The sequence below is a fragment of the Nocardia sp. MH4 genome, from assembly GCF_019266065.1.
GTDB classification, from domain to species: Bacteria; Actinomycetota; Actinomycetes; order Mycobacteriales; family Mycobacteriaceae; genus Nocardia; species Nocardia canadensis.
This window is the reverse complement of the sequence record NZ_LPNR01000107.1, coordinates 1-57,671: the sequence shown is the minus strand read 5'-3', so window position 1 is coordinate 57,671 and position 57,671 is coordinate 1. Positions and strand designations below refer to the sequence as shown.

The following is a 57,671-nucleotide window of genomic DNA, read 5'->3' as shown; positions in this document are numbered from 1 at the left end:
TTGCGGACTGCCATATCGATCCCGGTCTTCTGACGCCCGACCAAGCGCATCGAGCCATGCAGATTCATCTCGAATGCAGCGTCGATCTGTGCCGGGTGCGCAGGCGCGCCCGGCACACCCTCGTCGAAGCGAAATTGATGGTCCTCGACCAGCGCGCCGGTTGACGATTGGCCGGCAGAATTCCGGGAAATCATTTCTGGTGTTCACTCCTCTGCCATCCGTGGCCGCCTGGGTGCATCACCAGGCGCGCACCGGGTTCGAAGTGACCTATTTCCGCGACGGCGAACGCGGCGTTCTCATCGAAGGATGCGCGACCGCGGTCGAGGACGGTCTCGCCTGGGCGATCGACTATCGCCTGCGGGTCGACGGCAGCTGGCACACCCGGTCGGCGCAGATCACCGGCCGCTACCCCGACACCCGGCGCTCGCTCACGCTCCGTTCCGACGGGCTCGGGCGCTGGCAGGTCGACGGAGCGCCCGCGCCCGAACTCGACGGCTGTCTCGACGTCGACCTCGAGGCGTCGGCGTGCACGAACGCGCTGCCGGTGCACCGGCTCGGGCTCGCGGTCGGGGACGCGGCCGACGCGCCCGCGGTGTACGTGCACGCCGCCGACCTCGCGGTCGGCCGGCTCCCCCAGCACTATCGGCGGATCACCGACGGCGCAGGTCAGCGCTACGACTACCAGGCGCCGAGCGTCGACTACCGGGCGACGCTGGACTACGACGAGGCCGGTCTGATCGTCGACTATCCGGGGCTGGCGCGCCGCCACGCCTGAGGGCCGACGAGACTGGCGGTATGCGACGCAGGCAGCAGCCGCCGCTGCCCAAGCGGCACGGCCTCGATCCCGCCCGGCTCCGGCTCCCGGAGGACGGGCAGTGGGCGACCGTGCGCGACCACCTGGTCGAGCGGCTGCCGCGCGTCGATCCGGCGCGAATCGACGAGATGCTGCGGGCCGGCGAGATCGTCGACCTGACGGGGCCGCTGCCGCCGGACGCGCCGTTCGTGCCGGGCGGGGCGGTGTGGTTCCACCGCGATCTGCCGGTCGAGACCGAGGTGCCGTTCGAGATCGGGATCGTCCACCGCGACGACGACATCCTGGTCGTCGACAAACCGCACTTCCTGGCGACCATCCCGCGTGGCCAGCACATCCTCCAGACCGCCCTGGTCCGCCTGCGCCGCGACCTGGACCTGCCCGATCTGATTCCGGCGCACCGGCTCGACCGGGTCACCGCGGGTCTGATCCTGTTCGTGGTGAACCCGGCGGCGCGCGGCGCCTATCAGACGATGTTCCACCGCCGCACCGTGCGCAAGGAATACGAGGCCATCGCGCCCTACGATCCGGCACTGGAACTGCCCAGGACCGTGCGCAGCCGGATCATCAAGGAGAAGCAGGTGCTCGCCGCGCAGGAGGTGCCCGGCGAGCCCAATGCCGAGACCGAGGTGGAACTGGTCGAGCACCGCGACGGGCTCGGCCGCTACCGGCTGCGGCCACACACCGGGCGGACTCATCAGCTGCGGTTGCATATGAACAGCCTCGGCGTGCCGATTCTCGGAGACGACTTCTATCCGGTGGTCACCGACAAATCCGTCGACGACTACACCCGGCCGCTGCAATTGCTGGCCGCCTCGCTCGAATTCACCGATCCGATCAGCGGACAGCCACGGCGGTTCGAGACCAGGCGCACCCTCCAGGCCTGGTCCGACCTGCCCGGATGGTCCGCGACCGCTGTCGAGTAGCTCACAGGCCGGGGCCGGTTGTCGATCTTGATGACCACACGCAGCGCCGGTCGGTCCCGGTTTCGCCCAGGAATCGCGCGCTGACCTGCGTTCATCGCACCGTTTCCATTCCGTGATATTTCCGTACACTCGGTCGGGTGCCCGTACCCGCCACCGTCGCCGATCCCCGGCCGAAGCTGCACGCCTATCTCGATATCGGCGTGGTCGTCGTCGTGCTGGCCTGCACCAATCTGATCGCGCATTTCACCACCGCGTGGGCCAATATCGTCACCGTGCCGGTCGCGGCCTTCGCGCTGCTGGCGCTGATGCGCAAGCGCGGGCTCGGCTGGGCCGAACTCGGCCTGTCCCCCAGGCACTGGCGTCGCGGCACGATCTACGCGCTCGGCGCGGTCGGGATCGTGCTCACCGCCGTCGCGATCGGCGCGATCCTGCCGATCACCCGGCCGTTCTTCCTCGCCGACCGGTACGCCACCATCTCCGGCGCGCTCATCGCCTCGATGATCGTCATCCCGTTGCAGACGGTGATCCCGGAGGAACTCGCCTTCCGCGGTGTCCTGCACGGCGCCCTCGACCGGGTGCTCGGCGTCCGCGGACTGTTCGCGGCGGGCTCGCTGCTGTTCGGCTTCTGGCACATCGCCTCCTCGCTGGGCCTGACCAGCGGCAACAAGGGCCTGTCCGGGATCGTCGGCGGCGGCCTCGTCGGCCAGATCATCGGCATCGCCCTCGCCGTCGCGGCCACCGCGGGCGCGGGCGTGGTGTTCACCTGGCTGCGCAGGCGCAGCGGCAGCCTGCTCGCCCCGATCGCCCTGCACTGGTCGCTCAACGGCGCGGGCGCGCTCGCCGCCGCCGTCGTCTGGCACACCGCGCTGCGCTGAGTCAACGCTCGTCGGCCAGGGCCGGGTCGGTGGTGCGAACGGCGGCGAAGACATTCGCGCAGACCGTCACGAGGTCGTCGGGGTGGGTGGTGCGGCCGTCCATCAGCCAGTCGACCAGCAGGTGGTTCACGCCGCCGACCACGGTGACACAGGTCAGTCTGCTGCGTTCGGGGAGCGGCTGGGCCCGTGCCGAGGCCCACAGCCCGGCGACCAGTTCGGCGTAGTCGCGCAGCACGCCGTGCCTGCGTTCCTCCATCCGCGCGGAGACGCCGACGACCTCGATCAGCACCACCCTGGCGCGGCGCGGGTCCTCGGTGAGATACCCGATGAAGGCGGCCAACCCCGCCGTGATCACATCGTCGAGGCGGGGCCCGGCACTCGACAGTGCCGCCACCGTGCGCTCGCGGAGCTGGGCGGTCGTCTCGTCGTAGAGCGTGGCCAGGCAGGACTCGCGGTCGCGAAACGACTCGTAGAAGTAGCGCTCGGTGAGACCGGCGATCCCGCACAGCTGCTTGACCGTGCCCACCGCGTAGCCCTGGGTGCCGAAGAGTTCGAGCGCGGCATCCAACAGTGCGGTTCGGCGCTGCTGGACTCGCTCCGCAGAGGTCCGTCCCGAGTACCGCCGACCCGCCGGGCGATCGGCGGACTGGTCTGTCATCGAAGTCTGTCCTTCTGTGCGACTGCGTGGAATACTAGGCCACAATTTCTGACAAGACGACATGTCAGAAGACTGTTTCCGCTGGATCGAAAGGCTTCGCCGATGAAACGCACCCACGCCGGCTCGGTCGTCGCGGTGACCGGCGGCGCCGCCGGCATCGGCCGCGAGATCGCGCGACAGTTCGCTGTCGCGGGCGCGCGCGTCTGCATCGGCGATCTCTCCGGCACGGCCGCCCGCACCACGGCGCGCGAGTTGCCGGGAACGGTGCACGGGTGCGAACTCGACGTCACCGACGAGCGCTCGTTCCACGATTTCCTCGCCACCACCGAGGCCCTGCTCGGACCGGTCGACGTGCTCGTCAACAACGCGGGCGTGATGTGGGTCGGCGCGTTCGACACCGAACCCGACACCGCCACCACCCGGATGATCGCGGTGAATCTGCACGGCGTCATCCGCGGCGTGCGCCTGGTCGCGCCCGCGATGCGCACGCGCCGCCGCGGACACATCGTCACCATCGCCTCCGCCGCGTCCCGACTATCCCCTCCCGGCGAATCCACCTATGCCGCGACCAAACACGGGGTGCTCGGCTATCTGACCGGTGTGCGGGAAGAACTCCGGGGCTCGGGTGTGCACATCTCGGTGATCATGCCGGGTGTCGTCGACACCGAATTGGCGGCCGGAACGGCCACGGGCGCAGCCGAACTCCTGCAACCCGCCGATGTCGCGCGGGCGGTGCTCGCCGTGGTCGAGCGACCGCGCTTCGAAGTCTCCCTGCCCGGCTATATCGGCCCCCTGACCCATCTCGCCGGACTGCTGCCGCAGCGGCTTCGCGATATCGTGCTGCGCCGCGCGGTACCCGACCAGGTGGCGGCGGTCGCCGGGTCGTCCGCACGCGGGAAATACGAGAAGCGCACCCTCTCCTAGATCCACCCCGATCGCCCGGTTGTCGTTGACCACGACGCGGACGGCGTTTACGCTCTCTGGCAATCACACATATGTTCGATAGTCCATATGTTCGAGTGACCGGAAGGCGCCAGATGTCCGACGATCGGTCGATGGAGGATGCCGTCAGCTCGCCGAACACCGAGATCACGGCACTCGCACAGCAGGTCGCGACCGCGCGCGGCAAGCTCCCGCTGCAACACGACACGGCGCTCTACGACGCACTCTCCGACGCCGAGATCCGGGCCGAACGCGAACTGGCCGAATGGATCCGCGCCCAGCGCCGCAAACAGCGCCGCCACGCCGTCGCCGACGAACTGGCCGCCGAACAGCGCGACCGGCGCACCGGGGCGCTCATCCGCCGCGCCGACGAGGCCGACGCCCGCTGGCACCGCAAGGCCCTGGCCGCCCGGCGCCGGGTCTCCAGCGCCGACGCGCGCCTGGCCCAGCTGTACCGGCGGGCGGAGTGGTCCTCGCGCGCACTGATCGGGGTCGTCATCCTCGGCATGGTCTGGGCGGGCGTGAACGTCCAGCACAATCTCGTGCCCAGCGGGGACATGAGCGACCCGCTGTACTGGCTCAGCTTCGGTATCGAGGCGATGATCTCGATCCCGATCATCACCATCATGGTCGCCGCCACCACCGCCGCCCGCTGGGGCCGCGAGCTCGAACGCGGCAAGGTCCTGCTGTTCGAACTGGCCCTGCTCGGCACCACCGTCGCCCTCAACGCCGGACCCCACCTGGCCTCCGGATCCTTCGGCCGCGCCGCCGAATACGCCATCGCGCCGGTGATGGTGGGTGTGGTGATCTGGTTGCACGCGTGGGTGTCGGCGCGATACGCGTTGCTGATCGAAGGGGCTTCGGTCGAATTGCCCGGGGAGGCCGGGTACTCCGCTGCCGAGCGAGTGATGTCGATGGCGGGAGTCAGCTCGGGTGCGGCGAGCGGGCCGGAACGTATTGCGGTGCAGGATGGTTCGATGCCTCGCGCGGTCGGGCGCGAGAGCGTCGGGGTTGTGCACGAAACCGTTGCGGGCGCGGTCGAGCGTGCAACGGACGCAGCTGCGCACGAAACCGGCACGGCGGCAAACATTGGCGCGGTCGGGCACGACACCGTCGCTGGCGCACACAACGGCGCGGTCGAGCGCGGGACCGTGCCGGCCGCACACGGAACCCCCACAGACGCGAACAATGGCACGGTCGGGCACGACACGGTCGCGGCCGCGCACGAATCCAGCGCGGCCGCAAACGAATCCGTTGCGGTCACACACGATGTCGCGGTCGAGGCCGAGGCCCTCGCGGCTGCCCACGGATCTGGCGCGGCCGCACATAATGGCGCGTTCGAGCGCGAGACCGTGACGGTCGCACACGGTGGCGCAGTCGGGCGCGAGACCGTGACGGTCGCACACGCCGGCGCGGTCGGGCACGGAACCGTCTCGGTCGCAAACGATGTCGCGGGGACGTCGGCGACGGGGCAGTCGGGGGTTGCCGCCGACAAGGAGCGCGCCGCGATGCTCGCAGGTGCCGCGCAGACGAGTGCGCTCGAACCGCAGGAGACTTCCGTAGCGCAGGTAGTCGCACCGGTGACGACTGCGATGGACTACGCCGACTCCGAAGCGTCGACGTTGCGGGATGCCGCACCGGAACTTGCCGCCGCGCAGGTCGACTCGGGTTCCGTCGAGACCCTTGCTGGTCGCGGTCAGCTCACTCATGGTCTCCGGCGGCCGTCTGCCGACAAGGTGACCGCGCCCGGCACCCTCGAGCTGATCCACAAGGCTGCCGCCGAGTACCGGCGCAACGGCGACCACGCCCGCGTCAACGGTGCGGTGCCCACGCTGCGGCGAATACCGGTCACCGCCGCCGCGCAGCCCACTGCGGGCGAGGCCACCGGTACCGACCCGGTTCCCGAGGCGACGGCGCACGCCGGCTCCGTCGCCCGTGACCGCAACGGCGACACCGCGGCACCCACCGAATCGGTAGTGGTGCACAACGATCCACAGGCACCGGTCGACGTGCCGGAACAGCTCACCCTGACGCCGGACCTCTCGCCCACGTCCGAGCAACTGCCGAACACCGGCCCGGCGCAGCGGCGCACGGTGCGCGAGCCCGCACCGAAACAGCAGTCCACCAAGCCTGCGGCGGCTCCTAGGTCCGAGCCGCACCTGACAGCAGCCGCCACCGTCTCGACACAGCTCGACTCGGCTTCCGTCGTCGAGCAGCAGCCTTCAGCCGATGAGCTGTCGACCGCGACAGACCAATTGACGAATTCGGTAGCGGCGAGCATCGAACAGCGGCTGACTACGGAGTCCGCAGCGAGCATCGAACGGCAGGTCGCGCAGTCCGCAGCACGCGACGGTCAGCAGCAGGCCACGGAGTCTGCGGCGCGCGATGCGCAGCAGCTCGATGCGCCGGAAGCCGTTACTCCCGAATCGGAGTCGCCTTCGCGGGTCGAGCCGAGCACTCTCTCGACGAGGCAGCCGACGAAGGTCGCGGCGATGGTGGCGGCTCCCGCGAGCGAGCAGTTGCCCGAACCGGTCGAGCCCGATCTCGACGACGAGGACGCCGACGACCTCATCGACGAGTACGACTTCGACGACGACACCGAGGTTCGCGCCCTGGCCCGCCAGATCGCGCACCGCAGCCCGCTGCGCCTGACGCTCGATCAGATCGAAGAGATCCTCGAGCTCACCGATCAGTCGTGGTCCGCGCGCAGCATCGGGGCCGAAGTCGGCGTCTCCGGCAGCACGGTCACCAATATCGTCGAGTTCGCCCGCAAGATCCGTCAGCCGTACGCCTTCACCGGCTGACCACCGACCGCGCCCCGGCCCCGGCTCCTACGGGGCCGGGGACGCTTCACCCGCGACGGACCGGCGACCGCCTTCGTCGTGGTCCGCAGGACCGAGCGGCGAAGTGCGGCACCCGCACCAACGCCCCGAGCAACACGGTATTGCGCACCGCCCCGATCGACAGCACGTCCCGATAGGCCCGCATCGACGGATGCGTGACAGCACCCACCCCGCCACCGATTTTCCCCGGGTACCTAGCCAGCATGTCGAGGTCGTCGCCAGACGCCCGGCAGCGGTCAGGTACGCCGGGGATTCGTCAGCGGCACCAGTCATTCACAGTCGTCGGGAAACAGCCGGAATGCCGGGTAACCGTTCAGTGGCCGAAGGACGCGGAAGTCGCGGCGATCAAGCGTGAGAATAGCGTCGGTGTCGTATTCCGCCGCCAACGCCACACAGACCGCATCGACCAGATCCAGATCCAGACCGTCGTAGGTCCCACGCACCGAGATCGCGGTGGCCAGCTGAGTGGCATCGACCTGAGCGAGGACGACACGAGTGGACGCGATGCGCTCTGCCAACAAGCCGAGAATCCGGTCGGCCACCTTTCGCCCGGCCCGGACACTCGCCACATGATGAACCTCGGTCAACGCCAACGGGCTGACCACGAGCGCACTCGCCGAATCCGCCGCGCGCCGAACCGCGAAGTGCTCCGGGTCCGAGCGATTGAACATCGCGAGCAGTCCAGAAGTGTCAGCGACAACGATCATGCGGACCGATTCATCGCGTCACGAATATCGTCCTTGCCGATCGGGCCACCGAGGTCGAAGGTTTCATCGTCTGCGAGTAACGGCGTCTCCCACTGTCGATTGCGCAAAAGGTAGGCACGCAGCGCATCGCGCATGATCTCGTTCTTGGACCGACCCTCGCCGTCTGCTTGAGCAGCGAGCGCCGCCTCTTCGTCATCGGTGAGCCGCATTGTCCACGCCATGAAACCCATGGTATCAACGATGAAACCACAGCGGTATGACCCGAGGAACGACGAAGGCCCGCTTCCCAGGGGGAAACGGGCCTTCGCTGCAACGATCTCGATGGATCGAGGAGGGACCTTACTTGGCCTTCTCCAGGACCTCGACCAGACGCCAGCGCTTGGTGGCCGACAGCGGGCGGGTCTCCATCAGCTGAACGCGGTCGCCGACGCCGGCGATCTCGTTCTCGTCATGCGCCTTCACCTTGGAGGTGGTGCGAATGATCTTGCCGTAGAGCTTGTGCCGGTGACGGTCTTCCAGCTCGACGACGATCGTCTTGTTCATCTTGTCCGAGACGACGTAGCCGCTGCGTACCTTGCGGCTGTTGCGCTCTTCCTTGTTCTCGCTCATGCCGCATCTCCCTTGCCAGCGGGTGCCGTGGCCAGGCCGAGCTCGCGCTCACGCATGACCGTGTAGATCCGCGCGATCTCATGACGGACGACGCGCAGACGTCGGTTGTTGTCGAGCTGACCCGTCGCCATCTGGAAGCGCAGGTTGAAGAGCTCTTCCTTGCTCTCGCGCAGTTTGGCCACGAGCTCTTCTTCGTTGAGCTCGCGGAGCTCTGCGGCCGGTGTTCCGGTAGCCATCAGAACTGCTCCTCCCTGGTCACGATCCTGCACTTCATCGGGAGCTTGTGCATCGCGCGGCGCAGGGCCTCACGAGCGATCTCCTCGTTCGGGTAAGACATCTCGAACATGACCCGACCGGGCTTCACGTTCGCGACCCACCACTCCGGCGAACCCTTACCGGAACCCATGCGGGTCTCGGCAGGCTTCTTGGTGAGCGGGCGGTCGGGGTAGATGTTGATCCAGATCTTGCCGCCACGCTTGATGTGGCGGGTCATCGCGATACGCGCCGACTCGATCTGACGGTTGGTGACGTAGGCGGGCTCGAGAGCCTGGATGCCGTACTCACCGAACGCCACCGCGGTGCCGCCCTTGGACATGCCGGAGCGACTCGGGTGGTGCTGCTTGCGGTGCTTGACCCTACGGGGCATCAGCATGCGTCAGCCCTCCTGACTCTCTGCCGGAGCCTCCGCCACTGCAGTGGCGGCACGCCCGACCTCGGTGCTGGTCGCGGTGGTGCCGGTGGCGCCGGACCGACGGGGGCGGCTCGGACGCTCGCGACGCGGGCGCTCCGGAGCAGCAGCGGCAGCGGTCAGCTCACGACGACCACCGACGATGTCACCCTTGTAGATCCAGACCTTCACGCCGATGCGACCGAAGGTGGTCTTGGCCTCGTAGAGGCCGTAGTCGATGTCCGCGCGCAGCGTGTGCAGCGGGACGCGACCCTCACGGTAGAACTCCGAGCGCGACATTTCGGCGCCACCGAGGCGGCCCGAGCACTGCACGCGGATGCCCTTGACGTTCGGCGAACGCATGGCCGACTGAATGGCCTTACGCATCGCGCGACGGAACGCCACACGGTTGGACAGCTGCTCGGCCACACCCTGAGCAACCAGCTGCGCATCCGACTCGGGGTTCTTGACCTCGAGGATGTTCAGCTGAACCTGCTTCTTGGTGAGCTTCTCCAGCTCGGCGCGGATGCGGTCGGCCTCCGCGCCACGACGACCGATCACGATGCCGGGACGCGCGGTGTGGATATCCACACGGACGCGATCACGGGTGCGCTCGATCTCGACCTTCGAGATGCCTGCCCGCTCCATGCCGGTGGCGAGGAGCTTGCGGATCTGAACGTCTTCCTTCACGTATTCCGCGTACTGCTTGTCCGCGTACCAACGCGACTTCCAGTCGGTGGTGATACCGAGGCGGAAGCCATGGGGGTTGATTTTCTGTCCCATTTACTTTGCCCCTCCCTTCCGGCGGCTACGAGTGGCGCCGGCGGTGGGCACGCTCTCGACCTCGATGGTGATGTGGCTCGTGCGCTTGCGAATCCGGAACGCGCGGCCCTGGGCCCGCGGCTGGAAACGCTTCATGGTGGCACCCTCGTCGACGAAAGCCGTCGAGATGACCAGGGTGGCCGGGTTGAGGCCGAGGTTGTTCTCGGCGTTCGCCGCGGCACTGGCCACGACCTTGGCGACCGGCTCGCTCGCGGCCTGCGGCGCGAACTTCAGGATCGCCAGGGCATCCTCGACACGCTTGCCGCGGACCAGGTCCACGACGCGACGCGCCTTCATCGGGGTGACCCGCACGTGCTTAGCGGTAGCGCGGGCAGTCGGGTTCTGAACCGTTTCGGTGTTGGTTTCAGTCATCGCCGCTTGCTCTTCCGGTCGTCCTTGACGTGGCTCTTGAACGTCCTGGTCGGCGCGAACTCACCGAGCTTGTGGCCGACCATGTTGTCCGACACGAACACCGGGACATGCTTGCGACCGTCGTGGACGGCGAAAGTGTGGCCGATGAAATCGGGGATGATGGTCGAGCGACGCGACCAGGTCTTGATGACCTGCTTCGTGCCCTTCTCGTTCTGCACGTCCACCTTCGCGAGGAGGTGGTCGTCGACGAACGGGCCCTTCTTGAGGCTGCGTGGCATTTCTTACCTCCTCCTTAGCGCTTCTTGCCGGTCTTGCGGCGGCGAACGATGAGCTTGTCGCTCGGACGGTTGGGCTTACGGGTGCGGCCCTCAGGCTGACCCCACGGGGAGACCGGGTGGCGACCACCGGAGGTCTTACCCTCACCACCACCGTGCGGGTGGTCGACCGGGTTCATGACGACACCACGGACGGTAGGACGGCGGCCCTTCCAGCGCATACGGCCGGCCTTGCCCCAGTTGATGTTCGACTGCTCGGCGTTGCCGACCTCGCCGACGGTGGCGCGGCAGCGCACGTCGACACGGCGGATTTCACCGGAGGGCATACGCAGGGTCGCGTACGGCCCCTCCTTGCCCAGCAGCTGAATGCTCATGCCTGCGGCACGGGCCATCTTGGCGCCGCCGCCCGGACGCAGCTCCACGTTGTGGATCGTGGTACCGGTCGGGATGTTGCGCAGCGGCAGGTTGTTGCCCGGCTTGATGTCGGCCGTGGGGCCGGACTCGATCGGGCTGCCCTGCTGGATGCCCTTCGGCGCGATGATGTAGCGCTTCTCGCCGTCGGCGAAGTGCAGCAGTGCGATGTTGGCGGTGCGGTTGGGGTCGTACTCGATGTGAGCGACCTTGGCCGGGATGCCGTCCTTGTCCAGGCGACGGAAGTCGATGACACGGTAGGCACGCTTGTGACCGCCACCGCGGTGACGCGTGGTGATGCGACCGTGCGCGTTACGACCACCGGACTTGGTGAGCGGGCGCAGCAGCGACTTCTCCGGCGTCGACCGGGTGATCTCGGCGAAGTCCGAGACGCTGGAGCCACGACGGCCCGGCGTTGTCGGCTTGTACTTACGGATTGCCATGAGTTCTTCTCTACTTTCTGGATGACCAGCCGCTTACGCGACCGGGCCTCCGAAGATCTCGATGGGCTTGCTGTCGGCCGAGATGGTCACGAGCGCGCGCTTGGTGTCCTTGCGCTTGCCGTAACCGAAGCGGGTCCGCTTGCGCTTGCCCTGACGGTTGGCGGTGTTGACGCTGGTGACCTTGACGCCGAAAACCTTCTCGACGGCGATCTTGATCTGCGTCTTGTTCGAATCCGGGTGCACCAGGAAGGTGTAGGTGCCTTCCTCGATCAGTCCGTAGGACTTCTCCGAGATGACCGGTGCGAGCAGGATGTCGCGGGGGTCGGCGATGGTGCTCACTTGCTCTCCTCCTGGGCCGCCTCGGCGGGACCGTGAACGAACGCGTTCAGGGCCTCGACGCTGAACACCAGTTCGTCGCTGTTGAGGACGTCGTAGGTGTTGAGCTGATCCGGGGCGATCGGCAGCACGTTCTGCAGGTTCGCCACGCTCTTCCACGCGGCGACGTCCTCGCGACCGACGACGACCAGGAACTTCTTGCGGTCCGACAGCTCGGACAGGAAGCTCTTGGCGGCCTTGGTCGACGGGGTCTGACCCGCGACCAGCTCGGTGATCACGTGGATGCGCTCGTTGCGGGCCCGGTCGGACAGGGCGCCACGCAGAGCGGCGGCCTTCATCTTCTTGGGGGTCCGCTGGCTGTAGTCACGCGGCTGCGGGCCGTGGACGGTGCCACCGCCGGCGAACTGCGGCGCACGGGTCGAACCCTGGCGGGCGCGGCCGGTGCCCTTCTGGCGGTACGGCTTCTTGCCACCACCGGAGACCTGACCACGAGTCTTCGTGGCGTGGGTGCCCTGGCGAGCGGCGGCCAGCTGCGCGATGACGACCTGGTGCATCAGCGCGACGTTGGCGGTCACGTCGAAGATCTCCGCGGGGAGTTCGACGGTGCCTTCGGTCTTGCCGCCTGCGGCCTTCACGGTCAGCGTCAGGTTGGCCTTCTTGTCGAGGCTGGTCATGCGTGCGCACCACCCTTCACGGCGCTCTTGACGATCACGACGTTGCCCTTGCGGCCCGGGATGGCACCCTTGACCAGGAGCAGGCCGTTCTCGGCGTCGACCTTGTGAACCGAGAGGTTCTGCGTGGTGACGCGGTCGTTACCCATACGGCCCGACATACGCATGCCCTTGAACACGCGGCCGGGAGTGGCGCAGCCACCGATCGAGCCCGGGCGACGGTGCACAGCCTGCGCACCGTGCGAGGCGCCCTGGCCCTTGAAGCCGTGGCGCTTCATGGTGCCGGCGAAGCCCTTGCCCTTGCTGATACCGGTCACGTCGACGTAGGTGCCCTCTTCGAAGACATCGGCGGAGAGCTCCTGGCCGACCTCGAAGGTGGAGGCATCCGCGACGCGGATCTCGGTGACGTGGCGGCGCGGGGTGACACCGGCCTTGGCGAACTGGCCGGAAGTCGGCTTGTTCACCTTGCGCGGGTCGATGGCGCCGAAAGCGATCTGGACGGCCGAGTAGCCGTCGCGCTCCACGGTGCGGATCTGGGTGACCACGTTCGGGCCCGCCTTGATGACGGTGACCGGGACGACGCGGTTCTTCTCGTCGAAGACCTGGGTCATGCCGAGCTTGGTGCCCAGGATGCCGGCTGCGGGCCGGTTCTTGTTGTCAGTCATATCTCGAGTCCCCGTCACTGAATGTTGACGTCGACGCTGGCCGGCAGGTCGATGCGCATGAGCGCGTCGACCGTCTTCGGCGTCGGGTCGAGGATGTCGATGAGGCGCTTGTGCGTACGCATCTCGAAGTGTTCGCGCGAGTCCTTGTACTTGTGCGGCGAACGGATGACGCAGTACACGTTCTTCTCGGTGGGCAACGGCACAGGCCCGACCACACGGGCGCCAGTGCGGGTCACCGTCTCCACGATCTTGCGCGCAGACGCGTCGATCGCCTCGTGGTCATAGGCCTTGAGCCTGATGCGGATCTTTTGTCCCGCCACGCTAAGTGTCCTTTTCTCCGCTTTCCTTCGTGGTCACAGGAGCTGGCTCCTGCACCACCCTCATTTGCACAGCCCGAACACACGAAGACGTCTCAGTTTGGAGACCGCAACCGGGCACCGCCCAGTCCTCGCCGCTGTTCATCTGTCATGGTTCTCCGGCCCACGCGGTCGGGCGTGTCGCCTTCTCGCTCATTCTTCAGCCCTGGTCACTTGCTCACCCTTGGCCTGGAACGTGGTCCCGGACGTATCCACACCGGCTAGCCGGAGAGATACAAACTACTGCTCGCCTCGCTCGACCCGTCTTCTCCGTGGAGAAGACATGATCCTGTGCAAGGCAACCCGAACAGTATGCACCATGCCGACGACGCTCTTCAAATCGGGGGTCCTGAGGTATCGATCACGCCCCAACAGGGCCATCTACCTGGACCGCACCGCCGGCTGAGCTGTACCGACCCATGGTAGCTGGCACGACGCTACCGCTGGTCGGCAGAGGGTTCCGCGCTACCTTACTTTTGAGTAAGATACGGGCATGGCACAGGAAACCGCGACGTACCGCGGCTGGAAGAAACTGCCCGACAACCGACTCGGGCACACGCTGTTCTCGCTCGGCATGGTCGCTCGGGTGCCCTACTTCGGCACGGTGCTGCCCCAGGTCGTGCGGCTCGAGCCCGGCGTCTGCGAGGTGACCTCGCCCAAGTGGTTCGGCATCCACAACCACCTGGGCACCTTCCACGCGATCGCGGCCTGCAACCTCGCCGAGGTCGCGATGGGCATGCTCAGCGAGGCCACCGTGCCCACCACTCATCGCTGGATTCCCAAGTCGATGAACGTGCAGTACCTGGCCAAGGCCGAGTCCGGACTGCGCGCGGTCGCCCGGCTGACCGAGATCCCCGACTTCGACGCGATCACCGAGGGCACCGAACTCACCGTCCCCGTGTCGATCTACGACAAGGACGGCATCGAGGTCGTGCACGCCGACATCACCACCTGGGTCACGCCGCGCTGAGCTGAACATCGGGCCCTGAAAAGCGTTGGATCGGTACGGTTGTGGCGAGACGACAACAGACGGGGAGTTCGATGTTGGAAGTCGCGCGACTGGTCCGGCGCTTCGGCGACAACGTGGCGGTCGACGAGGTGTCCTTCGCCGTGCCGCCGGGGGCGCTGACCGGCTTCGTCGGGGGGAACGGGGCGGGCAAGACCACCACCATGCGGATGATCATGGGGGTGCTGGCCGTGCACGGCGGCGAGGTCAGATGGGACGGGCGGGCGGTGACCGCGCTCGATCGCCGCTCGTTCGGATACATGCCGGAGGAGCGCGGGCTGTACCCGAAACAGCCGGTGTTCGATCAGCTCGTCTACCTGGCCAGGCTGCGCGGACTGAGCGCGGCCGAGGCGAAGGCGCGGGCCACCGAACTGCTGGAACGCTTCGGTCTCGGGGCGAGGAGCAAGGACAAGCTCGAGTCGCTGTCGCTGGGCAACCAGCAGCGGGTGCAGATCGCGGCGGCGGTGATCGCGCAGCCGACCGCCCTGATCCTGGACGAGCCGTTCTCCGGGCTCGATCCGGTCGCCGTCGATTCCATGGCCGAACTGCTGCGCGAGTACGCCCAGCAGGGGGTGCCGGTGCTGTTCTCCTCGCATCAGCTGGATCTGGTCGAGCGGTTGTGCGATCAGCTGGTGATCCTCGCCGCCGGGCGGGTCGTCGGGCAGGGCACGGTGGCGGCGCTGCGGGCGACGAGCGCGGCGCGATATCGGCTGGTCACCGATGGTGACCCGGGGTGGTTGCGGGAGTTCGCGGGGGTGCGGGTGGTCGAGACGAACGGATCGGCGGCGGTCATCGAGCTGGCCGGGGCGAGTACCGACGCGGTGCTCGCCGAGGCGCTGGCGCGGGGGTCGGTGCGCGAATTCGCCGAACTGCGGCCGACGGTGGCCGAGATCTACCGGGAGGTGACGGCGTGAGTACCTCCGCGTCGCGGGGCGTGTGGCGGATCGTCGCCGCCAGGGAGATCGTGGTGAAGCTGCGTGATCGCAACTTCGTCATCTCGACGGTGATCACCATCGTGGCCATCGTGGCGTCGCTGGCCGTGAGCGGGTTCGTCAGCAGCAGACCCGACAAGATCGAGGTCGCCGTCACCGGGCCGGAGACGGCGGCGGTGGTCCAGGCGGCCGGTGGCCTGGCCGCCGCGGCCGACACCGACATCACCTTCACCGCTTATCCGCTCCCGGATCGGGCCGCCGTCGAGCAGCAGGTGCGCGACGAGAACGTCGAAGTCGGGCTGGTGCCGGTGGACGGCGGCTGGCAGCTCATCGGTAAGACCGCCGAGAACGACGACGCCACCACCTACATCACCGCCGCCGCCGCGCAGCTCGCGTTGCAGCGCAATGCCGAGGCCGCCGGAGTGTCGCTCGAAGAGCTGGCGCGCGGTGCCGGGGTGACCTACGCGCTGCTGGAACAGGGTGGGGTCGATCCCGGGCTCGCCAAGATCGTGGCGTTCGTGTTCGCGTTCCTGTTCTATCTGGCGTCGGTGCTGTTCGGCATGTCCATCGCGCAGAGTGTGGTGGAGGAGAAGCAGAATCGGATCGTCGAGATCCTGGCCAGCGCGATGCCGTTGCGGCAGTTGCTGATCGGCAAGGTGGCGGGTAACGCGGTGCTGGCGTTCGCGCAGCTCAGCCTGTTCGTCGGCGCGGGACTGATCGGCTTGGCCGCCACCGGGCAGGCCGATCAGCTGGGCCGGATCGCCGGTGCGGCAGGGTGGTTCATCGTCTTCTTCCTGGTCGGCTTCCTCGCCCTGGCCAGCCTCTGGGCGGTGGCGGGCTCGCTGGCGACCCGCAGCGAGGACCTCCAGTCCACCGCCACTCCCCTGTCGATGCTGATCATGATCGTGCTGTTCGCGGGGATCTTCCTCAGCGGCACGGCCCGGGTGATCGCCTCCTACGTCCCGATCATGTCCATCGTCGCCATGCCGGGCCGCCTCGCCGACGGCACCGCCGCCTGGTGGGAACCGTTCCTCTCGCTGGCCCTGATGGCGGTGGCCACCTACGGCATCGTGGTCGTGGCCGAACGCATCTACCGCCGCTCGCTGATGCAGACGCAGGGCCGACTCACCGTCCGCCAGGCCCTGGCCCTGGAGGACTGAGCCGAGCAGCGGTGCTTGCGCCGTGCGGTCCGGTGCGGTTTGAATGCGGGCGTGAGCGTTGTGCGGGAATTCGATATCTGCGTGGTCGGGCTGGGTCCGACCGGGCGGGGGTTGGCGCATCGCGCCGCGGTGGCGGGGCTGCGGGTGGCGGCGGTGGATCCCCGGCCGGAGCGGTTGTTTCCGCCGACGTTCTCGTGCTGGATCGACGAGCTGCCGACGTGGCTGCCCGCGAGTGTGATCGCGCAGCGGATCGAGGCGCCCACGGTATGGACCAAGACCGAGCATCGGATCCAGCGGCCCTACTGTGTGCTGTCCAAAGCCGGGTTGCACGCGGCCCTGGCCCTCGATGACGCCACCGTGTTCGCGGATCGGGCGCGCCGCGTCGACCAGCACGAAGTCGAACTCGCGGACGGGACGGTGCTCTCCGCGGCGGTCGTGTTCGATACCCGCGGGTTGCCCGTGCTGGGGCGGCGCCGGGCGGCGTCGGCACACGGGATCTTCGTCGACGCGGAAACCGCGGCGCCGATGGTGGCCGACGGCGAGGGGCTGCTGCTGGACTGGCGGCCCGAGAACGGTGCCGGTCCCGACGAGCCGCCGTCGTTCCTCTACGCGGTGCCGCTGGGCGACGGGACGGTGATCTTCGAGGAGACCAGCCTGGGCTTACGCGGCGGGATGCCGCAGCACGAGCTCCGCAAGCGAACGCTGCGCAGGCTCGCGGCGCACGGCATCCGGCTCACCGGCGACGAGCCGCACGAGGCCGCGCACTATCCGCTGGACCAGGCGCCGCCGAAGAAGGGCACCGCGGTCGCCGTGCCGTTCGGTTCGCGCGGCGGAATGATGCACCCGTGCACCGGCTACTCGGTGGCCGACTCGCTCGCCCTCATCGACACCGCGATCGATGCCGTTCAGCAGGGCCGCGACCCCATCGCCGCGCTGTGGCCGTGGCAGGCGCGGGCGGTGTACTGGATGCGGATGCGCGGATTGTGGGGTCTGGGCCGGCTCACCACCGACCAGTCGATCGCCATGTTCGAGGCGTTCTTCACCGAATCCGAACGCGGTCAGCGGGCCCTGCTCTCGGCCCACGCCGACTACACCGCGCTCGGCGCCGTGCTGTTCAACACCGTCGCCCACACCTGGCCGTTCCGCTGGCGCTACGACCTGGTCGGCTGGACCAACCGCGATCGCTGGCTCGACTACCCGTTCGCCCCCGCGAACGAAGAACGGCACGTGGGCTGACCCACGTGCCGCTCGCTGCCGGAAGGACCTACGAGGTCTCGGCGGCCTTCTTGTAGCCCACGATCGCCGGGTAGGCGAAGACCGCGATCATGCCCACGGTCCACGCCACCGTCTTCAGCAGCGGCTCGGCGACCGGGCCGCCGTAGGACAGCCCCTTCATCGCGTCGATCGCGCAGCTCATCGGCTGGTTGGCGACCACGTCCTGCAACCAGGTCGGGTAGGCGAAGACCGGGACGAAGCCGGTGTTGAAGAACATCAGCAGGGTGTTGAGGATGCCGATCAGGCTGATCAGCATCACGCCCTCGGTGATCGTGGCCAGGGCCGTCACCATCACCGCGAAACCGAGGCCGAACAGCACCGGCACGAAGATCAGCGCGATATTGGTGAGCGGGTCCTCCATGAACAGGAAGCCCAGCGGCACCGCGACGAGCAGCACGATGATCGTGGTGATCAGGATGCGCAACGCCTCGGCCAGCAGCCTGCCGGTCAGCAGCGAGGCCTTGTTCAGCGGCATCGTGTAGAAGCGACTGAGCAGGCCCGCCGCCTTCTCGCGTTTGAAGCCGAGCGCGCTCACCACCGCGCCGGTCATGGCCGCGACCAGGGTCAGCAGCGCGGCCTGGCCGTAGATGCTCGGGATGCCGGTGGCCGCGGTGATCGAATCACCGAGCACGATGCGGAACATCAGCAGCGTCACCGCCGGATAGACGATGGTCTGGATGGTGGTCGACGGGTCGCGCAGCCACACCATCAGCAGCCGTTTGCACTGGATCAGGCTGTGGGTGAACCACACCGAGACCGAGCCTTCCGGCTTGGCGTGCACCACGGGCAGCTCGGCGGCGGTGGCCGCCACGGACGCGGGCGGTTGGATCCGTTCGGTCGTATCCATTGTTGTCATGATCGCCTCACACTCGCCCACACCGCCAGTGGGAGGAACAGGATCGCCAGTCCGCCCAGCCACACCAGCGACACCCAGGTGCCTGCCCAGCTCAGGTGACCGGCGGCCATATCGCTGAGGGTGTGCGCGAACTGCGAGATCGGCTGGTTGCGCGCGAACGGCCGCACCCAGGCCGGGAAGCTGGCCTCGGGCACGAACCCGGTCGACATCATGCCGAAGATCAGGATCGGCAGGGTGAGCGCCTGGCTGAGCGCCTCGGGGTTCTTGGTGAGGCTGCCCAGCGCGTCGGCGCCGAGCGTGAGCACGATGCCAACGGCCAGCGCGAACCCGCAGAAGGCCAGCGCCTGCAGCCAGCCGCCGGTGAACCGGAAGCCGATCAGGTAGCCGTAGCCGACGGTCGCGATCAGCGACACCACCGACCGCACCAGACCGGCGCAGATCCGCGACATCAGCGGAACCAGCGAGCCGATCGGCATGGTCTGCAATCGTGTGCTCAGACCGGTGAGCGCCTCGAACGCCGCCAGCTGCGCGTTCGACATCATCGTCATCGCCATGGTCTGCAGCACCACGATGGGCATGACGTACTGCGCGTAGTCGATGCCCTGCACCTTCATCACGTACCGCAGCGGCAGATAGAAGGCGACGGTGACGACCAGCGGGGTGAGCACGGCGACGACCAGCTCGCCCTTGGTGGCCATGGTGCGAACGATGCGCCCGGTCAGCGCGCGCCACTGCGCGAAGCTGCTCGGTCGCACCTCGGGTAGCTCGGCGAACAGTGTGCTCGCCGCGGGAGCGGACACACTCACTAGTGGCCGCCCGAATGGCCGGTGATCGACAGGAACACGTCGTCGAGCGAGGGCCTGCGCAGCGCGATGTCGGCCAGGTCGATGCCGGCGTTGTCGAGCCTGCGCAGCGCCTCGGCGAGGGTGGCCGCGCCTTCGGGGGCCGGGATGGACAGCTTGTCGGCGCCGTCGATCTCGGCGGCGACGGCGGCCGGGACCAGGTCACCGAGGGCCTGCACGGTCGCCGGGATCCGGCTCACGTCGAGCGGGACGATCTCGCAGAAGCTGCCGCCGGTGCGGGCCTTGAGCTGATCGGCGGTGCCCTCGGCGATGACGGTGCCCTTGTCGATCACGATGATGTTGTCGCTGAGCACGTCGGCCTCTTCGAGGTACTGCGTGGTCAGCAGGACCGTGATGCCCTGGTTCTTGAGCGCGGTGACCAGGTCCCACACGCCCTGCCTGCTGCGCGGGTCCAGGCCGGTGGTCGGCTCGTCGAGGAACACCACCTCGGGCCGCACGACCAGCCCGCAGGCGATGTCGACGCGGCGGCGCATACCGCCGGAGTAGTTGCGCACGGCGCGCTTGCCCGCGCTCACCAGGTCGAATTCCTCGAGCAGGGTGTCCGCGCGTTTGCGGGCGGCCGACTTGGCCAGGCCCATCAGCCTGCCGAACAGCTCGAGGTTCTCCCGGCCGGATAGGTTCTCGTCGAGGGCGGCGTACTGGCCGGTCATCATGATCGAGCGGCGCACGCCCGCGCTGTCGGTGAGCACGTCGTGCCCGGCGACGACGGCGGTGCCGGAGTCGGGGCGCAGCAGCGTCGACAGGATCTTGACCGTGGTCGTCTTCCCCGCGCCGTTGGGTCCGAGGATGCCCAGGACGCTGGCCTTCTCGGCCTGGAAACTGATGCCCTGCAACGCGTGCACATCGCCGAAGGACTTGCGCACATCGGACACCAGCACCGCGGGCTCACCGCCGCGCGACGCGACGCCACCTGCGGGCGAATCCACTGAGATCGAACTCGGCATCAACTCTCCACCATCGGCCGGGTGCGGCGCCCTGACCGGACGAGCGCACGCGGAATTTGCTTCCCGGTAGGTGATCCATACCGTTCGGCGCGATGTTACCGGTCCGGCGCTTTTCCGGGTCGGGACTGCGTGGACCCGGCCGGTTTCGCGCGCCGGGAGTGGTCTTGCTCACCAGGGCAGTGGAAGGGCAGTGCGCTGACCTTGTCGGCACGCTCGGCCGCCCATACTCTGGCGGCGGGGAAACACTCGTCTCACCGGCCCGCGCGCGGGCGTGTTCGATCTCGTGAGAGGTGACAATGGGCGACTCAGCACCGGCAGGCGCCGCCGCGCCGACGGGCCGATCCGACGCGCTGACGTCGTTCGACCCGCGCACCGGCGAAGAGCTCGCGCGGTATCCCGTGCACGGCCCGGCCGAGGTCACCCGCGCGGTGCGCACCGCCCGCGCCACCCAGAACTGGTGGGGCGAACTGGGATTCGCGGGCCGCAAGCGCCTGCAGCTGGACTGGCGCGCGCATATCGCCAGGCACACCGGCGAATTGGTGGAGATCCTGCGTGCCGAGACGGGCAAGCCGGAGGCCGACGCCGCGCTCGAGGTGATGCTCGCGGTGGAGAACCTGGACTGGGCAGCCCGCAACGCCGAGCGGACGCTGGGCCGAAAGCGCCTGGCGACCGGCTGGTTCACGCGCAATCAGCACGCCTCGGTCGGGTATCTGCCCCTCGGGGTGGTCGGGGTGCTCGGCGCCTGGAACAACCCGGTGTTCACGCCGATGGGGTCGATCGCCTACGCCATGGCCGCGGGCAACGCGGTGGTGTTCCACCCGCACGAGCTGACCACCGGCGTCGGCACCTGGCTGGCCGCGAGCTGGGCCGCGGTGTCGCCCGATCAGCCGGTGCTGCAGGCCGTCACCGGTGACGGGCGCACCGCGACCGCGCTGTGCAAGTCCGGCGTCGACAAGATCGCCTACGCCGGACCGGAGGCGGCCGGGCGCGAGGTGATCGCGCTGTGCGCGCAGACGCTGACACCGGTCGTGCTCGAGCACAGCGGCAAGGGCAGCATGATCGTGCACGTCGACGCCGTGCTCGACGCGGCGGCCGAGGCCGCGGTGTTCGGCGCGATGGCCAACGCCGGGCAGAACGCGTCGGGGATCCAGCGCTGTTATGTCGCCGACTCGGTCTTCGACGACTTCCTGGCCAGGGTGGCCGAGCGCGCGGCGAAGCTGCGCCCCGGCGCCGACAACCGCGCCGCCTACGGCCCGATGATCAACGCCGCCCAGGTCGACGTGGTGCGCAGGCAGGTTCGCGACGCCATCGCGCGCGGCGGGCACGCGGTCCTGGGCGGACTCGATTCCTTCCGCGACCCCTATGTGGAACCGATCGTGCTGTCCGAGGTGCCGGAGGAGAGCATCGCGATCACCGGCGAGGGCACCGGCCCGGTGCTGGTGGTGAACCGCGTCGCCGACCTGGCCGACGCGGTGACCAGGGTGAACGCGGCGGGCAACGGCATCGCCGTCACCGTCTTCACCCGCGATATCCCCAGCGCGGAGTTCATCGCCGTGCAGCTCAGGGTCGGCGTGGTGACGGTCAATTCCTCGACCGCCTTCACCGGCATCCCGGCGCTGCCGTTCGGCGGCATCGGCGAGTACGGGCAGGGCCACAGCCACGGCCAGCAGGGTCTGCGCGAGTTCAGCCGCACGATGTCGATCGCACGCAGGCGCTACCGGGCCCCGATCCGACTATCGACCTTCGATCGTCACCCCGGGCATCTGCATACGGCGCGCGCCCTGTTCCGGCTGCGGCACGGCCGCGGCTAGGTCGCGGCGTCGTCCCGGTCGCCCTTGTCACCGAGCAGGACCGCGCCGGTGAGCGCGCCGAGCCGGGCCAGCTGCTCGGGGCGGGAGTCGAAGCGCAACAGCCGGCCGACATCGATGATCTGACCGATCGCGGCGTGCACGCGGAACCTGGCCTCGATCGGGTCGCCGTCGAGCAGGTTGGCCCATTCCAGGACGTTCTGGCGCTGGATGGCGCGCAGCCGGTGCTGTTCGGCCTGCGGGAGGTTGCTGAACTCCGCGTAGTAGACCGGCATGATCTCCGGCGTGGCGAAGGTGAGCCGGGCGTAGCGGTCGGCGATGAGGCGTGCGGCGTCGGCGCGGCTCTCGGACTCGGCCAGCGCCTCGCCGATGGCCACCGCGAGCCGGTCGCCGGTGCGGTGGAAGGCGGCGGCGAGCAGGTCGGCCTTGCTGTCGAAGTGCCGGTAGACGCTGGAGGCGTTGATGCCGACAGCGGCGCCGATCTCCTCGATGCCCGACTCGTGGTAGCCGTTACGGCCGAAGATCTTGATCGCCTCGGTGAGCAGCTGTTCGCGTTTCGACGTCACCGGCAGGCCGCGATTCTGCTTGTCCGGCTCGGCGGCGGCGGGCGCCGGCGGCAGCTCGGCCCGCACGATCGCCCAGGCCATGTCGAGTTGCAGCGCGAGGATGCGCGAGTGCGAGAGCGTGGTGCGGTGCGCGGCGATGCTGGCCAGCGAACTCAGCGCGCCGACCGCCCGCAGGGTGACATTGTCGGGGCTCTCCCCGGGGTGCAGGTCGGCGATCGGCGCCGCGACCATGGCCTCGAGTTCGCGATAGAACGCGCGGATGCGCACGCGGTCCTCGCGCTCGAGGTAGCGGCGTTCCCAGCGGTAGAGACCGGCCTCGCGCCGGAAGTCGATGTTCTGCTCGGCGACGGCGGTGAGCAGCGCGTCGAGCCGGGCCCGCGGGGGCAACGCGGGATCGTCGGCGGCCGCCGCGCAATCGCGCAGTCCCCGGGCGCCCTCCTCCGCGGCGGCGACCAGCAGGGCGTATTTGTTGGCGAAGTGCCGGTACAGGGCGGGCCCGGAGATGCCGACCTCGGCGGCGATCTCGTCCACGCCGACCGGGTAGTAGCCGCGGGCGCTGAACGCGCGCGCGGCGGCCCGCATGATCTGGATCTTGCGGTCCTTGGGCCTGCGGCGCACGACCCGCGCCGGTGCGGTGGTCGGCTCGCAGGCGCGTTCGGCCTCACTGCGATCGGCGACCATGCACTCACTTTCCGTTCCGCGAACCGGGTACTGACAACTGGCTGCGTGCCCACCGGGCGACGCCGGACCAGTCAACCTAAGTTAACCACAATTCGCAAACGTCGAGAGCCGGTCCGGGAAACGAAAACCGCCCCGGCGATACCGGGGCGGCCTTCGTCGAACGTGTCGACCCTACAGGCCGAGACCGCGGGCCAGGACCGGCCACGACAGCTTCAGCTCGTCCTTCCAGTAGCCCCACGAGTGGGTGCCGTTGGGACGGAAGTTGAAGGTCGCCGGGATACCCAGCTCGTTGAGCCGGTTGGCCAGGTTGTGCGTGCAGAAGTTGGTGCCCGCCTCGATGACGCCGCCGATGACGATCTGGTTGGCCAGACCGTAGGCGCCGGGCAGCGCGTACGGACCGTCGAGGGTGTCGTACGGACCGGGCAGGCCGTTGCCGGTGGAGATGTAGAGATCCAGCCCGCGCAGCCCCTCGGCGTGCACGTAGGGATCATTGGCGACCCACTCCGCCGAGCCCTGCGGGCCCCACATGTTCATGGTGTCGCCGCCGCCCCAGGTCTCGACCGTGAGCTTGACGAACTCCGAGCCGACCGGGTCGGAGGTCTGCGCGCACCCGGAGTAGGCCGCGGCCGCCTTGTACAGGCCCGGCTTGGCGATCGGCAGCGCGAGCACGGTGGTGCCCGAGGTGGACAGACCCGCGATGGCGTTCACGCCGTTGGTGCCCAGCGCGCCGTCGATCAGCGGGGGCAACTCCTCGGTGAAGAAGGTCTTCCACTTGTTGCGGCCGACCACCGGGTCGTCGGCGATCCAGTCGGTGTAGTAGCTCCAGGCGCCACCGATCGGCTGGATCACGTTGACGTTCTTGTCGCCGAGGAACTCCAGCGCGTCGGTCTTGGCGACCCAGGACGCGGAGTCCTCGCCGCCACCGGCACCGTTGAGCAGGTACAGGGTGGGACGCGGCACGGAGGCGTCGGCGGGGCGCTGGACGTCGACGATGATGTTGGTGTCCATCGCCGCGGAGTACACGTGCAGCCGCAGGCTGCGCGAGTCCTTCACCTCGGCCTTGACGATCTTGGAGCCGTCCTCGGAAACGGGGTTGGCGAGCAGGCTCTTGGAATCGATGATCGGGTCAGCCGAGGCCGGGCTCGCGCCGATGCCGGACAGCAGTCCGGCGGCCACTGCGGTCGCCGCGATCATCGCCGCGGCGCGGGAGCCACGACGCCGGGTGTGCCGACGAATCAATTTCGCACCTTCGCTTCGTTTCGAATGGGTTGCACCACGCCAGAACCCTACGGGTTACCCAGGCGATACAACAGTAGGAATCGTTACAACAGCGCGGTCACATCATGCCTCACCGGCATCACCGATGTCATCGTGCCCCGGACTCCCGGTCGCAGACATCCAGCAACTCCGCCAGGCGCGGGCCGATTTCGGCGAGCGCCTCCGGTGAGGTCATCTGATCATGCACCACCGCGACCGGCCGATCGCGGACCTCGCCCTCGACATACGGCGCCCAATTCCGCGACGCCGTCTCGTGTCCGAGCGCGCTGAAGTACTCCAGCCTGCCCCGGAAGACCGCGGGTTGGTGCTCGGCGATCAGCTCGGCCGAGCGCACCGCGCTGCGGTAGATCCGGCGCAACCGCTCGGGGGTCAGCACGGCCATGTTGGCGGGCACGATCGCGTGCAGGGCGGCCAGGCCGTCCTCGCTGAGCTCACGCACGCCCGAGGCGGGCAGCGCCGCGCTCAGGTCGACGCCGAGTTCGGCGAGCGCGTCCCGGACCGCGGTGTGGAAATCGGGGACGTCGATATCGGGGTGCGAATCGAGCATCACCAGCAGCGACACCTGCTCCCCCGCCGCCTGCAACTGGGTGGCCACGTCGTGGGCGAGCACACCGCCCAGCGACCAGCCCATCAGCCGGTACGGACCGTGCGGCTGCTGCGCCTTGATCTCGGCGACGTAGCGGCGAGCCATCTCGGTGAGCGTGCCGGGCAGGTAGCCCGCCTGGCTCAACGCCGGCGACTGCAGACCGAAGATCGGCCGCCGCGCCGGGATGTACTGCGTCAGGCCCGCGTAGCACCAGGCCAGGCCGTACATCGGGTGGATGCAGAACAGCGGCCCGCTCGCCTCGGTGCCGTGCGGCACCCGGTTGCGGATGGGCAGCAGCACGCCGAGCGCGTCGTCGGAGTCGACGTCGTAGTCGCCGGTGTCGGACTGCGTGGCGTCGATGCGCGCGGCCAGCGCGGCGACCGTGGCGTCGGTGAAGAACCACTGCACCCGCACCTCGGCGCCGACCCGGGTGCGCAGCCTGCTGATCGCCTTGGTGGCGACCAGCGAGTTGCCGCCGAGTTCGAAGAAGTCGTCGTCGAGGCCGACCTTGCCCGCGCCGAGCACCTCCGCGTACACCTCGGCGACCGCGCGTTGTAGCGGGGTCGTCGGCGGCCGGTAGGGCCGGGTGGTGAAGGCCGGTACCGGCAGCGCGTTGCGGTCGAGCTTGCCGCTGGCGTTGAGCGGCAACGACTTCAAGGTCACCAGAGTCGAGGGGACCATGTACGAGGGCAGCGCGGTTCTGGCGTGGGCGAGCAGCGCCGCCTCGTCGAGTCCGGTGGTGCCCGCGCCGCTCTCGATGGAGTATCCGGCCGCGGGCGGCGTTGTCGCGGCCGACGGCTGCTCGGCCGTCTCGACCGGGACGACGTAACCGACCAGCCGATCACCGGTCGGGCCGTGCACCAGCGCGACGGCGGCGTGCCTGACCTCGGGGTGATCCAGCAGCACGGCCTCGACCTCACCGAGCTCGATCCGCTGGCCGCGCAGCTTCACCTGGAAGTCGCTGCGCCCCAGGTATTCCAGCTCGTGCTCCGCGGTCCAGCGGACCACGTCGCCGGTGCGGTAGAGCCTGCCGCCGCCCGCCTGGGCGACGAACCGTTCGGCGGTCAGCGCCGCGGCACCGAGGTAGCCGCGCGCCAGCTGCACGCCCTCCAGGTACAGCTCGCCCGCGGTGCCGGGCGGCACCGGCCGCAGCTGCCGGTCCAGCACGTGCACCCGGGTGTTGGCCACCGGCGTGCCGATCGGAATGCTCACGGCGGCACCGGCATCGGCCCGCGCGGCGGTGACGACGGTCGCCTCGGCCGGGCCGTACCAGTTGATCAGGTCGACGCCGGGCAGCGCCTGCGCGAAGCGCCGGGCGGTCGCGCCCGACAGCGCCTCACCGGCGGCGAACACCCGGCGCAGGGCCGGGAAGCCGCTGTCGGCGCGGTCGGCGAGGAACGCGTCGAGCATCGACGGCACGAAATGCACCGTGGTGACGGCATGCTCGGCGAGCACGCCGGCCAGATAGGCCGGGTCGCGGTGCCCGTCCGGGGCCGCGATCACCACGGTCGCGCCGGTCTGCAACGGCCACAACAGTTCCCAGGTCGAGATGTCGAAGGTGACCGGCGTCTTGTGCAGGACCACGTCGCCGGGGCCGTGCGGGTAGGCGCGCTGCGCCCAGCGGAACTGGGCGACCAGCTGCCGGTGGGTGAGCATGACGCCCTTGGGCGTTCCGGTGGAGCCGGAGGTGTGGATGACGTAGGCCAGGTTGTCCGGCCGCACCGTGGCGCGCGGCACCGGCGCCGACGTCGCTGCCAGCGTGTCGACGGTGACGACGGAAACCTCGGCGGCCGTGCCGAATCCGGTCTCGGTGGTGGTGAGCACGCAGACCGGAGCGGCCGCGGCCAGCACCCGGTCGGTGCGCTCGGCCGGGTGATCCGGGTCGACCGGCACGTAGGCGGCGCCGGTGCGCAGTACCGCGTAGATCGCGGTCACCAGGTCGATGCCACGGCGCATGGCGACGGCGACCAGCGCGTCGGGACCGGCGCCCTGGGCGTCCAGCGCGGCGGCGAGCGCCCGCGCCTTCGCGTCGAATTCGGCATAGGTGAGCGAGGTTTCGCCGTCGACGAAGGCGACGGCGTCCGGCGTCTTCGCGACCTGCGCGTCGAACAGCGACAGCAGCGTCGCCTCGTCGAGCAGTTCCGGCGCGTCGGTGGCGTTGGCGGCCGACAGGACGGCACGCTCCTCGGCCAGCAGCACGTCGATCTCGGCGATCCGGCTCTCCGGCGCGGCGGTGAACCGGGCCAGCAGCATCGAGAGTCGTTGTGCCAGTGCGGTCGCGGTGGCCTCGCCGAACACGTCGCGCAGGTACTTGACCGACACCCGGAGCTGACTGTCGGCGACGACCTGCACGGTCAGCGGGTAGTGGGTGCCGTTGGCGGCGTCCATCCCGGTGACCGCGGCGGAGCCGGACGCGGCCTGCGCCAGGGCCTCCCGGTCGACCGGGAACGACTCGAACACGACCAGCGTGTCGAACAGCGCGTCGATGCCCGCGATCTCCTGGATCTCGCCGAGGCCGAGGTAGTGGTGATCGAGCAGGGCCGCCTGGTCGTCCTGCAGCCTGCGCAGCAGTTCGGCGACGGTGTCGCCGGGCCGCAGCCGTACCCGCACCGGGATGGCGTTGAGGAACAGGCCGACCATGCGTTCCACGCCGTCGAGGGTGGCGGGCCTGCCGGAGACGGTGGCGCCGAACACCACGTCGTCGCGGTCGACCAGGCGCGCGATGAGCAAGCCCCACGCGGCTTGGACCACGGTGTTCACCGTGACGCCGAGCCCGGCGGCGAGGGTGCTCAGCGCGACGGTGTCGGCCGGCGACAGCTCGAAGCCGGTTTCGCCGGTCCCGGTGGCGATCTCGCGGCCCTGGTCGACCGGCGCCAGCGGCGTCGGCTCGGCCAGGCCGGTCAGCGCGGTGCGCCAGGCCTGGCGCGCGGCGTCGAGATCCTGTTCGGCCAGCCAGGCCAGGTAGTCGCGATAGGGCGCGACCTTCGGCAGGCGGCGGGACCGCCCACCGACCGCGTAGGCGGTGAGCAGTTCCTGCAGCAGCAGCGGCGTCGACCAGCCGTCGATCAGGATGTGGTGGCTGGTGACCAGCAGGTGCGCGCCCTCGGGGGTGCGCACCAGCGTGAAGCGCAGCAGCGGCGCGACCGCCATGTCGAAGTGGGCACTCAGGTCGGCGGCCTTGATCCGCTGATAGGCGGCGGCCGCCGCGTCGAGACCGGCGGGCCCGGCGGCGGTAGCGGAGCGTGACCACGCAGTGCCCTCGGGGTCGACGCCGTGGGGCACGGTGTCGATGACCTGCCACGGCACGTCGATGTCGTCGAGCACCACCTGCAGCGGGGTGCCCGCGGCGTCGGTGGCGAAGGCGACGCGCAGGTTGTCGTGGCGGTCGAGCACGGTCTGGGCGGCCTGGTGCAGCCGCTCGTCGTCCACGGCCGGGTCCAGGTCGAGCACGAACTGGGTGATGTAGGGGTCGACCGAGTTCTCCGCGAGCAGCGCGTGGAACAGCATGCCCGACTGGAGCGGGGTCACCGGCCAGATATCGCTGAGCAGCGGGTAGCGCCGCACCAGCCGGCCGAGTTCGGTCTGGCCCAGGCGCACCAGCGGGAAGTCCGACGGCGTGAATCCGCCGGCGCCGGGCCGTAATCCGTGCTCGGCGAGGCCGCCGAGCGCGCGGATCCAGTGCTCGGCGAAGGTCTTGACCGCGTCGGCGGTGAGCAGCGCGCCGGCGTAGTCGAAGCGAGCGACCATGCCGTCGTCGGTGGCGTCGACGGTGAGCACCAGCGCCAGATCGTCGGCGGCGAGGTCGGTGTGCACCCGGGCCGGGCGCAGGTCCCGGAAGCGCACCGCGAACCGGCCGCGGTCGAGCGAGCGCACGCTGTCGGCGGTCTCGACGTCGAGGTAGCGCAGCAGGCCGAAACCCGCACCGTGCGCGGGCACGCTGCGGCGCAGTTCCTTGATCTGGGCCAGCGCGGCTCCGGCGGCGGGCCCGCCCACCAGCGCATCGGCGATGTCGACCCCGTCCAGGCGCAACACCAGCGGGTAGTCGGTGGTGAAACCACCCACCACGCTCTCGGCGTCGGGCCTGCCGAGCACGCGCTGGTCGGCGCGCAGGCGGACCACGCTGCCGATGACCCGCGCGACGGCGGTGTCGGCGGCGGTGTGCAGCGCGAGCGCGGCGGCGGTGAGCAACACCTCATCCACGGTCGCGCGGTAGGCGTCGGCGACGGTGGTGACGGCGGCGGTGCCCTCGCCGGTGATGCTCAGCGAGACCCGGTTGCGCTGGCGCAGATCGGCGGTTTCGCCTGCCCGGGACCGGATCGCGCGATGCCAGTACTCGCGTTCGGCGCGGGCGCGGGCCGAGGACGGGTATTCGGCGAGCCTGCGCACCAGGTCGCCGAGGCCTGCGTCGGGCGCGGCGGGCGCGGCGTGGCGGCCGCGGCTCCACGCCGTGGTCAGCTGGTCGACGACCGAGCGCCAGGACGGCTCGTCGAGGACGAGACTGTTCGCGACCACGACCAGGGTGGAGTTGTGTTCGCCGTCACCGGTGAGCACGAAGTGGATATTGCGGCCCTCGTCCGGGTCGAGCGCGGCGGCGGCCGCGGCGACGATGTCGTCGACCGGTAGCGAGGACTCGCCGTCGGTGGCGTCGAGCCTGCGGAAGGCGTCGCCGGTGCGCTCGTCCTGCGACGGGATCACCAGCACCGGTTCGCTGCCGCTGCGGTCGAGCACCGCCCACAGCATCGGATGCTGGTTCATCACGGCGTGGACGACCTCGGCGACCGCGTCGTCGGAGCAGTCGACGGGCACGTCGAGCAGCACGGCGCGCGGTTCGACCGCGGTGTCGCCCGCCTCCATCAGCTGGGCCGCGGTGGCGGTCAGCGGCAGGGCGGCGGGGCGCGAGCCCGCGTCGAGGGTGACCTCGGCGCGCCCGGCGAGCGCGCCGACGGTCCGCGCGTCGAACAGGTCGCGGGGACGCAGCACCACCCCGGCCGCGGCGGCCCGTGAGACCACCTGGATGGCGGTGATGCTGTCGCCGCCGAGGGCGAAGAAGTCGTCGTCGAGGCCGACCCGGTCGTGTCCGAGGACCTCGCCGATCACCCGCGCCAGCGCCCGTTCGGCCGCGGTGCGCGGCGGCCGGTGGTCCCGGCGCACGGTGACCGGATCGGGCAGCGCGCGCCGGTCCAGCTTGCCGACCGGCGTGAGCGGCAGCTCGTCGAGGACGACGATCGCGGCGGGCACCATGTAGTCGGGCAGTACCCGGCCTGCCAGCGCGGTGAGTTCGGCCGGATCGAGCCGCTCCCCCGGTTCGGCCAGCACGTAGGACACCAGCATGGTGGCCCCGGCGCCGTTGTCGCGGCCCATGGTCGTCACCCAGGAGACGCCGGGCGCGGCGGCCAGCACCGCGTCGATCTCGCCGAGCTCGATCCGCAGGCCGCGGATCTTCACCTGGAAGTCGTTGCGGCCAACGAACTCCAGCACGTCGCCCCGGCGGCGCACGAGGTCGCCGGTGCGGTAGAGCCGGGTGCCCGGCGCCCCGTACGGATCGGCGACGAAACGTGCCGCGGTCAGACCGACGCGCCGATGGTAGCCGCGGGCGAGCTGGATGCCGCCCAGGTACAGCTCACCGGTGACTCCCTCGGGCACCGGACGCAGCCTGCCGTCGAGGACCAGCGCGGTGGTGCCCCGGATCGGACCGCCCATGTGGGTGTCGTCGCCGGGGGTCAGCGGATCGCTGATGGCGGCCATGATGGTGGTCTCGGTGGGCCCGTAGCCGTTGTGGAACTTGCGCTGCGCCAGCGTGTTCCAGCGCGCGACCAGCTCGGCGGGCACCTGCTCGCCGCCGACGACCAGGTGCCGCAGCCCCGGCACGCCTGCCGGGTCCAGGGTCGCCAGGACCGTGGGGGTGAGGAAGGTGTGGGTGACGCCCTCGGTGCGGATCAGCTCGGCCAGCTCGGTGCCGCCGACGGATCCGGCGGGCGCCACCACCAGCGTGCCCGCGCCGCCGAGGGCGAGCAGCAGTTCCAGCATCGAGGCGTCGAACGACGGCGAGGCGAAAGCCAGTGCGCGCGAGCCGGAATCGAGCTGGTAGCGCTGCTGCTGCTCGGCACAGAAGTTGGCAAGGCCCGCGTGGGTCACGACGACGCCCTTGGGCAGCCCCGTCGAGCCCGAGGTGTAGATCATGTACGCGCCGTTGCCCGTGCTGGGCTGAGCCCGCAGCTCGATCTCGCGCAGGGCCACCGAGGCGTATCCGGCGACCTCGGCGGTGAATTCACGGTCGTCGAGCGCGACCCAGCCCGCGTCGCCGGGCAGGGTGGGCAGCCCGGTCAGCTCGGCGGCCAGGGTGACACCGAAGACCGCGCCGGAATCGGCGGCCATGTGGGTGATCCGCTCGGCCGGGTAGCCGGGGTCGATCGGCACGATCATCGCGCCGGTGCGCGCGATCGCCCAGACCGCGAGCACCGATTCGACCGAACGCCGGATCGCCACGGCCACAGCGACTTCCGGCCCGGCCCCCCGGGCGATGAGACCACGGGCGAGCTGATTGGCCGCTGCGTCGAGGTCGGCGTAGGTGAAGCCGCGACCGTCGCCGCGCACGGCCACGCCCGACGGGTTGGCCAGCACGGCGGCGTCCATCAGCTGCGACAGCGTGCGGGCCGGCTCGGCGGGCGGGCCGGTGAAGGTGGTCTGCGCGATGAACTCGGCCTCGTCGAGCAGTGCGACGTCACCGACCGCCACCTCGGGATCGGCGACGAGCTCGGCGAGCAGCCGGGCGAACCGGGCGCCGAACGCCTGGATCGTCGACTCGTCGAACAGATCGGTGGCGTAGGTGAATTCGGCGTGCATGCCGCCGTGGTCGGGCAGTTCGCGCAGCGTGAGCAGCAGGTCGAACTTGGCCTCGGCGGTGCGGGCGTCGAGCGCGCCGACCGTGATGCCGGGCAGCTCGAACGCGACCGGGGCGAGGTTCTCGAACGACAGCGCCACCTGGAACAGCGGATGCCTGCCCGCCGACCGGACCGGCTGCACCGCCTCGACGACCCGCTCGAACGGGATGTCGGCGTGCGCGAAGGCCCGCAGGTCGGTGTCGCGGGTCTGCCGCAGCAGCGCAGTGAACGGTTCGGCTTCGGTGACCCGGCTGCGCAGCACCAGGGTGTTGACGAACATGCCGACGAGATCGTCGAGTTCGCGGGCGCCGCGACCGGCGATCGGGGTGCCGATGGCGACGTCGTCGGTACCGCTGGTGCGGGCCAGCAGCACCGCGAGAGCGGCCTGCACCACCATGAACACCGTGACGCCCTCGGCCCGGGCCAGCCCGGCCAACCCGGCGTGCAACCGCGCGTCGATCTCGACGGTGCTCAGGGCACCGGCGAAGGACTGCACCGACGGCCGCGGCCGGTCGGCGGGCAGCGCGATCTCCTCGGGCAGCCCGGCCAGTTCATCGGTCCAGTAGGTCAGCTGCGCGGCGGCAGTGGAGGCGGGGTCGGCTTCGTCGCCGAGCGATTCTCGTTGCCACACCGCGTAATCCGCGTACTGCAACGGCAGCGGCGACCAGGCGGGCGCGGCGCCCTCGGTGCGCGCGGTGTAGGCCAGCACGAGATCGCGGGTGAGCGGGCCCATGGAGAATCCGTCGGCGGCGATGTGGTGGGCGACGAACACCAGCACGTGATCATCGGCGCCCAGACGCAGCAGTCGCAGCCGCACCGGCGGCGCGGCGGTGACGTCGAAGCCCTCGGCCACGGTCCGGCGCACCTCGTCGGCGAGGTCGTCGGCGGTGACCAGCATGGGCGTCAAGTCGACCCGCACCGCGCCGGGCGCGAGGACTTCCTGGACCGGGCCGTCGCCGTGCTCGGGGTAGCGGGTCCGCAGCACCTCGTGCCGGGCGAACAGGTCGCCCACGGCCACGGCCAGCGCCGCGAGGTCGAGCGCGCCGGTCAGGCGGATGGCGGCGGGGATGTTGTAGACGGTGGCATCGGGATCGAGCCGGTTGAGCAGCCACATCCGCTGCTGGGCCAGCGACAGCGGTAGCCGGTCCGGTCGCGGTCCGGCCACCAGCGGCAGCGCCGCGAGCTCGTCGGAGCGGTGAACCCGCAGCGCGAGGTCGGTGACGGTCGGCGCCTCGAACAGTAGGCGAACCCCGACCGCGCGGTCGAGCGCTGCGCTGATCCGGGCGGCGGCCCTGGTGGCGAGCAGCGAGTTGCCGCCGAGGGCGAAGAAGTCGTCGTCGGCGCCGACCGCGTCGACCCCGAGGATCTCGGCGTACACGCCGGCGACCAGCTGTTCGGTGGGCGTCGCGGGCGCGCGGAAGGCGGCGGCCTCGAACACCGGCGCGGGCAGCGCCGCCCGGTCCAGCTTGCCGTTGACCGTGCGCGGCAGCGAGTCGAGCACGACAAACGCCTCCGGCACCAGGTACGCGGGCAGCTTGTCGCGCAGGGCCGACTTCAGCTGTGCCGCCTCGATATCCGTGCCGACCACATAGGCGACCAACCGGTCACCGAAGTGCGGATCGGTCCGGGCCAGCACCGCGGCCTGGCTGATCCCCGGCAGTCCGAGCAGCACGGCCTCGACCTCGCCGGGCTCGACCCGGAAGCCACGGATCTTCACCTGGAAGTCCGTGCGGCCCAGGTAGTTCAGCGCACCGGTGCGATCGCGGGCGACGAGGTCGCCGGTGCGGTACATCCGGGCGCCCGCCTCGAACGGGTCGGCGACGAAACGTTCGGCGCTCAGCGCGGCCTTGCGCAGATACCCGCGGGCCAGCTGCGCGCCCGCCAGGTAGAGCTCACCCCGGACGCCCGGCGCGACGGGGCGCAGGCGCTCGTCGAGGACGTAGACCCGGGAGTTCCACTCGGGGGTGCCGATCGGCACACTCACCACATCGGCCGAGGTCACCCGGTGATCGGTGATCGACACCGCGGCCTCGGTGGGGCCGTACAGGTTGTCGAGCCTGGTGTCGGGCAGCGCGGTCAGCAGGCGCTGGGCCAGCGGTGCGGGCAGCGCCTCACCGATGGCGAGGACGCGGGTGAGCGGCTGCGGCCGCGCCTCCCAGTATCCGGCCAGCGCGTCGAGCAGCGAGGGCACCGCCGTCAGCGTGGTCACCCCGGCGTCGGTGATGAGCGCGTCCAGGTAGGCGGGATCGCGATGCCCGTCGGGCGCGGCGATCACCAGCTTGCCGCCGCACACCGCGGCGGACCAGAACTCCCACACCGACAGGTCGAAGGTGGCGGGCGTCTTCAGCAGGAACACATCGTGGGCGTCGGTGCCGAATTCGCCTCGCAGCCACTGCAACTGGTTGACCACGGCGGCGTGCGGCACCGCGACGCCCTTGGGCCGCCCGGTGGAGCCGGAGGTGAAGATGACGTAGGCCGTGTTCTCCGGGCGCAGCGGCGCGCGCCGGTCGGTGTCGGTGATCGGCGACGGATCGGCCGACGCGATCACCGGATGGTCGACCCGCACAACCGGCGCAGCGTCGGTCCGGAAACCGTTGCTGAGCACACAGATCGGCGCCGCGGTGCCGAGGATGTAATCGGTGCGGTCGGCGGGCTGGTCGGGATCGATCGGCACATAGGCGCCACCGGAGCGGGCCACCGCGAACATGGCCACGACCAGATCGATCGAGCGTGGCAGCGCGAGCGCCACCAGCGACTCGGGTCCGACGCCCAGCGAGATCAGGTGCCGGGCGAGGCGATTGACTCTGGCCTCGAACTCGGCGTAGGTCAGCTCCAGTCTGCCCTCGGGCAGATCGGCGACCAGCGCGACGGTTTCGGGCCGGGCCAGCGACGGCAGGTCGGCCAGCGTGCCACCCGGGATCGCGAGATCCGCGGCGCCCGCGGTGATCTCGGTCGCGCGCTCGGCGGAGGTGCGCAGGTCGACATCGCCGACGACCACGCCCGGCTCGCGCACGATCGCGTCGAGCAGCAGGGCGAGCCGGTCGGCGAAGGCCCGCACCGTCTCCGCGTCGAACAGGTCGGTGGCGTAGGTGAAGAAGCCCTCGATGCCGGTCGGCGTGCCGTCGGCGGCGTAGCCGTCACCGACGATCAGATGCAGATCGAACTGGGATACCGCCAGTTCCGCCGACACCGGCGCGATCCGCAGACCGGGCAGTTCCAGCGCGGCGCGGTCGACGTTCTGGAACGACAGACCCACCTGGAACAGCGGATGCCGGGCGGTCGAGCGCGGCGGGTCGAGCACCTCGACGAGCCGCTCGAACGGGATGTCGGCGGCGGCGAAGGCGGCCAGGTCGCGGGTGCGCTGGGCGGCGAGCAGTTCGGTGAACGACGCGCCGCCGTCGTAGTGCGTGCGCAGTACGACGGTGTTGACGAACATGCCGATCAGGTCGTCGAGCTCGCGCTCGCCGCGACCGGCGAACGGGGTGCCGACCGCCACGTCGGCGGCGCTCGCCATGCGGGCCAGCAGTACCGCGAAGGCGGTGTGCAGCACCATGAACACGGTGGCGCCGCTGTCTTGGGCGATCCGGGCCAGCCCGGCGTGGGTGTCGGCGTCGATCCGCACCGGCACCCGGCTGCCCGCGAGCGAGGCGACGGCGGGCCGGGGCCGATCGGCGGGCAGTTCGATCAGGTCCGGCAGCCCGGACAGCTCCGCGCGCCAGAACGAGAGCTGGGCGGCGGCGACGGATTCCGCGTCGTTCTCGGCACCGAGGCGATCCAGCTGCCATAGCGCGTAGTCGGCGTACTGCACCGGCAGCGCGGGCCAGCCGGGGGCGTGGCCCGCCGTACGGGCCAGGTAGGCCGTGGTCACATCGCGCACCAGCGGCGCCATCGAGGACGCGTCGGCGGCGATGTGGTGCACGACGACGGCGAGCACGTACTCGGTCGGCGCGTCGGGGCCGTCGCCGGTGATGTCGAGCAGTTGGACCCGCAGCGGGACCTCGGCCGTCACGTCGAAAGCGGTGGCGGCGAGCGCGCCGACGTGGTCGATCAGCGCGGCCGGGTCGACGCGACGCACGGCGACATCGAGGTCGACCTGCTCGACCGGCAGCACCCGCTGGATCGGGCCGTCGCCGGTGTCGGGGTAGATCGTGCGCAGCACTTCGTGCCGGGCCAGCACATCGCGCAGGGCCGCGCCCAGCGCGGTCACGTCGAGGCTGCCGGTCAGGCGCAGCGCGAACGGCAGGTTGTAGGCGGCGGCGCCCTCACCGGCCGTGCCCTGGTCGAACCGGTTGAGGAACCACATGCGCCGCTGCGCGGGCGACAGCGGTAGCTCGTCGGGCCGGGCGAGGGTGCCGAGGCCGCTGGTCGCGGTGGTGGCGGTGTCGGTGCCCAGCGTCGCGGCCAGACCGGCGACGGTCGGAGCCTCGAACAGGGCGCGCACGGCGACCCGGTCCCCGGTGGCCGCGCCGAGGCGGGCGACCAGCCGGGTGGCGATGAGCGAATTACCGCCGAGGGCGAAGAAGTCGTCGTCGGCACCGATGTCGGTGCGGCCGAGCACTTCCCCGAACAGTCCGGCCACGAGCTGCTCCTGCTCGGTGCTCGGCGCCCGGAAGGCGCGGGCCGAGAAGTGCGGGGCGGGCAGCGCTTTGCGGTCGAGTTTGCCGCTGGCATTGAGCGGCAGCGCGTCGAGCACGGTGACCGACGCGGGAACCATGTACGTGGGCAGGGTCTTCGAGGCGACGGTCCGCAGCCGGTCGGGATCGGCCGCCTGGCCGGGCGCGGGCACGACATAGGCGACGAGCTGGTCGCCGAGCTCGGTGGGCGCGACCAGCGCCACCGCCTGGCTGACGGTTTCGTGCGCGAGCAGCGCGGTCTCGATCTCACCGAGTTCGATGCGCTGACCACGGAACTTCACCTGGAAGTCGATGCGGCCCAGGTAATCCAGCCGATGCGGCGCGGTCGTGGTGGGGCGGCGCCACACCACGAGGTCGCCGGTACGGTACATGCGCTTGCCCGCGTCGAACGGGTCGGCGACGAAGCGGTCGGCGGTCAGGCCCGGCCGGGCGACGTAGCCGCGCGCGAGCTGATCGCCAGCCAGATAGAGCTCACCCGCGATCCCGGGTGGCACCGGTCGCAGCCGCGAATCCAGCACGTAGACACGGGTGTTCCACTGCGGCAGGCCGATCGGCACCGTCCGCTCGCCCGGGCGGGCGGGCCAGTAGGTCACCGAGACCGCGGCCTCGGTGGGGCCGTAGAGGTTGTGCAGGCGGGCCGAGCTGACCTCGGCCATCGCGTCGACCGTCTCCGGCGGCAGCGCCTCACCGATGACGAACACCTCGCGCAGCGACGCCAGCGCGGCGGGTGCCGAGCCGCCGACGGCGGGCCCGCCGTCGGATGCCGCCTGCGCGGCGAAGACGGTGAGCATCGACGGGACGAAGTCGGTGACGGTGACGTGGTGCCGGGCGATCAGGTCGATCAGATAGGCCGGATCGCGGTGGCCGTCCGGGGTGGCGAGCACCAGCGTCGCGCCGACCCGCAGCGGCATGAAGTAGCCCCACAGCGACACGTCGAAGGTGGTCGCGGTCTTCTGTAGATAGACATCGCCCAGGGCCAGTGGGTATTTCGCGAGCATCCACACCAGCTGGTTGTGGATGGCGGCGTGCGAGATCGCCACGCCCTTGGGCTTTCCGGTGGAACCGGAGGTGAAGATGACGTAGGCCGGGTGGTCGGCGCGCAGCGGCGCGCGCAGTTCGGCCGGGCGCACCGGATCGACCGGTACGCCCCGCGTATCGAGTTCGTCGAGCCGGAGCAGTTCGGTGCCCTCCGGGACCGGCATCGCCTCGGCGCTCAGCACGGCGGCCGGGCGCGCGGTGTCGAGGATGTAGGCGATGCGCTCGGCCGGATGGTCCGGGTCCAGCGGCACGTAGGCGCCGCCGGCGGTGAGCACCGCGTACATGGCGACGACGAGTTCCGGGGAACGCCGGATCGCCAGGCCGACAAGGCCTTCCGGGCCGACCCCGGCCTGGATCAGCAGCCGGGCGAGCGCGTTGACCCGCTCGTCGAACTGCCGGTAGGTCAGCTCGGTGCCCTCGTAGACGAGCGCGGTGGCGTCCGGATGCGCCTGCACCGCACGGCGATACGCGTCGAGCATCAGCTCGGGCGTCACCGGATGGCTGGTGCCGTTCCACGCGGTGAGCGTCAGTTCGCGCTCGGCGGCGGTGAGCAGGTCGATCTCGGCGATCCTCACCGAGGCGTCGGCGGCGACCGCCGCGAGCAGGTGGGTGAAGCGCGCCGCCATCGTCTCGATCGAGTCGGCGTCGAACAGGTCGGTGGCGTAGTTGAACGACGCGGCCATCGGCTCGGCCGGGTCGGTGCCCGGCACGATGGTCAGCTGGAGGTCGAAACGGGCCACAGCGCCGCCGAATTCGACCGGCGTCGCATCCAGGCCGGGCAGCCGCAGGTTCGGCAGATCCAGGTTCTGGAAGAACAGCGCGACCTGGAACAGCGGGTGATGCGCCTGCGAGCGGACCGGGTCGAGCAGCTCGACCAGGCGCTCGAACGGTAGGTCGGCCTGGGCGAAGGCGGCGATGTCGGCGCGCTTGGTCTCGCGCAGCAGATCGGCGAAGCTCGCGTGCTCGTCGATGCGCGAGCGCAGCACCAGGGTGTTGACGAACATGCCGATCAGGTCGTCGAGTTCGCGGGCGCCGCGGCCGGCCACCGGGGTGCCGATGGCGATGTCGTCGGTGTGCGCGAGCCTGCTCAGCAGCACCGCGAAGGCGGCGTGCACGACCATGAACTCCGAGGCCCCGCTGCGCTGGGCCAGCGCGGCGACGGCGGTGTGCACCTCGGCCGGGATCTGGAAGCCGAACTCGGCGCCACGGCCGGTGAACACCGGCGGGCGCGGACGATCGGTGGGCAGGTCGAGCCGGTCGGGCAGCCCCGCCAGGGTGTCGCGCCAGAAGGCGATCTGGGCGGCGGCGACCGAATCGGGATCGTCCTCGGCGCCGAGCAGTTCGCGGTGCCACAGGGTGTAGTCGGCGTACTGCACCGGCAGCGGCTGCCAGCTCGGACGCGAGCGGTTGCGCCGCGCGAGGTAGGCCCCGAGCAGATCGCGCAGCAGCGGCGCGACCGACGCTCCGTCGGCGGTGATGTGGTGCAGCGCCACCGCGAGCACATGCTCGCGCGGACCGAGTTCGGCCAGCGCCACCCGCAGCGGGACGCCCTGGGCGACGTCGAAGCCGGTGGTGGCGAATTCGCCCAGCCACAGCGGCAGTTCGTCCTCGGTGAGCTCGTCGACGAGCACATCGGGCACGGCCTCGGCCATCGGCAGCACCACCTGGTGGCCGACGCCGTCGACCGCCGGATAGTAGGTGCGCAGCGATTCGTGCCGCTGCACCAAGTCGGTCAGCGCGGAGTGCAGGGCGCGCGGGTCGAACGGGCCGGTCAGCCGCAGTGCGAACGGGATGGTCTCGGCGAGGGAGGCCGGGTCGAATTGGTTGAGGAACCACATCCGCTGCTGCGCGGGTGAGAGCGGGATCAGGTCAGGCCGCTCCCGGCGCGTCGGGGCCACCGGGCCGCCCCCGCCCTGGAGCGGCTCGAGTAGCTCGGCCAGGCCGGCGACCGTGGGCCGCTCGAAGACGTGCCCGGCGGGTACCCGCGCCGACAGTTCGGCGCCGATCCGGGCCGCGGCCTGGGTGGCCAGCAGCGAGTTGCCGCCGAGGGCGAAGAAGTCGTCGTCGGCGCCGATCGGGTTCTCCGGGCGCAGCAGCTCGGTGAAGATGTGCGCGATCAGCTTCTCCACCGCGCCCGAGGGCGCGCGGAACTCCTGCGCGCGCAGCGTCGGGGCGGGCAGCGCGGCGCGGTCGAGCTTGCCGACCGGGGTCAGCGGGATGGTGTCGAGCACGGTCAGCGCGGTCGGCACCATGTGCGCGGGCAGTCCGGCCTTGGCGTGCGCGAGCAGCTCGTCCAGGTCGATCCGCGCGCCCGGCGCCGCGTGCACGTAGGCGGCGAGAATGGTGGTGCCGTTGTCGAGTTCGTGGCCGACGGTGACCGCGAAGTCGACGCTGTCGGGTTCGGTGAGCACGGCGTCGATCTCGCCGAGCTCGATCCGGAAGCCGCGCACCTTCACCTGGAAGTCGTTGCGTCCCACGAACTCGACCGAACCGTCGGCGCGCCTGCGCACGAGATCGCCGGTGCGGTACATGCGCCCGCCCGCCGGGTCGAACGGATCGGTGACGAACCGAGCCGCGGTCAGCGCCGGGCGGCGGTGGTAGGCCCGGGCCAGCGCGTTGCCCGCGATGTAGAGCTCGCCGATGATGCCGTCGGGCACCCGTACCAGCCGCTCGTCGAGCACGTACTCGGTGACGTTGCGGATCGGCGGACCGATGGTGACGACCTGCCCCGGCACCATCGGCGCGCTGAAGTTGGTGCCCATGGTGGCCTCGGTCGGGCCGTAACCGTTGTACATCTCGCGCTCGCCACCGCCGGCCAGCGGCAGTACCCAGCGCCGCACCAGTTCCGGTGGACAGGCCTCGCCGCCCGCCACGATGACCCGGAAGTCGTCGAGACCCTGCGGGTCCACCGAGGCCAGGGCGGTGGGGGTGATGAACGCATGGGTGACCCGCTCCCGACGCAGCAGCTGCGCCAGATCGTCGCCGCCGTAGACGGTCGGCGGGACGACGACCAGGGTCGAAGCACCGGTCAGCGCCATCAGCACCTCGAACACCGAGGCGTCGAAGGACGGCGACGCGAGCTGCAGCACCCGCGAATCGGGGCCGAGCCGGTAGTGCTCGCGCTGGTACTCGTGGACGTTGGCCAGGCCGGTGTGGGTCACCACCACGCCACGGGGCAGACCCGTGGAGCCGGAGGTGTAGACGACGTAGGCGGGGTGGTGCAGGCGCAGCGGGCGGACCCGGTCGTCGCGGGTCACCGGGTCGCTGGACTGCTCCTCGGTCGCCCGGCGCACGGCCTCGTCGTCGAGGCACAGCCACTCGATGGTGTCGGGCAGCCGATCCATCGCCGCGCCGACCGCGACACCGAGGACCGCGCCCGCGTCACCGAGCATGTGGGTGAGCCGGGCGGGCGGATAGTTCGGGTCGACGGGCAGGAACGCGGCACCGGTCTTGGTGACCGCCCACAGCGCGAGCACCGACTCGGCCGAACGCGGGATGCCGATGGCGACGATGTCCTCGGGGCCGACGCCCCGCGCGATCAGCAACCGGGCCAGCCGGTTGGCGCGCTCGTCGAGTTCGGCATAGGTCAATCGCACGGGCGCGGACACACCGTCGGACCAGGACAGCGCGATGCCGCCCGGATTCGACTCCACCGCCACCGACACCAGTTGCGGCAGCGACTTCCCGCGCTGCGCGGCACGGGCGGACACCCGAGACGTCCGGGTCACAACAGTCCCCTCCGTTCGACGGAGCCGACTAGCCGCTGCCCGGTCATGCACTATCCACCTATCCCATCCATCCCGACGGCCGCCCGTCGCTGCTGCGGCTGTCCGGCGTTGCCGATCATCTCACTCAGCGCGACTATCGTCGCGCCGGCGCCATCCCCCGGCGCCGCGACAGCGACCGCCGACTCGGTGAACACGTGACTCACCTCGTCGGCGCCGTCGTCGGGCGCCATCACCAACGTCGCGCCGGCGATCCCGGCCGCGACGATCTCCAACAGGCCGGCCACGGAATCCGGCCGGCCCGCCGCCCGCGTGCGCGACTCGAAGGTCAGCCCGGTCCGCTGGGCCACCCGCTCGGCGGCGCCGGCCAGCTCGTCGTAGCTCAGCGACCGGCCACCGCCGACGAAGGCCACATCGTCACCGCGCAGGGCGCGGGTGCGATGGGCGTAGCCGATCGGGCGCGGCGACTCCGCGGCCAGCTCGGCGATCAGCGCCGGGTCGGCCAGGTCGTACCAGTCCAGGCCCTCGGGGGCGTCGACGATATCGATGGTCAGGCCCAGCTTCACCTCGAGCCGGTCGGTCACCAGCCCGTCGATGGTCGCCAGCGGCACCACCGCGGCACCGGCCTTGAGCACCGCCCAGGTCGCGATCGCCGCGTTCACCCCGCGATCGAGCCGCAGCGCCACCCCGGTGCCCGGACCGGCGCCGCGCGCGATCAGTGACCGCGCCAACTGCGAAGAGCGCGCGTCGAACTCGTGGTAGGTCAGCTCGCCGCCGCCCAGGTCGAGCGCGGGTGCGTCCGGATCCTCCTCGACGGCGGCGGCCAGCTCCTGGGCCAGCGCGGCGCCGTTGGCCGAGGGCACGGGCGCGTAGTCCGCGGCGGTGAGCTCGCGTTCGCGCTCTCTGGCGTCGCGCAGGTCGATGTCGCCGACGCGGACCTTCGGGTCGGCCGCCACCGCCGTGATGATCTCGGTGAACCCGCGCGCGAAGGTCGCGACGGTGTGCTCGTCGAAAAGGTCGGTGGCGTAGGTGAACACGACGCCGAGCTCGTCCGGGTCGCCGGTCGCGGTGTGGCGGGGCTCCACATTGACCTGCAGGTCGACCTTGGCCGAGCGGGCCGCCAGGTCCATCGCCTCGATGATGAGCCCGGGCAGCCGCAGCACCGGCGTCTCGGTGTTGTGGAACGAGAGCACCACCTGGAACAGCGGATTGTGCGAGACCGCGCCGCTGGGCGCGACCTCGTCGACGATCCGCTCGAACGGCAGGTCGGCGTGGGCGAACGCGGCCAGATCGACCTCGCGGGCCAGGGTGACCAGCTCGTCGAAGCCACGCAGCGGCGAGACCTCGGTGCGCAGGGTCAGCGTATTGACGAACATGCCGACCAGGTCGTCGAGCTCCGGCTCACCGCGCCCCGCGATCGGGGTGCCGATCGCGATGTCGGTGCTGCCGGAGATGCGCGCCAGCAGCACGGCCAGCGCCGCGTGCACGACCATGAACAGCGACGCGTTGTGCGCGCGGGCGATCTCGGCCAGCCGCGCGTGCACGTCGGCGGGCAGGCTGGTGGTCACATCGGCGCCACGCAGCGAGGCGTGCGGCGGTCGCGGATGATCGTGCGGCAGGTCCACGGTGCCGACCTGGCCTGCCAGCGTGCGCCGCCAGAAGTCGAGTTGGCGTGCGGCGGTAGAGGTCTCGTCGGACTCCTCACCCAGGACCGCGCGCTGCCACAGCGCGTAGTCGGCGTACTGCACCGGCAGCGGCGCCCAGCTGGGCGAACGCCCCTCGACCCGGGCCCGGTAGGCGATCACCAGATCGCGGGCCAGCGGCGCGAGCGAGGCGCCGTCGGCGATGATGTGCTGCACCACCACGGCGAGCACGTGCTCTTCTTCGGCCAGCGGATCGGTGTCCGGGATGGTGAACAGCCCGGCCCGCAACGGGACTCGCTCGGCGACGTCGAATCCGCCTGCGAGCAGCCACATCACGCGATCGCGCGGGTCGGCGCACTCCTCGATCGGCAACCCGGTCGGCAGCACCGCGCTGACCGGCATGATCTCCTGGTAGGGCGCGCCGTTCGCGTCGGCGGGGAACCGGGTGCGCAGCGCCTCGTGCCGCTCCAGCACATCGGCGACCGCGTAGCGCAGCGCCGAGGTGTCCAGCGCGCCGCGCAGCCGCAACACCAGCGGGATGTTGTAGGCCGGGGAGTCCGGGTCGATCCGGTTGAGCAGCCACATCCGCTGCTGCGCGGGCGAGAGCGGGATGACGCCCCGGTCCTGCGCCGGGACCAGCGGCGGACGCGGCTCGGCCACCTCGCCGGGGCGCACCCGGGCGGCCAGCGCGGCCACCGTCGGCGCCTCGAACAGGTCGCGGACCACCAGGTCGGTGCCGAGCGCCTGATCGATGCGGGCGATGGCCCTGGTGGCCAGCAGCGAGTTGCCGCCGCGATCGAAGAAGTCGTCGTCCAGGCCGACCTCGGGGACCCCGAGCAGGGTGGCGAACACTTCCGCGACGCTCAGTTCGATCGGCGTGGTCGGTGCGCGGAAGGCGGCGGCCGCGGTGAACTCGGGCGCGGGCAGCGCGGCCCGGTCGAGCTTGCCGTTGGCGGTCAGCGGTAGCGCGGCCAGCACCACGACCGCGTCGGGAACCATGTAGCCGGTGAGGAATTCGGCGACCGCGGCGCGCACCGCGACCGGGTCGAGGGCGGCGCCGTCGGCGGGCACGACGTAGCCGATCAGCCGATCGCCCGCGTGTTCGTCGACGCGCACCACGACCGTGGCCTGGCCGACGCCGGGCACCCCGAGCAGCGCGGCCTCGATCTCGCCCGGCTCGATCCGGAACCCGCGCAGCTGCACCTGCTGATCGCCACGACCGCCGTATTCCAGTGCGGGCGTGCCGCGGAAACCGATCCAGCGGCCGAGGTCGCCGGAGCGGTAGCGGCGCGCACCGGGCGGTCCGAACGGATCGGCGACGAACCGGGTCGCGGTGAGCCCGGGCTTGCCGAGGTAACCGCGCGAGACCTGTCCGCCGGCGATGTAGAGCTCACCGGCGACGCCGAACGGCACCGGACGCAACCGATCATCGAGCACGGCCACCGACAGACCGGGCAGCGCCCGGCCGATCAGGCTGCTCGGCAGCTCCGTCGCCCCGGTGTCCATGGTCAGATGCGAGACATGCACCGTGGTCTCGGTGATGCCGTACATGTTCACCAATCGCGGTGCGCCGGGCCCGGTTCCGTAGCGGGCGTACCAGCGGTTGAGCTTGCGCGGGTCGAGCGCCTCGCCGCCGAAGACGACGTAGCGCAGCGGCAGCGGCGCGGCACCGGCGGCCTGGGCGGCCCGGTCGGCCTCGTCGAGCTGGGCGAACGCGGTGGGCGTCTGGCTCAGCACCGTCACCCGCTCGCGGGCCAGCAGCTCGCGGAACTCGATCGGCGAGCGCGAGGTGAAGTGATCGACCACGACCACCGACGCGCCGCCGGCGAGCGCGCACCACAGTTCCCAGATCGAGAAGTCGAAGGCGAAGGAGTGGAACACCGTCCACACGTCGTCGGCGTCGAACTCGAACAACTGCTGGGTATTGGCGAACAGCTCCAGCACATTGCGATGGCTGACGCCCACGCCCTTGGGCAGGCCGGTGGAGCCGGAGGTGTAGATGACGTAGGCGAGGTGGTCGGGCCGCAGCGGCGCGCGTCGCTCGGCCGGGCGCAGCGGCGCGGTCGAATAGCCGAGCTGTTCATCCACCAGCACCACCGGGAGATCGGCGGGCACCAGCGCGCGCTCGGCCGATGTCGTCAGCAGCACAGTGGGTTTCGCGTCGGCGAGCACGTATTCCAGTCGCTGCGCGGGATACCCGGAATCGATCGGCAGGTAGCCCGCACCGGCCAGCAGCACCGCGAGCAGCGCGATCGGCAGCTCCTCGGTACGCGGAACCGCCACGGCCACCAGGGTTTCCGGGCCCGCGCCCTCGGCCATCAGCGCCCGTGCCAGCGCCGAGGCGCGGCCGAGCAGATCGGCGAAGGTCAGCGAGTACTCCCCCGCCCGCACCGCGATCGCGTCCGGCTGCTGCTGCGCCTGCACGCAGATCAGATCGGCCAGGGTCACCTCGGGGACCGCGATGCCCGGCGAATCCCCTTCGCGCAGCACAAGTTCGCGCTCACCCGGGGCGAGCACATCGATGTCGCCCACCGGCACCGACGGATCGGCCACCACCGCGGCCAGCACCCGCGACCAGCGGTCGGCGAAATCGGCGACGGTGGCGTGGTCGAACAGATCGGTGGCGTAGACGAACGAGGCGGTCATGCCCTGCGGCGCGCCGTCGGCGCCGATCCGCTCGGCCAGTTCCACCTGGAGATCGAACTTCGCCAGCGGCACCGTGAAGTCTGCGGCCGAGACGGCCAGGCCGGGCAGCGCCAGCTCGGAGCGGGCCAGGTTCTGGAAGGTCAGCATCACCTGGAACAGCGGGTGGCGCGCGGTCGAGCGCACCGGCTCCAGCAGCTCCACCAGGCGCTCGAACGGCACATCGGCGTGGCCGAAGGCCGCCAGGTCGTCGGCCCTGACCTCGGCGAGCAGCGCGGCGAAACTGGCCGCCGGATCGACCTGGGTGCGCAGCACCAGGGTGTTGACGAACATGCCGATCAGCTCGTCGAGCGCCTGCTCACCGCGACCGGCGACCGGGGTCCCGATGGCGATGTCACGGGTGCCGGAGAGCCGGGCCAGCAGCAGCGCCAGCGCGGTGTGCACCACCATGAACAGCGTGGCGTTGTGGTCGCGGGCCAGCGCGGCCAGGCCGGCGTGCACGGAGGCGGGCACCTGGACGCTCAGCGTGCCGCCCGCCCGGCTGGCGACGGCGGGACGCGGCCGGTCGGTGGGCAGCTCCAGCTGTTCGGGCAGGCCGGCCAGGGTCCGGCGCCAGAACGCGACCTGCGCGGCCAGCAGCGACGACGGATCGGTCTCGACGCCGAGCAGCGCGCGCTGCCACAGCGTGTAGTCGACGTACTGCACCGGCAGCGGCGGCCAGTGCGGCGCGCCACCGCCGCGGCGCTCGGCGTAGGCGGTCAGCAGGTCCCTGGTCAGCGGCGCGAAGGAGAACCCGTCGGCGGCGATGTGGTGCACCACGCAGACCACGACGTGCTCACTGACCGAACTCGCGGGAGCCGCATCCGGCTCGTACTCCGCTGCTGCCTCCGGCCCGGCCGGACGCGGCTCGGTCAGCGCGAGCACCCGCACCCGCACCGGCGGCGCCGCGGTGACGTCGAAGCCGGTCAGCGCGGCCGCGGCGATGGCGTCGCTCAGCTGGTCCTCGGTGATCTCGACGACCTCGAACTCCGGCGCCGCCGCCGGATCGCCGGGGGCGAGCACCACCTGATGGCCCTCACCGTCGAGCACCACCGAATCGGCGGCCGAACCGTCCGACACCGGGTACACCGTGCGCAGCACCTCGTGCCGGGTGACCAGGTCGGCGACGGCCGCGCGCAGGGCGGGCAGGTCCAGGCGGCCGGACAGCCGCACCGCGACCGGGATGTTGTCGACGGCCGAGGCCGGATCGAAGCGGTTGAGGAACCACATCCGCTGCTGGGCGTAGGACAGCGGGATCAGCGCGGGACGCTGCTGACGGGTCAGCGGCAGCGCGTGCGCCGAGACCCGGTGCTGCTCGGCCTTGTTCGCCAGCGCGGCGACGGTCGGCGCCTCGAAGACGGCCTGCACCGGCACCCGCACATCCAGGGCGGCACCGATCCGGGCGACGGCCTGCGCGGCGAGCAGCGAGTCCCCACCGAGTTCGAAGAAGTCGTCGTCGGCGCCCACGCGGCCCGAGCCGTCGCGCAGCAACAGCGCGGCGAACACATCGGCGACCACCTGTTCGGCGGGCGTGGCCGGGGCGCGGAATCCGCGCGCGGTGAACACCGGCGTCGGCAGCGCGGCCCGGTCGAGCTTGCCGACCGAGGTGAGCGGCAGCGCGTCGAGCACCATGATGACGGCCGGAATCATGTACGCGGGCAGCGAGGTGGACAGGAATTCCGCCAGCGCCCCGGTGTCGACCGTGCGCCCGACGCGGGGCAGCACATACGACACCAGCGCGGTCGCGCCCGAGGGCATGGTCTTGCCGAGGGTGACCGCGTAGTCGAGGTCGGGGTGAGCGGTGAGGGCGTTGTCGATCTCGCCCAGCTCGATCCGGAAGCCGCGCACTTTGACCTGGAAGTCGGTGCGGCCCAGGTATTCCAGCGTGCCGTCGGGTTCGAGCCTGCGCACCAGGTCACCGGTGCGGTAGAGCCTGCCCGCCCCGAACGGCGAGGCGACGAACCGCTCGGCGGTCAGGCCCGGCCTGCCCAGATACCCCTGGGCCAGCGCGGGACCGGACAGATACAGCTCGCCGACGACGCCCGCGGGCACCGGCCGCAACCGGGCATCGAGGACGTAGAGGCCCATGCCGGGCACCGCGGTGCCGATCGTGATCGGCGCGCGCGGATGTAGCGGGGCGGTGCTGGTGGCGAGGATGGTCGCCTCGGTCGGGCCGTAGCCGTTGTGGAAGGCGCGGCCGTTGGTCGCCCAGCGGCCCACCAGTTCCGGACCGAATCGGTCACCGGCGACGACCACGGTGCGCAGGTCCGGCAGCCCGGCCGGATCGACCGACTCCAGCGCACCCGGCGTGATGAGCAGGTGCGTGATGCGTTCGCGCCGCAGCAGATCCGACAGTTCGAAGCCACCGAAGATCCGCGGCGGCGAGATCACCAGGGTCGCGCCGCTCGCGAAGGTCAGCAACAGCTCCAGCACCGACACGTCGAAGTTCGGCGAGCAAACATGCAGCACACGCGAATCCGGTTCGACGCCGAAGTGTTCGCGCTCGGCGGCGACCAGCGCGCCGAGACCGGCGTGGGTGACCACGACGCCCTTGGGCTTGCCGGTGGAGCCGGAGGTATAGATGACATAGGCCGGGTGCCGATCGTCGATCTGCCGGACCCGGTCGGCGTAGCTGACAGCGTGTCCTGGACGCGCGGCGATCCGCTCCGCGACCACCGGATCGTCGAGCTCGATCCAGTACAGCCCGGTGCCGAGCGCGGCCCGATGGGTCGCGGTGGTCAGGCCGAGCGTCGCGCCGGAATCGGCGACGATGTGCGCGATCCGGTCGCGCGGGTAGGCCGGGTCGACCGGCACGTAGGCGGCCCCCGCCTTGGCGATGGCCCAGACCGCGAGCACGGACTCGATGGAGCGCGCGATCGCGATCGCGACTACGTCACCCGCGCCGATGCCCCGGTCGATGAGTTCACGTGCCAGTCGCGAGGATTCCGCGTCCAGCTCGGAGTAGGTGAGCTGCCGTTCACCGCCCGGCATTCCGGTCGGGTTGTAGCGGACAGCTATCGACCCGGCCGCGGATTCGACCGCGGCCGTAAGCAGTTGACCGAACAGTGGTGCGCCGGTCGTTCGGCGGCGACCGGCACGGCCAGTGCGGCGGGGGGTTTCCACAGACCAATACACCTCTCGCGTCCGGCAGCCGAGTCGGACACAGCATAGCCACACCTATATCGCTGCCGCCGACCGTCGCCGAGGTGTGCGCCACGACACACCAACTCTCTGCAACAGAATCGTAATCTGCGCGGAGCCTGTTACGTGGGGCTATCGATGGACCGCCCGGAAATGGCGATGACCTGCGCCGTTACCGGGCCGACTGTGGTGGTGGCCACCGGGCCGAGCATCTGTTGATGACTGGCGTCGACCGGATGATCGGTGATGACCCCACTGAAATAGGGGCGCCAGCGCGAGGCGCCACCCGGCGCTTTTCCGGCTGTGCGCAGGGCCGTGAAGAAGGTGAGATCACCCACGAATCGATCCGGCGTCAGTTGGGTAACCAGTTCGACAGTGCGCAGCGCACCCCGGTACATCCCGACGAAGCGCGACAGCGAGATCGGTGTCGACCCGGCCAGCGCGCCGTGCAGCGCGGCGAGGGCGTCCGCGCCGAGACCGGCCATCCGGTCGGCGGCGGGCAATTGCTGATCGGGGATGCCGAGTTCGCGGAAGGCCTCCCGCAATTCGGCGCCGAAGTCGGCCAGATCGGCGCCGGGCACGCTGTCGAGCAGGGTCAGCGAGGCGACCGTCTCCCCCGCCGCCTGCAACCGGGTGGCGACCGCCTGCGCGAGCACCCCGCCCAGCGACCAGCCGAGCAGATGGTACGGCCCGTGCGGCTGGGCGGCCGTGATCTCGGCGAGATAGTGGTCGAGCAGCGCGTCCACGGTGGCGGGCCGAAAGTCCGGGTCGCTCAGGGCGGGCGACTGGAGCCCGATGATCGGGCGATCCTCGGGCAGATGCGGGGCAAGGCCCGCGTAGGCCCAGGCCAGGCCGGAGACCGGGTGCAGGCAGAACAGCGGTTCCCGGTCGCCGCCGCGGCGCAGCGGCAGCGTGGTCGCCAGTGCCGCGTCGAGGTCACCGCCGAGACCGGCCGGACCCGCGCTGAGCCGGTCGGCGAGCCCCGCGACGGTCGGATCGGCGAAGAACGCGGCCACGGTCAGCTCGGTGCCGGTGCGTTCCCGCAGCCGGTGCACCACCCGGGTGGCCAGCAGCGAGTTGCCGCCGAGGGAGAAGAAGTCGTCGTCGAGACCGGGCCGGGCGACACCGAGCACCTCGGTGAACACCTCCGCCACGGCGATCGCGTTGTCCCCCACCGGTTCCCGGTAACGACGCGGTTCGAGCACCGGCGCGGGGAGCGCGGCGCGGTCGAGCTTGCCGTTCGCGTTCAGCGGCAGCCGATCCAGGACGACGAAGGCGGCGGGCACCATGTACGACGGAAGCACCTGGGCCACCGCCGCTTTGGCTACCGCCGCGGTGAGCTCGGCGTCCGGGGCGGGCACCACGTAGGCGACGAGCCGGTCACCGAGCTGCGCGTCGGACTGCGCGAGCACGGCGGCCTGGGCCACCTGCGGTGTGGCCAGCAGCGCCGCCTCGATCTCGCCCAGCTCGATGCGGAAGCCACGGATCTTGACCTGGAAGTCGGTGCGACCCCGGTACTCGAGTTCACCCTCGGCGGTCCAGGCCACCAGGTCACCGGTGCGGTACATCCTGGCGCCGTGCGCGGAGCGGGACCGGACCTGGCTGTCGACGGCACCGAGGTGCTCGCCGACCCGACCGGAAACGGCGAACGGGTCGGCGACGAATCGGTCGGCGGTCAGGTCGGGGCGGCCGAAGTAGCCGCGGGCCAGCTGCTCGCCCGCCAGGTACAGCTCACCCGAGACGCCCACCGGCACCGGGCGCAGCCGCGCGTCCAGGACGTAGACCCGGCTGTTCCATGCGGGCGCGCCGATCGGCACCGTCGTCCGATCGGCTGTGGTCACGCGATGATCGGTGATCGAGACGGCGGCCTCGGTCGGGCCGTACAGGTTGTGCAACGCGGCCGAATTCGTAGCCACGAAGCGTTGCGCGGTCGCGGCGGGCAGGGCCTCGCCGATGGCGAGTACCCGGCGCAGCGCGGACGGGAGCGCGCCCCCGGCTTCGGTGAGCAGGGCGTCGAGCATGGACGGGACGACATGCAGCGTCGTCACCGATCGACCGGCGAGCAGGCCCAGCAGGTAGGCGGGGTCGCGGTGCCCGTCGGGCGCGGCGATCACCAGCGTGCCGCCGCACACCGCCGCCGACCAGAACTCCCACACCGACAGGTCGAAGGTGGCGGCCGTCTTCAGCAGGACCGAATCGTCGCGGCCGAGTCCGAACGCGGCGGTCTTCCACAGCAGCTGGTTCACGATCGCGCCGTGTGAGACGGCGACGCCCTTCGGCTTGCCCGTCGAACCGGACGTGAAGATCACATACGCCGTGTTCGCCGGACGCAGCACTCCGCGCCGCTCGTTCGCCGCGATCGGCTGATCCGAGAGAGCGGACAGGTCCAGCGTGTCGACGACGATCACCGGGGCCGCGCCGAGTCCTGCACCAGCGGCGGAATGTTCGCCACGCAGCGTGCCACCGGTGGCAGCCGATCCGCCCAACGCGCCCCCAGCAGCAGCCGATTCGCCACGCAGCGTGTCGCCGGCAGCAGCCGATCCGCCGCCCAATGCGCTCGTCGCGCCTGACGATTCGGCACCCGGCGCTGTGTCGGCGATGGCGGTGAATCCGGTTTCCGCCGTGGTCAATACGCAGACGGGAGCGGCGGTGTCGAGCACGTGACCGATCCGGTCCGCCGGCTGCGACGGGTCGACCGGCACGTAGGCGGCACCGGTGGCCGTCACCGCGTACATGGCGACGACGAGATCCACGGACCGTGGGATCGCCAGCGCGACACGGTCTTCCACGCCGACACCCTGCGCGATCAGATGTCGCGCCAGCCGATGGACACGCGCGGCGAAATCACGGTAGGTCAGCGGCGCGCCGTCGGGATCGATCAGCGCGACGCCGTCGGGGTTTCCGGCGACGGTCTCGGCGAACAGCGAGGCCAGGGTGGCGGGCGGACAGGGATGTCCGGTCGCGTTCCAGCCGTGCAGGATTCGCTCGCGCTCGGCGTCGGAGAGCAGGTCCAGCTCGTCGGCGGGCCGCTGCGGCGCGGCCGCCACCGCCGCGAGCACCCGGGCGAAACGATCGGCGTAGCCGCGCGCGGTCGCCTCGTCGAACAGGTCGGTGGCGTAGGTGAACACCCCGCTGATGCCCTGGGCGACGCCGTCGGCGTCGTAGGTGTCCGCGACGACCGCGTGCAGGTCGAACTGCGATACCGCCAGGTCCACGTCGACGCCCTCGACCGCCAGCTCCCCGAGCTCGAGGCCGGTCCTGGTCAGGTTCTGGAAGGACAGGCCCACCTGGAACAGCGGGTGCCGCGCGGTCGAGCGGGCCGGGTTGATCGCCTCGACCAGTCGCTCGAACGGCAGGTCGGCATTGGCGAAGACCTGCAGGTCGGTGTCGCGCTGGCGGGCGAGCAGCGCGGTGAACGGCTCCCCCGGCCGCAGCGTGGTGCGGAAGACCAGGGTGTTGACGAACATGCCGATCAGGTCGTCGAGGGCGGCCTCGCCTCGGCCCGCGATGGGTGTGCCGATCGCGAGGTCGTCGGTGCCCGCCAGCCGGGCCAGCGTCACCGCGAGCGCGGTGTGCACCACCATGAACAGGGTCGCGCCCTGCTCGTGCGCCAGCGCCAGCAGCGCGCGGTGGGTCGCGGCGTCGACCTCGATCGGCACCCGGCCACCGGCGAAGGACTGTACGGCCGGACGCGGCCGGTCGGCGGGCAGGTCGAGCTGATCGGGCAGGCCGGCCAGCGCGTCGCGCCAGTAGGCCAGCTGGGCCGAGGCCAGCGACCGCGGGTCGTCCTCGCTGCCGAGCAGGGCGCGCTGCCAGAGCGCGTAGTCCGCGTACTGCACGGCCAGCGGGGCCCAGTCCGGTGCCGCGCCCGCCGAGCGCGCGGCGTAGGCGAGCATCAGATCCCGGGTCAGCGGGGTCAGCGAGGAACCGTCCCCGGCGATGTGGTGCACCACCACGGCGAGCACCGACTCGTCGGGGCCGAGCTCGAACAGCGCGACCCGCAGCGGCACCTGGCTGCGCACATCGAAGCCGGACGAGCCGAGCGCGTGCATCGCCGCGCCCAGCCCGGCGGGTTGGATCCGGTGTACCTCCAGCTGTGGGGTGGCCGCCGACTCGGGCAGCACCCGCTGGATCGGACCGTCGTCGGTCTCGGGGTAGACGGTGCGCAGGGTCTCGTGCCGGGCGACCAGATCGCCGACAGCCGCCCGCAGCGCGTCCACATCGATCGCGCCGCCGAGCCGCACCGCCATCGGGATGTTGTAGGCGACCGACTCCGGGTCGAACTGGTTGAGGAACCACATCCGCTGCTGGGCCAGCGACAGCGGAATCCGTTCCGGCCGTTCGGCGGCCACCAGCGCGGGACGCGCGCCTGCGCCCGCGGATTCGGCCAGCCGCTGGGCCAGCGCCTCCACCGTCGGCGCCTCGAACAGCAGCCGGACCGGGAAGTCGGTGTCGAGCGCGGCGCCGAGCCGGGCGGCGACCTGGGTGGCCAGCAGCGAGTTGCCGCCGAGGGCGAAGAAGTCGTCGTCGAGGCCGAGCTGGGTGTCCTCGCCGAGATCGAGCACCTGGGCGAAGGTCCCGGCGACGATCTGTTCCACCGGCGTGGTCGGGGCTCGGAACGCGGCGTGCTCGAGCACCGGGGCGGGCAGGGCCCGCCGGTCCAGCTTGCCGACCGGGGTCAGCGGGATGGTGTCGAGTTCCATCAGCACGGTCGGCACCATGTGCGCGGGCAGGCTGCGTTCGGCGAAGGCCGTGAGCGCGGCGGTGTCGACGGTCGCGCCCGGGGCCGCGTGCACATAGGACACCAGAATCGTGGCGCCACTGTCGAGTTCGTGCCCGACGGTGGCGGCGAAGTCGATGCTCTCGTGCGCGGAGAGCACCGCGTCGATCTCCCCGAGCTCGATCCGGAAGCCGCGGATCTTGACTTGGAAGTCGTTGCGGCCCACGTATTCCAGCGCGCCCTCGGCGGTCCAGCGGACCAGGTCACCGGTGCGGTAGAGCCGGGAACCGGCCGGGTCGAAGGGATTGGAGACGAAGCGCGAGGCGGTGAGACCGGGGCGCGCGTGGTAGCCGCGGGTCAGCTGGGCACCGGTGATGTAGAGCTCGCCGGTGACGCCGGGCGGGACGGGGCCGAGCCGGTCGTCGAGCACGTATTCGGCGACTCCGCGCAGCGGGCCACCGATGGTCAGCGGATCACCCGGCTTCAGCGGCACACTGATGTTGACGACGATCGTGGTCTCGGTGGGCCCGTACACATTATGGAACTGTCGCAGGGTGCCGTCGGCGAGCGGAATCGCCCAGCGCCGCAGCAGATCCGGCGGGACCGCCTCGCCGCCGACCGCCACCACCCGGAAATCGTCGAGGCCATCGGGATCGATCGAGGCCAGCGCGGCGGGGGTGATGAACGCGTGGCTCACCCGTTCCCGGCGCAGCAGCGCGGCCAGGTCGTCGCCACCGTAGACACTCGGGTCGACGATCACCATCGTCGCGCCGGCGCCGACCGCGAGCAGCAGCTCCAGCAGCGAGGCGTCGAACGAGGGCGAGGCGAAATGCAAGGTGCGCGAATCGATGTCGATGCCGTAGTGCAGGCGCTGTTCCGCGCAGAACCCGGCCAGCCCGGCCTGGCTCACCGCGACACCCTTGGGCAGGCCGGTGGAGCCGGAGGTGTAGATGACGTACGCCAGATCCTCGGCGCGGATCTGGCGCAGCCGGTCGGCATTGGTGACCGGGTCACCGGCGACCTCGTCGAGCAGCGGGGCGATGCCCGCGTCGTCGATGACGAGCCAGTCCACCCGGGTCGGCAGCCGGTCGGCGACCGCCGCGACGGTCAGCCCGAAGACCGCGCCGGAGTCGGACACCATGTGCGCCACGCGATCCGGCGGATAGTTCGGGTCCACCGGCACGAAACCGGCGCCGGTCTTGGCGACCGCCCACACCGCCAGCACCGACTCGATCGAGCGCGGGATGCCGATGGCCACCAGATCACCGGCGCCGATCCCGCGCTCGATCAGCAGCCGCGCGATCCGGCTCGAGCGCTCGTCGATCTCGGCGTAGCTCAGGCTGCCCAGCGTGCGCGTGGCGTCGGCGAGCACCACCGCGACACCGTCGGGATTGGTCTCCACGGCGGTGGCCAGCAGCTGCGGCAGCGCGGTCACCCTGGCGCGGCGAGTGCGCACCGGGCGCGTCCGTACCGGTCGTGTCATCGCGATTCCACCTCACCCATCACCGGAACTCGTCGCCCCGTCACCACGGTCACGGCTCAGGCCACCGACGGACGCGGGTCCCCGAGCACCAGCACGACCTCGGCCGGACCGGGGTTGCCCGGCGCGGCGTCGTCGGCGATCACTGCCTGCAAGTCGTCGAGCCCGGCGGTGTCGAGTGCCTCGAGACCGGCCCGGTCGCCGAACAGATGGCTCACCCACTCCTCGGCCAGCGCGGCCGACAAGTCGTCGCCGGCAGTCTGCGCCAGCACCATCGACGCGCCGGCGACACCCGCGGCGACCGGCTCGACGAGGACGGCGAAGCTGTCGGCCGCGGCGGTGCCGAAGGTGCGCGACTCGAAGGTCAGCGCCGCGTCGGTGCGCACCCGCGCACCCGCCGTGGCCAGTTCGTCATAGCTGCGGACCCCGTCGACGCCGACGAAGGCCGGGTCACCGCCGCGCAGTGCCCTGGTGCGGTCGGCGTAGGTCACCGGGCGGGCCGACTGGGTCGACAGCTCGGTACGGATCGACGGATCGTCGAGGACCACCCACTCGAAATCACCGTCCGGCGTCACGCCCGCGGTGATGCCGATCTTGGCCGCCGGTTCGGCGGGCAGCGCGCCGGCTCCCGGCGCGGGCAGCACGGCCGCACCGGCCTTGAGCACGGCCCACACCGCGACCGCCCAGTCGACGCCGCGCGGAAGATCAACGGCCACACCGGCACCCGGACCGAAACCACGGCCGATCAGCAACCGCGCCAACCGCGAGGACCGGGTGTCGAGCTGCTCGTAGGTCAGCGAATCGTCACCCCAGACCAGCGCGGGACCGTCCGGGTCGTCCTCGGCCGCGGCGGTGAACGCCTGCGCCAGCGTGGTGCCGCCCGACGGCGCGGCAGGCGCGGGCGCCTGCGCGGCCCCGGCGAGCAGCCGGGCCCGCTCCTGCTCGTCGAGGATGTCGATATCGCCGACGCGGATCTGCGGGTCGGCGGCCACCGCGGTCAGGATGCGGGCGAAGCGCTCGCCGATGGTGCGCACCGTGGCCTCGTCGAACAGGTCGGTGGCGTAGTTGAACAGGGTGACCAGCTCGTCCGGCGCGCCTTCGGCGGTGAACCGGGGCTCGACGTCGACCTGCAGGTCGAACTTGGCCGCCACCGCGGTCTCCAGCGCGGTCACGCTGAGGCCGGGCAGCTCGAGCGCGGCCGCTTCGTTGTTGCTGAAGGTCAGCGCCACCTGGAACAGCGGATTGTGCGCGCTGCCCTTGCCCGGCGCGACCACCTCGACGACCCGCTCGAACGGCAGGTCGGCGTGGGCGAAGGCGCCCAGGTCGGTCTCGCGGGCCAGATCCACCGCCTCGTCGAAGGACCCGGCCGGGTCCAGCGCGGTGCGCAGGGTCAGCGTGTTGACGAACATGCCGACCAGCTCGTCGAGCGCACGCTCACCACGTCCGGCGACGGCGGTGCCGATGGCGATGTCGGTGGTGCCCGACAGCCGCGCCAACAGTACCGCCAGGGCCGCGTGCACGACCATGAACAGCGACGACTTGTGTTCGCGCGCGAGGTGGTTCAGCCGCGCGTGCACCTCGGCGGGCAACCGCAGCTCGGTGGTGGCGCCCCGCAGCGTCGGCGTCACGGGACGCGGACGGTCCTGCGGCAGCTCCAGCAGCGGCGGCACCCCGGCGAGCTGGGTCCGCCAGTAGTCGAGCTGGGCGGCGGCGACCGAGTCCGGGTCGTCGTCGACGCCCACGACCGCGCGCTGCCAGAGCGCGAAGTCCGCGTACTGCACCGGCAGCGGCGTCCAGGCCGGAGCCTGCTGCGCGGCGCGCGCGACATAGGCGGTCATCAGGTCGCGGGCCAGCGGGGCCAGCGACGCGCCGTCGGCGGAGATGTGGTGCACCACGAACACCAGCAGCCAGTCGGCCGACGATCCGTCGGTGAGCAGTCGCGCCCGCACGGGCACTTCCCTGGTGACGTCGAACCCGGCCTCGGCCAGCGCGGCGGCGCGGGCCAGGACCTCGGTCGTGGTCTCCACCTCGAGCCCGGCGGGCAGCACCTCGGCGACGGGCAGGATCTCCTGGACCGGGCTGCCGTCCACCGGCGCGCCGCGATCGACGGGCCCGGAGGAGGTAGCCGACGGTGACCACGCAGGGCCCTCGGACGCGGCGCCGTTGCACACCGGGAACCGGGTGCGCAGCGACTCGTGCCGGGTGAGCACGTCGGTCACCGCGGCGTCGAGCGCGGCCACGTCGAGCGCGCCGGTCAGCCGGATGGCGAACGGGATGTTGTACGAGCCCGACGCCGGGTCGAGCTGGTTGAGCACCCACATGCGCTGCTGGGCCAGCGACAGCGGAATGCGTTCCGGCCGTGCGGCGGCCACCAGCGCGGGCC

Annotated in this window: 34 protein-coding genes (1 of these 34 running past the window's edge); 10 read left to right on the top strand and 24 right to left on the bottom strand. The window is 70.9% G+C overall.

The features are described 5' to 3' along the window. Positions 1 to 194: the 5' portion of a hypothetical protein gene (locus ATM97_RS19165; RefSeq protein ID WP_218719453.1), read on the bottom strand. 16 nt of this gene lie to the left of the window's left edge; 194 of the gene's 210 nt are visible here — the first part of the coding sequence; it begins with the start codon at positions 192 to 194; its stop codon lies beyond the left edge, outside the window. Positions 195 to 220: 26 nt separating this feature from the next. Here ATM97_RS19165 and ATM97_RS19160 point away from each other — a divergent pair, with 26 nt between their 5' ends. The 3 genes from ATM97_RS19160 to ATM97_RS19150 all read left to right on the top strand — a co-directional run bounded on the left by ATM97_RS19160 (position 221) and on the right by ATM97_RS19150 (position 2,612). Next, complete coding sequence (locus ATM97_RS19160) at positions 221 to 775, top strand: putative glycolipid-binding domain-containing protein (RefSeq protein ID WP_308248549.1); 555 nt, start codon at positions 221 to 223, stop codon at positions 773 to 775. Positions 776 to 795: 20 nt separating this feature from the next. After that, positions 796 to 1,737, top strand: a complete 942-nt coding sequence (locus tag ATM97_RS19155) for an RluA family pseudouridine synthase (RefSeq protein ID WP_218719402.1) — start codon at positions 796 to 798, stop codon at positions 1,735 to 1,737. 137 nt (positions 1,738 to 1,874) lie between these two features. Further along, the gene (locus ATM97_RS19150; protein WP_218719401.1) at positions 1,875 to 2,612 is read left to right on the top strand and encodes a CPBP family intramembrane glutamic endopeptidase; all 738 of its coding nucleotides are present in this window, start codon (positions 1,875 to 1,877) and stop codon (positions 2,610 to 2,612) included. Between the two features lies 1 nt (position 2,613). Here the strand turns inward: ATM97_RS19150 and ATM97_RS19145 are convergent, their stop codons facing one another. Beyond that, positions 2,614 to 3,270, bottom strand: a complete 657-nt coding sequence (locus tag ATM97_RS19145; RefSeq protein ID WP_218719400.1) for a TetR/AcrR family transcriptional regulator — start codon at positions 3,268 to 3,270, stop codon at positions 2,614 to 2,616. 102 nt (positions 3,271 to 3,372) lie between these two features. Between ATM97_RS19145 and ATM97_RS19140 the strand changes: the two genes are divergently transcribed. Further along, positions 3,373 to 4,194: an SDR family oxidoreductase gene (locus ATM97_RS19140; RefSeq protein WP_218719399.1), complete on the top strand. Its 822-nt coding sequence runs from the start codon at positions 3,373 to 3,375 to the stop codon at positions 4,192 to 4,194. A 113-nt stretch (positions 4,195 to 4,307) separates the two neighbouring features. After that, positions 4,308 to 7,016 carry a helix-turn-helix domain-containing protein gene (locus tag ATM97_RS19135; protein ID WP_218719398.1) on the top strand — a complete coding sequence of 903 codons (2,709 nt, stop codon included), beginning with the start codon at positions 4,308 to 4,310 and terminating at the stop codon, positions 7,014 to 7,016. A gap of 308 nt (positions 7,017 to 7,324) precedes the next feature. Here ATM97_RS19135 and ATM97_RS19130 read toward each other — a convergent pair whose 3' ends face one another. The 13 genes from ATM97_RS19130 to rpsJ all read right to left on the bottom strand — a co-directional run bounded on the left by ATM97_RS19130 (position 7,325) and on the right by rpsJ (position 13,353). Then, positions 7,325 to 7,762 carry a type II toxin-antitoxin system VapC family toxin gene (locus tag ATM97_RS19130; RefSeq protein WP_218719397.1) on the bottom strand — a complete coding sequence of 146 codons (438 nt, stop codon included), beginning with the start codon at positions 7,760 to 7,762 and terminating at the stop codon, positions 7,325 to 7,327. Continuing rightward, positions 7,759 to 7,983 (bottom strand): ribbon-helix-helix domain-containing protein, encoded by a 225-nt coding sequence (locus tag ATM97_RS19125; protein ID WP_218719396.1) that lies wholly within the window; start codon positions 7,981 to 7,983, stop codon positions 7,759 to 7,761. Before ATM97_RS19125 ends, ATM97_RS19130 begins: the two co-directional genes overlap by 4 nt. 118 nt (positions 7,984 to 8,101) lie before the next feature. Then, positions 8,102 to 8,371, bottom strand: a complete 270-nt coding sequence (rpsQ, locus tag ATM97_RS19120) for a 30S ribosomal protein S17 (protein ID WP_110037226.1) — start codon at positions 8,369 to 8,371, stop codon at positions 8,102 to 8,104. Continuing rightward, the gene (gene rpmC / locus ATM97_RS19115) at positions 8,368 to 8,607 is read right to left on the bottom strand and encodes a 50S ribosomal protein L29 (protein WP_019045024.1); all 240 of its coding nucleotides are present in this window, start codon (positions 8,605 to 8,607) and stop codon (positions 8,368 to 8,370) included. Before rpmC ends, rpsQ begins: the two co-directional genes overlap by 4 nt. Continuing rightward, positions 8,607 to 9,023 carry a 50S ribosomal protein L16 gene (gene rplP / locus ATM97_RS19110; RefSeq protein ID WP_019045023.1) on the bottom strand — a complete coding sequence of 139 codons (417 nt, stop codon included), beginning with the start codon at positions 9,021 to 9,023 and terminating at the stop codon, positions 8,607 to 8,609. Before rplP ends, rpmC begins: the two co-directional genes overlap by 1 nt. A gap of 3 nt (positions 9,024 to 9,026) precedes the next feature. Continuing rightward, entirely contained in the window at positions 9,027 to 9,821 is a 795-nt protein-coding gene (gene rpsC / locus ATM97_RS19105; RefSeq protein WP_067982377.1) for a 30S ribosomal protein S3, read from the bottom strand. Next, on the bottom strand, positions 9,822 to 10,232 hold the full coding sequence (gene rplV, locus ATM97_RS19100; RefSeq protein ID WP_189030373.1) for a 50S ribosomal protein L22: 411 nt from the start codon (positions 10,230 to 10,232) through the stop codon (positions 9,822 to 9,824). It abuts the gene before it with no gap. Then, positions 10,229 to 10,510 (bottom strand): 30S ribosomal protein S19, encoded by a 282-nt coding sequence (gene rpsS, locus ATM97_RS19095; RefSeq protein ID WP_019045020.1) that lies wholly within the window; start codon positions 10,508 to 10,510, stop codon positions 10,229 to 10,231. Before rpsS ends, rplV begins: the two co-directional genes overlap by 4 nt. A 14-nt stretch (positions 10,511 to 10,524) precedes the next feature. Further along, positions 10,525 to 11,361, bottom strand: a complete 837-nt coding sequence (rplB, locus tag ATM97_RS19090) for a 50S ribosomal protein L2 (protein WP_019045019.1) — start codon at positions 11,359 to 11,361, stop codon at positions 10,525 to 10,527. A gap of 33 nt (positions 11,362 to 11,394) precedes the next feature. After that, positions 11,395 to 11,700 (bottom strand): 50S ribosomal protein L23, encoded by a 306-nt coding sequence (gene rplW, locus ATM97_RS19085; RefSeq protein WP_019045018.1) that lies wholly within the window; start codon positions 11,698 to 11,700, stop codon positions 11,395 to 11,397. Beyond that, on the bottom strand, positions 11,697 to 12,371 hold the full coding sequence (rplD, locus tag ATM97_RS19080; protein WP_019045017.1) for a 50S ribosomal protein L4: 675 nt from the start codon (positions 12,369 to 12,371) through the stop codon (positions 11,697 to 11,699). Before rplD ends, rplW begins: the two co-directional genes overlap by 4 nt. Continuing rightward, positions 12,368 to 13,033 carry a 50S ribosomal protein L3 gene (gene rplC, locus ATM97_RS19075; RefSeq protein ID WP_019045016.1) on the bottom strand — a complete coding sequence of 222 codons (666 nt, stop codon included), beginning with the start codon at positions 13,031 to 13,033 and terminating at the stop codon, positions 12,368 to 12,370. The genes rplD and rplC overlap by 4 nt, the downstream gene beginning before the upstream one ends. Positions 13,034 to 13,047: 14 nt before the next feature. Next, positions 13,048 to 13,353: a 30S ribosomal protein S10 gene (gene rpsJ / locus ATM97_RS19070; protein WP_003938093.1), complete on the bottom strand. Its 306-nt coding sequence runs from the start codon at positions 13,351 to 13,353 to the stop codon at positions 13,048 to 13,050. Positions 13,354 to 13,882: 529 nt separating this feature from the next. Between rpsJ and ATM97_RS19065 the strand changes: the two genes are divergently transcribed. The 4 genes from ATM97_RS19065 to ATM97_RS19050 all read left to right on the top strand — a co-directional run bounded on the left by ATM97_RS19065 (position 13,883) and on the right by ATM97_RS19050 (position 17,723). Then, positions 13,883 to 14,359, top strand: a complete 477-nt coding sequence (locus tag ATM97_RS19065; protein WP_218719395.1) for a hotdog fold domain-containing protein — start codon at positions 13,883 to 13,885, stop codon at positions 14,357 to 14,359. Positions 14,360 to 14,430: 71 nt separating this feature from the next. After that, positions 14,431 to 15,309 carry an ABC transporter ATP-binding protein gene (locus ATM97_RS19060; RefSeq protein WP_218719394.1) on the top strand — a complete coding sequence of 293 codons (879 nt, stop codon included), beginning with the start codon at positions 14,431 to 14,433 and terminating at the stop codon, positions 15,307 to 15,309. After that, entirely contained in the window at positions 15,306 to 16,487 is a 1,182-nt protein-coding gene (locus ATM97_RS19055; RefSeq protein ID WP_308248548.1) for an ABC transporter permease, read from the top strand. Before ATM97_RS19060 ends, ATM97_RS19055 begins: the two co-directional genes overlap by 4 nt. Before the next feature lie 51 nt (positions 16,488 to 16,538). After that, positions 16,539 to 17,723, top strand: coding sequence for a lycopene cyclase family protein (locus ATM97_RS19050; RefSeq protein WP_308248547.1), 1,185 nt, complete (start codon positions 16,539 to 16,541; stop codon positions 17,721 to 17,723). A gap of 28 nt (positions 17,724 to 17,751) precedes the next feature. On the opposite strand, the gene ATM97_RS19045 is transcribed toward ATM97_RS19050, so the two are convergent. The 3 genes from ATM97_RS19045 to ATM97_RS19035 are packed head-to-tail and all read right to left on the bottom strand — an operon-like array spanning position 17,752 to position 20,425. Further along, positions 17,752 to 18,609 carry an ABC transporter permease gene (locus ATM97_RS19045; RefSeq protein ID WP_255588044.1) on the bottom strand — a complete coding sequence of 286 codons (858 nt, stop codon included), beginning with the start codon at positions 18,607 to 18,609 and terminating at the stop codon, positions 17,752 to 17,754. 5 nt (positions 18,610 to 18,614) lie between these two features. Then, positions 18,615 to 19,418 carry an ABC transporter permease gene (locus ATM97_RS19040; protein ID WP_218719391.1) on the bottom strand — a complete coding sequence of 268 codons (804 nt, stop codon included), beginning with the start codon at positions 19,416 to 19,418 and terminating at the stop codon, positions 18,615 to 18,617. A 5-nt stretch (positions 19,419 to 19,423) separates the two neighbouring features. Continuing rightward, positions 19,424 to 20,425: an ATP-binding cassette domain-containing protein gene (locus tag ATM97_RS19035; RefSeq protein ID WP_218719390.1), complete on the bottom strand. Its 1,002-nt coding sequence runs from the start codon at positions 20,423 to 20,425 to the stop codon at positions 19,424 to 19,426. 296 nt (positions 20,426 to 20,721) lie between these two features. Here ATM97_RS19035 and ATM97_RS19030 point away from each other — a divergent pair, with 296 nt between their 5' ends. Beyond that, positions 20,722 to 22,236, top strand: coding sequence for an aldehyde dehydrogenase family protein (locus ATM97_RS19030; RefSeq protein ID WP_218719389.1), 1,515 nt, complete (start codon positions 20,722 to 20,724; stop codon positions 22,234 to 22,236). Here ATM97_RS19030 and ATM97_RS19025 read toward each other — a convergent pair. The 6 genes from ATM97_RS19025 to ATM97_RS19000 all read right to left on the bottom strand — a co-directional run. After that, positions 22,233 to 23,480, bottom strand: coding sequence for a TetR/AcrR family transcriptional regulator (locus tag ATM97_RS19025; RefSeq protein WP_218719388.1), 1,248 nt, complete (start codon positions 23,478 to 23,480; stop codon positions 22,233 to 22,235). The genes ATM97_RS19030 and ATM97_RS19025 overlap by 4 nt on opposite strands. Positions 23,481 to 23,651: 171 nt before the next feature. Continuing rightward, positions 23,652 to 24,674 (bottom strand): alpha/beta hydrolase family protein, encoded by a 1,023-nt coding sequence (locus ATM97_RS19020; protein WP_218719445.1) that lies wholly within the window; start codon positions 24,672 to 24,674, stop codon positions 23,652 to 23,654. A 172-nt stretch (positions 24,675 to 24,846) separates the two neighbouring features. Beyond that, complete coding sequence (locus ATM97_RS19015) at positions 24,847 to 41,625, bottom strand: non-ribosomal peptide synthetase (protein WP_218719387.1); 16,779 nt, start codon at positions 41,623 to 41,625, stop codon at positions 24,847 to 24,849. A 50-nt stretch (positions 41,626 to 41,675) separates the two neighbouring features. Beyond that, positions 41,676 to 48,938, bottom strand: coding sequence for an amino acid adenylation domain-containing protein (locus ATM97_RS19010; protein ID WP_374104882.1), 7,263 nt, complete (start codon positions 48,936 to 48,938; stop codon positions 41,676 to 41,678). A 272-nt stretch (positions 48,939 to 49,210) separates the two neighbouring features. Beyond that, complete coding sequence (locus ATM97_RS19005) at positions 49,211 to 55,264, bottom strand: non-ribosomal peptide synthetase (protein WP_218719443.1); 6,054 nt, start codon at positions 55,262 to 55,264, stop codon at positions 49,211 to 49,213. 83 nt (positions 55,265 to 55,347) lie between these two features. Then, positions 55,348 to 57,671: condensation domain-containing protein (locus tag ATM97_RS19000; protein WP_218719386.1), on the bottom strand; the 2,324-nt coding region annotated here is incomplete at its 5' end.

What these genes read in the sequence shown, in the direction of transcription:
- rplP (WP_019045023.1), bottom strand. Translation starts at nt 9,023, where the DNA reads ATGCTGATGCCCCGTAGGGTCAAGCACCGCAAGCAGCACCACCCGAGT.
- ATM97_RS19135 (WP_218719398.1), top strand. Translation starts at nt 4,308, where the DNA reads ATGTCCGACGATCGGTCGATGGAGGATGCCGTCAGCTCGCCGAACACC.
- ATM97_RS19030 (WP_218719389.1), top strand. Translation starts at nt 20,722, where the DNA reads ATGGGCGACTCAGCACCGGCAGGCGCCGCCGCGCCGACGGGCCGATCC.
- ATM97_RS19125 (WP_218719396.1), bottom strand. Translation starts at nt 7,983, where the DNA reads ATGGCGTGGACAATGCGGCTCACCGATGACGAAGAGGCGGCGCTCGCT.
- ATM97_RS19045 (WP_255588044.1), bottom strand. Translation starts at nt 18,609, where the DNA reads ATGGATACGACCGAACGGATCCAACCGCCCGCGTCCGTGGCGGCCACC.
- ATM97_RS19010 (WP_374104882.1), bottom strand. Translation starts at nt 48,938, where the DNA reads ATGCCGGGCGGTGAACGGCAGCTCACCTACTCCGAGCTGGACGCGGAA.
- ATM97_RS19130 (WP_218719397.1), bottom strand. Translation starts at nt 7,762, where the DNA reads ATGATCGTTGTCGCTGACACTTCTGGACTGCTCGCGATGTTCAATCGC.
- rpsQ (WP_110037226.1), bottom strand. Translation starts at nt 8,371, where the DNA reads ATGAGCGAGAACAAGGAAGAGCGCAACAGCCGCAAGGTACGCAGCGGC.
- rplB (WP_019045019.1), bottom strand. Translation starts at nt 11,361, where the DNA reads ATGGCAATCCGTAAGTACAAGCCGACAACGCCGGGCCGTCGTGGCTCC.
- ATM97_RS19155 (WP_218719402.1), top strand. Translation starts at nt 796, where the DNA reads ATGCGACGCAGGCAGCAGCCGCCGCTGCCCAAGCGGCACGGCCTCGAT.
- rpsC (WP_067982377.1), bottom strand. Translation starts at nt 9,821, where the DNA reads ATGGGACAGAAAATCAACCCCCATGGCTTCCGCCTCGGTATCACCACC.
- ATM97_RS19065 (WP_218719395.1), top strand. Translation starts at nt 13,883, where the DNA reads ATGGCACAGGAAACCGCGACGTACCGCGGCTGGAAGAAACTGCCCGAC.
- rpsS (WP_019045020.1), bottom strand. Translation starts at nt 10,510, where the DNA reads ATGCCACGCAGCCTCAAGAAGGGCCCGTTCGTCGACGACCACCTCCTC.
- ATM97_RS19035 (WP_218719390.1), bottom strand. Translation starts at nt 20,425, where the DNA reads ATGCCGAGTTCGATCTCAGTGGATTCGCCCGCAGGTGGCGTCGCGTCG.
- ATM97_RS19145 (WP_218719400.1), bottom strand. Translation starts at nt 3,270, where the DNA reads ATGACAGACCAGTCCGCCGATCGCCCGGCGGGTCGGCGGTACTCGGGA.
- ATM97_RS19060 (WP_218719394.1), top strand. Translation starts at nt 14,431, where the DNA reads ATGTTGGAAGTCGCGCGACTGGTCCGGCGCTTCGGCGACAACGTGGCG.
- rplC (WP_019045016.1), bottom strand. Translation starts at nt 13,033, where the DNA reads ATGACTGACAACAAGAACCGGCCCGCAGCCGGCATCCTGGGCACCAAG.
- rplD (WP_019045017.1), bottom strand. Translation starts at nt 12,371, where the DNA reads ATGACCAGCCTCGACAAGAAGGCCAACCTGACGCTGACCGTGAAGGCC.
- rpmC (WP_019045024.1), bottom strand. Translation starts at nt 8,607, where the DNA reads ATGGCTACCGGAACACCGGCCGCAGAGCTCCGCGAGCTCAACGAAGAA.
- ATM97_RS19025 (WP_218719388.1), bottom strand. Translation starts at nt 23,480, where the DNA reads ATGGTCGCCGATCGCAGTGAGGCCGAACGCGCCTGCGAGCCGACCACC.
- ATM97_RS19140 (WP_218719399.1), top strand. Translation starts at nt 3,373, where the DNA reads ATGAAACGCACCCACGCCGGCTCGGTCGTCGCGGTGACCGGCGGCGCC.
- ATM97_RS19020 (WP_218719445.1), bottom strand. Translation starts at nt 24,674, where the DNA reads ATGATCGCGGCGACCGCAGTGGCCGCCGGACTGCTGTCCGGCATCGGC.
- rplV (WP_189030373.1), bottom strand. Translation starts at nt 10,232, where the DNA reads ATGACTGAAACCAACACCGAAACGGTTCAGAACCCGACTGCCCGCGCT.